Source organism: Candidatus Zixiibacteriota bacterium, assembly GCA_020853795.1.
In the GTDB taxonomy this organism is placed as follows: domain Bacteria; phylum Zixibacteria; class MSB-5A5; order CAIYYT01; family CAIYYT01; genus JADJGC01.
This window is the reverse complement of sequence record JADYYF010000122.1, coordinates 1-57,671: the sequence shown is the minus strand read 5'-3', so window position 1 is coordinate 57,671 and position 57,671 is coordinate 1. Positions and strand designations below refer to the sequence as shown.

Below are 57,671 nucleotides of genomic sequence, written 5' to 3'. Positions count from 1 at the left end.
CTGGCCCGAAAAAGGTCCATTGACGGTCCTCGACCACATTTCAACTCCGGCCGGACTGTATTTCACGGTGGCGAAATCAAAGTCGTTCGCCGGCGAGTAAGTATACCCGGTCACGCAGATGTTACCTTCACCGTCGAAACAGATATCGTAGGGGCTATCGATGGTGTCAGCATCGCCATTATAAATTCGCTGCCACTGAGTGTTACCGGCAGAATCAAGCTTTGATGTGAGGAAATCGCCGTCGTAGTCAAGTCCCAGGCACTTGGTAACGGCTATGTTGTTCTGGCTGTCCCCTGCGATACGGAATCCGTCTACGGGCGTCGCCCACTTGAGGTTTCCGGCAGAGTCGTACGCGAGCGTTGATGGAAAGCCTGTGACAATCAAATTCCCTGCGTTGTCCACAGTAATTCCGTATCCCGAGGAACTCTCGGAGATCGTCGTGTCAACATACGTTCTCATCCACAGAGTGTCAGCTGTCCTGCCCATGGCGGAACCTGTAACCACCGACATCCAGATCAAAGAAACCAACCATGTTCTCACTTCTCGTACTCCTCCTTCCTTAATCGGCGCATTCTGAGACAAGAAGGCTTTCTCCATCGGGGGCCAGTGAACATCCGGATCCAGCCTGACCGTTTGACGACCCATCGGGTTCTCATCTATGCCCTTCACACGGCACGGGCCCGGCGGCAAAGATGTAATTGATCACATACACGGCATCCGATATCGATATCGTCCCGCTGGAGTCGGCATCACCGGCAGCCAGCGGATCCGGTGCAGGGCCTCCTGCGAAGATGTAATTGATCAGACAAACCGCGTCGGAAATTGAAATGGCGCCAGAGCCGTCGGCGTCGCCGCAAAGAAAATGCACCGGATCGGTGTAGCAGAAGACGCCGTGCCGCGTGGCCATATAGAGGATACTAGCCTTACTATAGCTGATCAGTAGCATGTCATATGTTGGCGTGTCCGGTTGCATCAGGTCGACAACCTCTGACCATGTCTGCCCACCGTTCGAGGATTTGAGAAACATCAAAGGCTCATTCAACTGAGCCGTTGATACGTACAGGTTGTTCGGTCGAAGTGAATCGATTTCGACGCTGTACAAGTAGTAGCCGTTCGTCGCGATGATCTGCCAGTCGTCGCCGCCATTTTCAGTCCTCTGCACTTGACCTTCCATTGAGACGTATGCAAGATCAGAGTTGCTGGGATGAATGGCAATGTCGTGACAGCGGTTATCCCCCGTATAAACGACGTTGATCAGCTCCCAGTTTTCGCCGCGATCAGTCGACTTGAATAGCCAGGGATTGAAAATAGCACCTTCCCCACCCGCCCAAACAATACTCGGATTCCGACGATCGACTTTGGCAAACACTACCACTCCCCACCCGCTCCAATCGCCCCACCTCGGCTGCCAGCTCAACCCGCGATCCGTCGACCTGGCAATCACCGCCAATCCTGTTGCCAGCAGAGTGTCTTTCTGGTTTGGCAATCGGTTGAAAGCGAGAACCGGCTCGACACTGCCGCCACCATAGCCATTTTGAAATGGCAGCCACGATGCGCCACCGTCAACACTGCGATAGATAGTGGCATCACCGCTCGCTGTGCCGGCAAAGATCGTATCGAGATCGAGCACCATCAGCGCACTAATCTCATGATCAGACAGGCCAAGATGCACCCATTGGGGAAGCGGGTCAATTGTCAGTGTCCGGTAGACTCCGCTGTCGGTCGCCGCAAAGAGATAGTCCCCTACCGTTGCTATCGCGCGCACCAGTCGATCATTGAGACCCAGATTCTCCCACTCCGCCAGAGCAGGCGCGCACAGCGCGACAGAAATCAGAAGCCCAGCAACCACTGCCGTTCTCATCGCAATATTCATGCAATTCATCACTCAAAGGCTTCACTTACACGCCGCACAGGGCGCCGGGCCACCGGCGAAGATGTAGTTGATCAGGTACACGGCATCGGAAATGGAGACGGCGCCGGTGCAATCGGCGTCACCGGACAACACAGGGTTTGGTGCCGGACCGCCGGCAAAGATGTAGTTGATCAAGTAGACTGCGTCAGAGATCGAGATCGCACCAGAGCCGTCGGCATCGCCGCAGAGAAATTCAAATTCCGCGAGCTTGGCTACAAAGCCGTCAAAGCCAAAAATCGAGCCCCCGGTGTAGATGGCGTCATAGGCGTTCCTCGTCGGGAAATCATTAGACTCAGTTAATCCACATACATACATGCCAGAATTGTCAATGGCGATATCATAACCCTCATCAATTTCATTCCCGCCCACGAAAGTGCCGAATACGAGTGAACTCCCAGAAGGGAAGAGCTTGGCAACAAACACATCACTCCCGTTGCAGCTTGCATCATATGCGTCTATCACGGGGAAATCTTGCGAGCCAGTTGCTCCCGTCACAAATGCATAGCCGAAGCCATCGACGGCGATGCCGTACCCCAAGTCGTTTGCTGAACCTCCAAGGTACGTCGAGTATAGGAGAGCTGATCCTGATGCTGCCAGTTTCGTCACAAATGCGTCCTCGCTGCCATTGTAGGACTGACAATAAGACTGCAGTGGGAAGTCAAGTGATCGGGTAATGCCGACTAAGTAGGCGCAACCTGAGCCATCAACAGCGATGTCGTACGGCCACTCCCTTCGACTGCCACCAATGTAAGTGCTGTATGAGAGCAAATTCCCGGACAGAGACAATTTTGTCACGAAGACGTCGATGCTATCATTGTAGGTAGCGTCAAATGCATTCTTTGTCGGAAAGTTATTCGAGTAGGTCGCCCCGGTCACGATGGCTACTGATAAAGGCCCGGAGTTGTCCAGTGCAATGGCCTCCCCTCGATCGTCTGAACTGCCGCCTAAGTAGGTGCTGTATGTAAGTGTTCCTCCTGAGGAAGAGAGCTTCGTGACGAAGGCATCTCCGACCCCATCATAGCTGGCATCGTACGCGTTCATTATCGGAAATGTGAGAGATCGTGTCGTTCCCGTAACGTACACCGATCCAGAGACGTCGACGGTGACGCCTGCTCCGGCGTCACTTCCCTCGCCCCCAAGGTAGGTACTGAACTCAAGTGTGTTCCCCGCATTCGATAGTTCCACCACAAAGGCATCATTGACTCCGTTATAGGAAGCGTCGTATCCATTCCTAGTCGGAAAGTTGTCTGAAGTGGTTGCGCCAGTTATGTAAGCACGGGAAGTGATACCTGAACCCGGGTACCCGATGGCGATTCCATAGCCAGCATCCAAGTCGCTGCCACCGAGGTACGTGCTATAAATCAACGAATTGCCCGTAGTAGAGAATTTGGCGACGAATACGTCCTGAGATCCCCCAAGGTACTGGTCGTAACCTCCCGGAGTCGGGAAATCCGTGGACCATGTCCACCCCGTCACATGTGCGCACCCAGAGCAATCGACGGCAATCCCTTCGCACCATTCTTCGCTACCTCCGCCCAAGTAAGTGCTGTATTCAAGCCCGAGGAACTGAGGGGACGCAGGACTGGAATAACTAGAGGACGCGTATTTTCCGCCCAGATTGTTCAGCTGCGCAAAGTCTACCTCCGGATGTACGTTGTTCTCACGCGACGGCTCACGGATGAGGTTCTCCAGGTCGCCCCACGCAGTCTGGAATACAGTAGAGCCAGAAGACTGATTGGTAGTGCTCTCTATGCCCTCGTAAGCGATCTTGACTGATGAAAGATCTTCCTGAGACGCGCAGAGATATTCATAAGAGCATGTGCCATCGCCCGTTCCTTGAAAGCTAAGGACTGTGCCGGAGTAGATATTCTTGTACGCAACGGCCTCGTAATTGGGAACGTCAGTCTTCCACCGCGAAGGATCGCTACCGATAAAGTAGTTGCACTTGTATTCCATCATCCCCTCCCCCATGACTTCGACATCAGGATTGGCTCCGACAAACCTGGCAGTGAGAACAAGCTGCTCAATGCTGTCAGGCTTCATGTAATCACCGCGAAACGGGGAATTCATGCTTTCTGACTGGCCTGCTCCGCCTGCTCTTCGGAAGAACTGATACACCACCCGATCCTTGCAGAACCAAATCGTCGCGCCCCCGGAGCTTGTGCGAAAGAGCACGCGCTCATCCCATTGCCCCATATTCTTCGTAAATGCAACTGGCGTCTGCATTGATGATGGCGATGGCGTAGGTGTAGCTTCTGCGCGAGCTGTCGCCAAGAAAACGCAAATCGCCAGCACGCATGCTGTAAGAGAACCTGATCTCATGAGTCTGCCTCCCGGGGATTTTGGTGGGTTACACCATTAGTATATCCATTATCGAGTTATTTGTCAACGCTCAAGTCGGATTCGACCCGGGAACTCAGTGCATCGGAGTGGCCCGTGGATTCTCACCAATTGAGCGGTCAACTCGCACTCGAAATGATCTCCACCCCGGCCTGACTTCCGCTTCAGTCAGTTCTCGATGACAGCGAGCGGAAACCTTACGGCTGTGCCAAGTCTTGCTTGAAAGTTGTGTCCGCATGGCCCGCGCAACTTCTCTTGCTTTCAGACTCAATCCAGGACAAGTACCGGGAGTCATCTCTGGCTCCCGGCACTGGTAGCATGCTGTTAATTCACTTCGACGACCTCATGCTGCGCGATCGAAGTCTGCTGAATCGATATCGTGTTCAGTGTTTTTGCCCTTCGCTCGACGGTTCTTTCGACCCCGAATTGCCGAGCGTTCAATCCACGCATCAATGGCTTCTCGCCTGAACCTAACTAGACCTCCCAGCTTGATATGTGGAATGTAGCCCGCGTGGGTCCATTGGTAGATGGTTGACAGTTTGACTTGAAGGTACTCCGCAACCTCACTTGCTGTCATTAGTTGATCTTGATGGTTGAATTGTCTTTGATTCTGATCACTTGATCTGGCGCTCATCTGAAAGCAAGATTGCTAATGCCTTGATGGGTTTGTTCGTGACGCCCCTGGATGTTATTCAGATAAGTGACCAATGGGTGCCAGTCTTCGATCAAAACTATGAGGCGCTGAGACCCTTGTTTGGATCGGCAATTGTGAGATTTACGCACTTTTTCCCCGACTAACTGGTTTTGTGAACAAGCAGCTGAATGCGAATTCATCCGACATGTTGTGAACAGTCCTGGTCCTGAACTACTGACCAGATTCCTCAACTCGAGAGCCAATTGCGCACGAGCACAAATCGTGTGAAAGCTCCCGGGTCTTCTCACGGGAGTCAGTCATTAAACCATCATAAACTTAATCTCCTTTCAAAGTAGTCTTGGTTACTTGAGTCGCCTTCATTAATAGAGAAGAGCTGACTATCACATCATCTCCCGATATTCTTAAAATTAGTGCAAACTAACCTCAGCCAAGCAGAGTTGTCGCTAGTACTTGGCTTCGGACGCAATCTAAGGCTCAGCGTCGAAATCACGGGGCCGGGCATCGCATAAATCTCATAAGACATTATATGACATGATCTTAGGTTATGTTTTCTGAGCGCGAAAATTCTGCCAAACCATGCTCGATTGATGGTCAGCATCTTCCACTCAATCGGAATAAGCCTGATAACTTCCGTATTCAGCAGAACAAATAAGTTCAACCATGATCAGGATTCTCCGCAAAAAGCGAGGTGCAAAAAATCAGAAGGGAGGGTGGAAATCCTGTGGAATGCCCAGCATATAGGTGCGAAGACCGCTGTAGAGTCCCCAGTAGCTGGCGGAATTCATGACCTGGGACTGTCCCGCCATAGCACGATGAAGAGGCCGAGAGAATTGCCTCAATCATGAAGCAGCTACCGCCCGAAAAACGCCAAGCGAGCGTCAAGATCGTCGAAGCGAGAACTGCAAAAAAAATATTCCTGAGAAATAACAGAAAATCTGGGAGAAAGAGAAGGGGTATCCCTTTCTTTTTCTATGTGTAACCAGCGCGGCAAAACCAAGATAAGCACTGGCACACGGCAATCCCTCATAATTACTTGAGGGACAAACAGTTGACCCTAACAGGAGCGACAATGAAAAACGCTTCAATCGACCAGAAACTGCTGGCAATTCTGGTGGCCATCCAAAATCTCCTGCCGGACTACATAGAAAAAGTCAGGGAAGAGTACTTCAAGGAGACCAGCTCGGTATTCATTTTACGAGCCATCAAAAAAGCCTATGTCGACGGGGTAACGTTTGATAGCGGGTCCTGCCCCCACTACTTACAGACCCCCGTCGATACCACCTGGCTCTGGGAGTGCGAAAATGAATCCCCCAAGTTGATTGACACCTACATCAAAATCCTCAGGGACTCTTATGTCAGAAGGGAAGCCAAAGAGGCCGCTAGACAGTTTGCGACAATGGCGGACGATAAGAATACCAAGATCGATTACGTCATCTCCCAGCACGCCACAAAACTCCAAGAACTAATGCGCAGCGATTCAAGGTCACGGCCGGTCCCCTTTGGAGAGGCCATGAAAGCCACCATGGAATCCATCAAGAACCACTTTGCGCAACGGATGTCCGGCAAGCTGATCGGGGTGAGTCTGGGAACAACGGAACTGAACAAGATGACCGGCGGGGTCAGACCCGGGGAACTATTTGTCGTAGCGGGAAGACCCGGGATGGGCAAGACTGCTTTCGGCCTGCGCATTATCGAGGACAACTCGATGGCGAAAAATGAGCGGGGGCTGGTCTTCTCGATGGAAATGAGCGCCGAGTCGCTTTACGAGCGCCTGATTTCGTCTCGGGTGGGGATCAGCCTGAACAACCTTCATACCGGATTCGTTGCCAAGGCGGAATTGGAGAGAATGTATGAGCCCGTCTCTTGTCGGGACTGCCACGGGACCAACACCGTCTCAAAGACGACCTATCAAGAGTACCGGGTTGAGAACGCCTGTACCGACTGCGGGTCGACCAACATCATGACCATGTTCGATGCGGTCTTGTCCACCGAGTACCCGATTCACATCGTCGACACCGCCGGCTTATCGGTGCATCAAATCATTTCAATCATCAAAGGTCACAAGCTCCAACATGAGGACCTCAAGTATGTCGTAATCGACTACCTCAACATCATCGGAAGGAACGTCTCCGGATCCAACCTGAACGAAAAGTACGACAACATCTGCACGATGTTGCGGGATGCCGCCAAGAACATCGGGGTGGCGATCGTTCTGTTCGCGCAGTTATCACGGAGCGTTGAAGGGGAAACCGACAAACGCCCCTCACTCCGGCACCTTCGAGACAGCGGCGCCATTGAACAGATTGCGGACACGGTGCTGCTTTTGTTCCGCGAGTCCTACTATGACAAAACCAATACCAACGCGTTGGTCGACCTGGAGATCGACATCGCCAAGCAAAGAAACGGCCCGACGGGGCGGACAATTACAACGATGGATTTGGTAACGCAGAAGATTTACGAGGAGAGGGTGGAGAATATCTTGGCTTCTTCTCCTCGCCGGCGAAAGAAAACTAAATTAACCCGATTAAATCCCCATTACACCTTGGTGTCGAAAAGGGCAGCCGGGAGTTGTCTGAAACCAAGTTGCTATAGAGTAATCACTTACCGTGATCTATATACACGAGAAACGCTGAGGCTCTCTCCGTGTGTGGATCCTGCAGCATATATTTTAAAAGGGAAATGGATGTTCCATTGCTGTTGTCCAGTTATTGAATCGAACGGCACTGAGGCGGGGATCACATCGGCCATCAGTCAAGGCTGCCTTGATCAGGTTTGGCTTAGCTATGCAATTGAGTCAGAAGGGAGAGGTCATTATGAATAAACTGAGCAAGGAATCCAGACAACTGCTTGTCGAACACGGAGTCACTGAGGCGGCATTTGATGACTACTGGAACCTCTTTGTTACTGGAAAACCCAGGAGGGACTTCTTTGAATTGAGAGCCAAGAACTCCTGCGATCGTTCGAGTTGGTTCTTGACTCATAGTCAATTATCCAAGCTCGCGGTGATACAGCATTTGTGCGGCATCAGGACAATTGCGGCTAGGATCGGCTCTATGGTGACCTGCGTGATGTTCGATATTGATGATCACGGCAAGGTCAACGAATCAGTTGAGCAACGGGCTCGGTCGGTGATGAGGGCTATTCCTGGCAATTACCTAGTCTATACTAGCTCTCGATCTGGAGGCCTGCGCCTAGTGCTCTTCCTGGAGCGCCCGTACTTGGCTTCTGACGTCCAGAAGTGCATTGTGAAAAAGCTCAAGGACGCCAAAATACAATTCGGACCTGCCATCATTGAAGTCAGAGTCGCGGTGGCTTCTGATCGGCTACCCTTCGGAGATGGGAGCTTCACTGTTGATCCAATTACATTTGAACCATACTTCACGTTGAGCAAGACCGGGCAAATTCAGTATGCGGTTCGCGTGGCTAAGTGCGATAGACTGGTTCTGCCAGACTGCGCTGAAACCGATTCCTGGATCGAGCGAGGCAAGGAATTTGGAGAGAAGGTTGATCGGTTGCTGCGAGAGGGCTTGTATCCGGAAATCTCGACCTATGATGCCGTGTGGGCGCTGACCTACTACTTCCTCTCCGCAAGAATCTTGAGTCCCTCCGAGACGACTGACTTCTTGATGGAGTGGATCAGGCACAAGCACAACGGATATTCGAACTCGATCAACAGAGGTGACCTTGATCCAAGCGACACGAAGATACGTAACGCAGTCAATGGATGGCGTCCCAAGAATCCAGCGAAGACTCGCAGGATATTCTCGCGCAGAGGGCGTCAAGTGTCGGCTACCGATGTTGATCAGATTTTGCAGCTGTTCTCGAAATATGATGACCAACGACGAGCTTTCGCACTCTTGAGCTATGTAAAGGCTAATGCCATATTGCTTCCGTCGCATCAATGTGCCGAGTGTCTATGCCAGAAAAATCCTGCTCTTTCTGTCTTCAAGTATTGGGCTGAGCTTGCAGATTGCGAGTTTTGGCTTTGTCCAATTCCCTACCACAGATTGACGAGTCTGGATAAGTTCTCGACAAGAAACGTGAAAGCGTTCTTGATGCTTCTCGCTTCGAGTTTTCTCGTGGCCAAATGGCGTCCGGCAAATTGGCTCGAAGAGCAATGCAGTATCTTCTTCATTGCTTTCAAATACACGACAGAAACCACGGAATTCGCGTCACTAGATGAAGCCCTGGGCGCGCGGTTCAGCCGGTCGGAACTCATTGCGAAATACGGCGCGTACAGGGCAAGGCGGATACGGGCCACAAGCACTCAGCCGAGAACTAGCGCAACTACCTCAGATGATCAGCCAGAGGAGACGAAGTCGCCATCGGCTGCATCGGTCGAAGTTGAAGCGGCATCGTCTACGGCCCCGAAAGCATTGGATCACTCGGCGAGAGAATGCCTTGACGCCAAGCCGCAAGAGGCCAAGATCCGGAGAATGCGAAAACGCAAACCACTCTCAGCTTGGAAACAAATCCCGTTGGCGAAGGCAAGTTGATGAGGCGCTGCCGCAGTTGATCATTTCAGGCAAAGCATGCGGAACCAGCAGGTGAGGCAATGGCTTCCTATGAGTACTTAGTGACAGATCAACCTTCGATGCTTCAAATCTTGAACTAGTGTCGGAGCTCGTCATGATCCGGAGTAGTTGTTTCTTGTCGAGAGAACCATCAAAGGATACCGTGCGAGGTTCGGTGTTAATGGGCAGGATATCAGGTCACGGCCCTGCATTTGTGGTAGATACCCGATTAAAGCGAAAGTACGATACGTAGGCTTATATTTGCAGTGCTGGCGGTCAGAGCGACTGCGTTCCAACTAAGACGCCAATTTGGGCAAACCCTCACGTTGTCAGCAGCAGTGCTACTCCATCGTGTGCCTACGTTGCTCAGATCAAGTGCTTTCTTCGATCGCCTCCCGGAGAGTAACCGTACCTACTGCTAAGGTAATGGGGAACAAGGAGGCGGGCGCCTCGCATTCATTTGAGGCTGCTCAGAGTATTAGACGGACGGTCGCATCAGAATCCCCGCCAGCCGATCTCGTTGGCAACGCGCTTGATCTGCTTTACAAAAGAATCGTCTGGCCGAGCCTCGTCGATGCGCTGCTGCTCAGTGGCTGCCCATTTGTAGATCTGCTCGATGCTACCGGCTCCACGCTTAAAGGCTCGAGCCAACAACGCAATGCTTTCGCTGGTGGGCGGGAGACGAAGGATGATCTTGATTTCGGCATCGCTCCAAGGTTTGCCGCGATTGGAAATGTCGTCGATGTGTTCGGCGTCAAACTCCGCGAGCAAGCGTCGGCAGCAAGATAAGCATTCAGGCCAAGTCATCCCGTCGACGCCTTCGGACACAAGTTCTTTAAGACGAGCCCTGAGATCCGACTTCTTCATTTCCAACCTCCCTCATCGGTGCATCACTAGGGGTTTCTTGTTCTTGTTCGCCGTGTGATCCGGCGCGAATTAGCCAATTGGACATGTGAGATTTCTCCTCCTTAAAAGGACTTCCTCGAGCTGCTTCGTTTGAGGCACCCGACGATTGTGGCGAGCCGGATCATCTGAAACGTAACCGATTCGATACCAGCAGCTTATGGCGCTGTTAGACCCGCTACATTCCCGTTTATCCACATCGGGCGTGGAATTCTTGTTGACAAACCGATATAAAAAGAGTATAATATATACGAATCTGAAAGCAGGCTGGTCTTGCCAGTAGGATTCCTCCGGGGACCGTCAGGCCCCCTTTTTTTTCTCCTGAAAGTAATCAAAGCCGAACAATTCCAGTTGGGTCTGTCGCCGACGCGACCTTGCACAGGATCGGATCGAGTCGGTTGAAGTAGTTTTGCCCGGATTTTAGCTTGAAAAATTGACCGGGAGAAACTTTCTGATACAGGAGAAATGCGGCTAAGTCGACGGCTTGAATAAAATACGAATGTCTCGAATCTCGGAAACTCGGATCTTCGATCACGTACTGTAGTGGCAAGTTTCGATAGCCGCGCCCATAATCCTGTGCGTGGGGAACTGGGTTGTAGTTTCTTCTCTTGCGCAACAACTGCATCAATTTCTTGTCATCAGTATGGTCACAGAAAATGAGGCCGCGATCATCGGCGTTGGCAGGCCCTGGAAAGTTGCGCCTGGCAATTGTGTTTTCGAATCGCTGAATCAAAGCTGTCCACGCTGTTTCGAAGACGTCGTATTTTGCAGTCTTGCCCGACTTGTCAATGAGCACATTGATAAGAGAGATGGACGCAATTCGGGCAAGACAGTCGGCGAAATGTCGGATCATCGCCAGCCGGTCGTTTCGCGATATTCGCTTGGCCAGATCGCCCGGCTTAGTGATGAGATGAGCCGCGTGAAATTCTTCTCGCAATTTCAGTCCAAATCTCTGTCTCATCCGAGTTCGAAAAGCGATGAGTTCATCGAGGCATGCCTGCCAACGCAACTCGTGGATCACAAGGCCGGTCAAGACAAAAACTCTTGATGGCGAATTATTCAATCCACAGTCACCGCTTTCGTCGACGTACATGAAATACATGTCAGTTCTCACTCCTTCTGCAATATTAGCACTCCCTTAACTACGAATCAACCGACTACGCCTCCACCTTTTGATTTTTCGTTAACTTCTCATATTGCCTTTGGTCTTCGTCTCCCATATGTCACCTTTTGTTTCACCTATGTCAGTTTGACTATTCTCAGATTCTTGTTCGTCGATCCTGTACCCACTTCGTCAGTGCCGGGCCGTCGAGTTTGCGGGTGAGGTTGCCGTCGCGGATATAAATATCTTTGTCAAAGTGTGTGATGTCAGTGGTGGCTGTGACAGCGACGCGACAGATCATGCCCTCGGGAAACTGTTCGAAGGAGAGGTCGATCTTGTTGTGCGGTTTCGGCTCGAAACGGTCATTGACGAGATTGCGCAGCTTCTGCTCAAAGCCGTCCTTGTCGTGCTTATGGCAAAGCGCAAAATCGCGCTCTAACCCTTTGATCTCGCCGCTGTCGGTTACCCCGATGAGCAAGGTGCCACCGGTCGTATTCAGAAATGCTGCTATCGTCTTCAAGGCAGATTTGACCAACTCGCCGTTTTTCTGGCCGGTCTTGACATCATAGTCCAGGGTCTCTTTGAATTCAAGTTGTGGCCCCTCACCCTGGACGACGAGCTGGAGTATCGGGTGCGACCGCCAGTAGGAAGGCGGCTTGCTCATGACGAGTTCGCAGTGCGCGAGATAGTCGGCGTACTTCTGTTTAACTTCAACGATAGAATTTTGCGCCTCGGCGAGCTTCGGATAACGGCGGCAGTACCAAAGTTCTATTTCGCGAATGTCATCCTGAGTGAATCCGATCACCCGATACAGGATTTCGTTGATCACACTCTGCTCGTCGCTATGAAACGAGTAGTCTCCGTCTTCTCTCTGTTTCGCAATTATCGCATCTGCTAACACCGATAGCTCTTTCTGACTATCGGCAGACGCGAACATGCATACTGGCATTGCCTCCATCGCATCGCCCTCAGCTTGGACTGTGTGACATTGGTAGATTTTGAACAGATACCTGAATTGCAGGCTGCACAAGATGCTCAGCAAGAAGGACTGGTCAATTCTATCAGCAAATAGCCCATCGCTCTTTGAGTCGAAGCACGAGCTACTGCCAATTCTGAAAGTGGGCGCATAAATTCCTGTTCGCGAAAACGTAATCCCCTCGCGAAAGTAGTACTCGGAATTCTGAAATCTCGAAGCGATTCGTTCCTCGTCACCGGGACTAATCTTATCTTCGTCTCCATGCGACCGTTTGATATCCGCAATGGTCGCCGTTCGAAGCCGCTTGACTGCGCTCATTGACCAGTCGATGAAATACTGAGTAGGAACATAGTAATTCGGCAACCAGCCCTCATCGGTATCGCTCTCGCCGCCCTTATCATAGGGCACAAAGTGCCTTCCACCGTAGTTTCTTAGATCGACGCCGTTGAGCTTTTCATCCTGAGTGAGATTCTTAATCTCTGCATCGGTCAGTATCTTGGAGTCGTCGATGATATCATAGCTCCCGCGAGCTTCCGGTCTCCTGCGCAGGTAGTATTTATTATCCGCCGTTGCCAACCCTTGCTTCACTTCTGCTATGTCACCGAGCTTAGTGAATCGCGGATCGCTCATTAGCCGATAAAGCTCGGGCGAACCGATGAAAAATGAAAAGTTGTTGTAAGTGCTAATCAATTCTTGCTCGTAGGTGTAGCGAGCATACTCAGTCGTCTGAACATCCACGCCGTGTCCGGCGATGGCGCGAAGGTTAGCTTCCAGTGTATTCCATTGGTCGCTCGGGAGGTTGCGCAGATCGGCGGCGATCAGCTTGTGCTGGTCACCCGGCTTCTGCTTATTGGCAGTAATGATGCAGGTATTCACCGTGGCATCGAAAATCCAGGATGGCAAGTCCATAAGATGCAATACCTGAGTTTCTTCGAGAAGCTTCTTGCGTAGCGGCCGGTGCGATCTGATTGTCCGCCAGGTGTCGGAAACGATGTAGGTGAAATGGCCACCAGGCTTGAGCAACTGCAAAGCTCGGGCCATGAAAAGACCGTAGCTATCCTTGCTCTGTGGTTCTTCTTGCTTGCCGTCCTTGTCCTTCTTGCGCGGGAAGAAGTTGAAACGGAGTGGATCTTCACACTTGATTCCATAAGGGGGATTTGCCAGGACGATGTCGAATCCTCCCGGCTGGGTCTGGGCAGCCAATTTATCGCCAAGCGGAATTTCACCGTCGACCGTCGCTTCTGGATTGCGAGGCAGGAAAACTTCTGCGAAATCGACACCCCAATCGAAGCTCTCGACTTTCTGGCCCGAGCGCACCCATTTGGCAATTTCCTTGCGCTTTTCCGTGACTTGTTTCTCAAGCTCGGCTTTGCGTTCCGGTTTTGTGGTTCGCGAATGATCAGACTTCAAACGTGCAACTTCCAAAATGATCGACTGAGCGAGATCGTAATTTCCTTGCGGATTCGGTGACACCAGAGAATCGCCCTGTTCGATCTTGAAATCAAGATTTGGCAGCGGCTGAGGTTTCTTGCCTTTGAAGTCGACCGCGAGGGCCAACCACAACCGCAAGCGGGCAATGTTGACGGCGAAATCGTCGAGGTCTACACCGTAAAGGTTGTTTTGAATGATCTTAAGTTTGAGTTCGTAGTCGCCTTCGGGTGTCATCTCCTCGTCGCGAGCCTGGAGTATCTGCTTGAGCGTGTGCAGTTCATTCAACATACCCAACAAGTATGCTCCCGAACCGCACGCCGGATCGACGACCTTGACCTCGGAAAGTCGCCGTAGCAATTCGCGCGCTTGTGGTAATTTGATATTGGCCGCGTCATGTTCATCCACGAGACTTTCGAATCCGCCCAAGTAGCCTTTTAGTGCCTCTCGACACATGAAAGAAACAACCGTTCGAGGAGTATAGTATGACCCGGACTCATGACGGCCGGTGACGAGTTTCTCGAATACCTTACCCAGCATTTCGGGATCGACCGCTACGTTGATGTTGAGCGGCGTCGACTCTTCGACAGTGAAATTGTAGCGATAGAAGAGACCCTGCTCGCCGATGATTGGCTCGAAGGCGGCATCTTTGATGTCAATTACTTTGTTGTCAAGTTCATGCTTGAGGAATAGTCCGCCATTGAGAAAATGCACTTGACCAATCGCGACATCGTCTTGATAGCCTTCCTCAGCCAGAGCCTTGAAAAACAGCGGCTCAATCCGGCTCTTGAAGAACGACTTGTTGCCGATCGGTCCGGCCGCATGCAGTTGCCGCAGGTAGTCTTCCTTGCCGTCAAACTTCAGCCAACCTTTACGCTCCACGAAGCGGAGAAACATTAGGCGGTTGAAGAGCATCTGCGTATACTTGCGACGTTCCTCGTCATTCTTGAGCTGAGATTTGAGGCTGCCCTCTACGAGGGTAAATACTTCCTCATAATCGTCATAGAATCGGCGGGTTACCTTTTCAATGTTGAAGGCATTCGACCATGCCCTGATCCATTCGCCGGCTTTTCCTGGCTCGGCCGGCCACTTGAGTGCAGGCAAATTGAATTCGCATGCTGTTCGGGCTGGGATGTCGTGTCCCCAGCCAAATGTGGCGATAGTGGCAATGCCCTTGCCGGAGGTCGGTTTCTTGAAATGCGCAAAACGAAAATGTTGATACTGATGGGTACAGATAAACAAGATTTGGTCGGGTTGCCACGTTTTCTGATCGGCGCGTTTGTCGCGACTACCGACCAGTCCACGCAGAACTTCTCTGAGAATTCGCGTTGTTCCGCGTTCCTTGGTAAAGACATCTGCTCGTTTGAATTCGAGCACGAAGATGCCCCAAGTCTGGTCATCGACGAGCGGCTGAATTTGGAAGATCTTGCCCTCAGTAAGATGCTTGCTCAATCCCTTCGCCTTTAGTTCGTCCTCTGTCCACTCGAACGCGATGTCGTCAAGTTGTGTGACTTCCTGCTCAATCGGCCAGCCTAATTGATTGCGGAGGAGCACATCAACGAAGGTCTTCAGGTCGACAACGTCATGGAGGGCTGCTTCGATATTCTTGTGCATTGTCATCAACTGAGCTCCATCCAACACTTGAGCACCGGCTTCACCCACGCCGGCGCTTGCACCTGCTTCAGATAGCTGTTTTTGATGTGCTTTTCCACCTTGACGCGAATCTCGCTAAGCGTGGCATCTTCAATCACCCGCCGCCGCGTCGTGGTCGGTTCCGAACGGATCACTGTAACGATCTCGGCGGGCTCGTCCACGATTATCTCACTTTCGAGGTCGAAGAGATACCACTTGGTGCGGCCAGCGTCTTCCGCCCAGATGACTTCGCTGCTCGGGTTCTGGGGATCGGTCGGTCGCGGCGCCGGCAGGGCGTAGCAGAGGAACACCGCCCGCGCGCCCGCTGTGGGATGTTGTTTGCCGGAGAACACCCGTCCGGGCAGGAGGTTCAAGCGCTCTTCCAGGCCGGGGTTATCTCTCAACAAACGCTGATACTCAAGATGCATTTCCTCGATTGTTGTGGTCGTGCCTTCGTAAGCGTGGGTGAAGTCCTTCAGGGCCTCATAGTCGTCTTCCGGCTTGAGCAGTTTCCGCCCCTCAATGCCAAAGACCTTTGAAATGCGCAGCGTTTTGTGCGACACCTTCGAATAGAGCTTGAGCAGGTCGTCCAGTTCATCGGGCGGGAGGAAGTTCCAATAGTGGATCTTTCCGCGAGAAGCGGCGCGTTCCGGGTGATCGGCTATGATGCGCTTCTCGACGGCGGGATCCATGCGCCGATCGACACGGCCGATTCGCTGCATCAGGCGTACCGGATTCCAGTGCAAATCATAGTTGATCATCAGAGTGGCGTCTTGCAGGTTGAGTCCCTCCGACAAGACGTCGGTTGAAATCAGGATCTGAATCTCTTCCAATCCGGCCTGTATTAGCCCGGCTGATGATGAGTCGTTGTAGTAAGGCGCAAACCGCGTGATAATCTCCCCCCGGTCACGATCATCAGAGCTGTCAACCTCATCCACGTCCACAAAGCCTGATTTGGTCAACTCCGAATGAAGATAGCGCGCGGTATGCATGTATTCTGAGAAAATGAGCACCTTTTGGCCCTTCAACAGCGGTTCGTTCTTCAGAAGCTTCTTCAGTGCCGCGAGCTTGTCATCATGCGTTGCGCGGAATCTCTGTGTCTCCTCCAAGAACTCGCAAATCTGATCGAGATCAAGGTAGTTGTCCGCCAACAGATCGCTGATGCGATACTCGTCGCGCTCGAGTTTCTCCACGCCTTCGAGCATCTCCTCGGTAATGAAATCCTCGTCATCATCAGCGTCGCTCCGATAATCTCTCAGCGACTCCTGTGCGTAGTCAATCAGCTCTTGATGTAATGCGCACCACTTCTCCAAGCGCGCCCGTTCGGACTTTGTTGCACTATTGACCTCCTGGAAGGCAAGGATCTTCCGGAGAAGGAAAATGCAGGAAACCTCAAATGCCTTGACCGAGCTCTCAAATCGCTTCAGGAATTGTGTGCGAATCAGTGACACCACTTGCTTTTGGCGGCCCTCAAGCAGCGGGTCAATGTCGGTTCGTGGCCCGCTGTAGTAGTATAGCGGATAGTAGCTACCGAGGGTGAATAACGCCTTCTCTTTCGAGAACGCCGCCTCAACTAAATCGAGCAGCCGGCCGTAAGTCTTCTTGACGGAGTAACCGACTACTTGAGGCGTCGCTCGCACCGGGAACATCGCCGCCGACTCGCCGTGCTGCTCTTGGCTCTTGCGCACGTAGGCGCGACTGCGTTGCACTACCAAGGCTCGAAACAGGGTGTCATCCTTCAAGATGGCTTCGGCCTCGGTCAGGCTCACCTCACTGCTGTCAAGTGTACCCCGCTTCAGATCGAGCAATCTTTCCAGCGCGTTCTCCATCTTGCGAAAATGGCCCCGAAGGGAATGAATCCCTAACGGCGCGTCCTTGAAGAAATCTACCTGCGGTTTGCCGTCCGGGCGTCTCGGGACGAAGAGCTCGATCATGTGCTGAAGGTCTATGAGCTTGTTGTTAATGGGAGTCGCCGTCAGCAGGTAGACCTGCTTGCCCTCACATAGCTCCAGCATCTTGCGATAGCGCGACGGCTTGCGTTCGCCTTCGCCCTTGATTCCGGGATTACGGAAGTGGTGTGCTTCGTCGATGACAATGGCATCCGCCTGTTCAGCAATTCGCCGGAAACGCTCAACCCAATCGCCTTCGCGAGACAGGTCAGTGTGATTGAACGCGACCAAGTTGGAGAAATCACCGTAGAGTTGCGGAAGGTGCTTGCGCAGGTGCTTCTCCCAGACGGGCTTCCGCGCCGCTTTCGGGACAAAGAGCGCAACCCGCTTGCGTTCAAACATCGTCAAACGCTCGATGGCCATCAAACCAATGAAGGTCTTCCCAAGCCCGACGCCGTCGCAAAGAAATGCGCCGCCGTATTGCTGGGCGATCTTCATCAGCGCTCTGTAGCCTTCTTGCTGGTAACGATCGAGTTTGGCATACATTTGGGAGCCGCCATGCTTCGGACCCGAGAGCTCCCACTCGCTCACCGTCAACTCATGGCCCCTGAAGAACTCCTGCAGGGCCTTGGCATAAACTTCAAATGGCGTGTAGTCACGAACGTGCCGCTCGATAACTTTTAGCACCTCGTCGGAGATCTCCTCGGCTTGATTCCAGTGAGTCTCAAACCACGTTTGAAGCTCTTCGACTTCCCGCCTAATTTGAATATTCAATTCGACGTTTGTCGTTAGTCCGGGATACGTGAAGTTGCTTGAACCCACCAACGCGGCTGCACCAATCACTGCCTGCTTGGCATGAGTTATGTACGCCTTGGCGTGAAACTTGTCCTTGGTATAGATTCTGACCTTGATCTTGCCGTCGGAAATCGCGTCAACTATAGCGGGAACGCCCCGAAGGAAATCGTTCCCTTCCTTCTCTTTTTCGAGGCTTATGTCGAGGACTTTCTTTGCCCTTTCAACACCCTCAAGTAGCGCCTTTCTTGTTCGCAGCGAAACCTGGTCACCAGTGAGAATTCGCAGTTGCTCGAGCTTCTGCCATTGCCCGTCGAGCGCCAGGAGCGCCCCTATTTCGAAGTAACCTGTGGCGATGTCAAACTTGGTGGCGAGATCTGCCCACTCGTGAAGGTACTGCTTAACCTTCCAGTCGGCGTCGCTGTTGTCGACGATGAAAAGGTCTCCGCCTTTGCTTCTCAAGTCACCCATTCGTGTCCGTCAATCCTATGATCTGCGAGTCATTCCTAATTTCAGCAATTGTTGACTCAAAGTCAATATGGTGATAATCGCCGCTGTCGAGAAGAGATGTCGCGAGCGAAGCCGCAATCATTGTAGCTACGCGTCTACGCTGGCTCTCTTCTGAAAACTGGAAATAGCATCGAGAATGCTGTTGAGCAGCTCATTTGTGCTCCAACCGCAGTCAAATGCATTGTTTATGATCTCATTGAGCTGCGTGCACTGTGAGGGCAAGAGGGTTTTCCTTCCCAAGTCTCCGAACAGCAATTGTCCGACCACCTCCTCATATCTTTTGTCAGCCCTTTCGTTCAATTCCTCAGCGTAATTCTCATCATCGTCGCAAAGCCGATCGAGGTAGAAATCACCACTGTCAGGCAGATCAATGCTGAAGACATTTGCATAGACTGGCTTCCCTCGTACTGTCTTGAACACCTTCAGGTCCCGTACGCAGGCATTATATAGCGCATCTTTGATAGGCTGAAGCCTGTGATCCTTTGGTTTGACATAGTTCTGATAGATAAAGGCACGCGATTGGAGGCAATAGTCAACCCGCTCGACAAATAGCTTCATCAGCTCATCATGATATCGACCATGCAGAAGCTCACTTACTTTGTTGAAGAAAGTTGAATTGTAATACGTCGGCTTCGTACCCTCTTCTTCTTTGATTCCAACACACTTCCAGTATGCGGCCATAGCAGTCTTGGCAAGCGCCTCAGGCACGTTCTCCGCTCTCACTATTCCGAGGAAGAACTCCAGCGCTATCAGAAAGTGTTTAGGATCTTCGATGGCTCCGATCCACTCCATAATCCGCGAGTCAAGCTCATCGATTCCGGTTGGAATATGCTTCCGAAGCCAGGGCACGACAGTCTTTAAGAATTCAGGTGGAAGCGGAGGTAGCAATTCCTCGTCGTCATCTCCGTCCAGGATCCAGGTGTATTCGCCGGACTCCAACATCTTGTCAACAAAGGTTCTGTAGTCGGAGTAAAGAACGTTTAGCAGAGCATCGTTCCTGATAATTAGCTGCTGCAGTTCTTCTGGCAACTGACTCGCAATGAGTAACCGCATTCCAGTGGCAAACCGAGAACGAGTGAGAAAGGAAGTCAGTAGATCGATGTCAACAGGGTCATCGGGATTCAATTGACATAAAGCAGCAGCCATAAGCGCCAACTTCGTTTTCTCATCAGGAAGTTCAGCCTCGTCAGACATTTCCCCAGAGCGCATGGCCTCTGCGGTTGGAGAATCCTTCGCAAAGCGATTCAGAAAGTCTCGAAGAAGCTCCACGTACTCGTCGTCTCGACTAAAGAGCTTACCGAGATTCTCTACCGTCAGGACGATTTCGTCGACATTTATTGTCATTTTCCACTCGGTAGCCGTTGGATTCCAGGCGGAATCGATCGATGCTTGTTCCAGAAACTCCTTCAGTTCATGAGATGGAGAAGCAAGTATGGAGTTCCAAAGTTCTCGACCCAGATCCAGAGGAGAGATTCCCTCGCTTCCAATATCGTCGAGTAGTTTGCCCGTGATAATCTCTTTGAGGCCACAGTCGAGAAGAACGATCAGAGCACCATGCTCCCTCCAAAATGCGAGCCTCATGCTCCACGAGCGCGCCAAGAGTGGAGCCCTGCTCGCGAGCATTAGTAGCATTTGATAGTGCCATAGCGGCACTTCGGAAGTGGCTCCGTAATCACGGTGCTCGAAGCGCGTTAGTGTTCTCCAGACTGGGAAAAGACGAGTCAATCTGAGTAGGAGAACACGCAAGGCGAGACTCCGCTCTTCTAGCACAACTTCTCTGAGGTAACTGCTTAAGAGGAGGAGGAGCATTGCGCTGTCACCATTACAGTCAGGGTATTCATCAAAGTAGCTGTACCAGGAGCTATCTTCGTCAGGCCATTTCTTTCCCCCAAGAAGAAACTTGACGCGTTCGCGGAATTGGCTCTTGCAGTGCACAACTTCACTCAGGATCTCTAATCGACTGGTGATCTTCAGGTGCCTGAGATAGTAATAGAAAAAGTAGGGTTCCGGCCTGTTAAACCTGTCCTCTCTGATCATCGGCAGGAAATGATTGACTATGCGATCGTGGGCTCTTCGAATCTCGGGGGCATTTGTCTTCTCGAGAAAATCTTCGAACGATTTATGAAACACACGAATACCTTCTGTTTCATGACTTCCCTCGGATTGCGGGTAACCTGACGGTCGGTCGCTCGGAATGATCAGCAGTTCTCGAAGCAAATCCAGAGTACGGCGCAGCTTCTCTATCCCAATGCCAGAGTATCTGGCCAGCATCTCCACAGTTGGCCGCACTTGAAGGGCAATCATTAGTGCCAGAGCCCTTAATCCCGTTTCTTCCCAGACCAAGCCGTGATATGAAAATCTCTCTGGCATTCGAAATCGCATGATGCGGTCATAATACGACTCGAGGTCGCCCGGGAGGCTCGACAATTCTCCCCTTGCAAGCCGGTCGTGAAGCACGTCATCAATCGTGGCCGAGAGATACAGAAATACGCAGCCCGTTCGGCTTATCAACTCTGCTATTTCCTCTTCGGTCCATGAGGGAAGACGTGTCTCTGCATAGAACTGCAGATCTTGCAGATTGCGTGCGTCATCTTCAAGCCTTAGTTTCACCAGTGGACCAGCTATTCGGTCGAGTTCGCGAATCTCGCGACTCGCGAGCACCAATCCTACATTTTCAATGGTTCGCAGGGCATTGATCGAATCGACAAATGTAGCGATGTCCTCTTGCTGCAATTCGTCAATACCGTCTACAAAGAAGACGATTGGCGATTTCGCGCGATCCGGATCCTCGTCTCTAATTCGTTGGATGAGCCACATGAGCTTGTTCACATCGTCATTCGGTAGTGGCTCGAAACTCTTACGTCCAAACCGAAGGCTAATGCCGGTCTTCGCTTCCAAGTCGTCCGTTACGTGCTTCATCCATTGCGTCAATCGATTTCTGTGGTGCTCTCCGTCCCTGAAGAAGAAGTAGCTATAGTCTCCCCGGGAAATCTGAGGATCGTCCGCGACAGTCCGCTTCATGTGTTGAACCATGAATGACGACTTGCCGGTCCCTGGTTTGCCAAGGATCAAGAATGTTTGGCCGCCTGCAAGATCATTGACGAAGTCGTTAACATCCTTGAATAACCACGTTCGCCCAGAGAAATCTCTGATCCTTTCCCTTAAATCACTGAAGTCGTCTAGGTAGTTCCTTCCAGGTCCAATTTGCAAATTACCAAATAGATCGTTCAAACTCTTAAACAGAGATTCATCTGACCTACTTATTACGGAGAAGCGCTCGCTTGCAAAGGCGTCGAAGTAATCCAATTTGACTTGCTCTCTTCCAGCACTTTCGATCCTTGCCAGATTGTAGACTCTAACCAGACTGCCTTTGCGCCTTACAACAAGTAACGGCCAGGCGTTTGCTACTATCCCACCGTTTCTCGTGATCAGCACTTTCTCTTCGTCAAAGGTCGACTCGTACTCGACCTCATGACTGCCGGTTAGCTTAGTCTGCCTGCCATCTTTGCACGGAAGCACTAGTTCATGTTCAGTGAAGATCTCTTGCCTTGCAAGCACACGGACAATCGGATCGAGGAATTTATCAAGGAGTTCGACTGCAAAGGGTTCATCAATAATCGAGTGATGTGCAGCTGGCTTGTATGCCCTGTTTAGAGCTTCGAGGACATTTAGCAGTTCAGCCGACCCAGAGCGACGAAACAGCTTGCATAAGTCAGTAGATCCTGAACCATTCGTGAGTTGTTGCAGGTGGTCAATCTTTTCCCCGAACATCGTTCGCTTAAGGTAAATGTTCTTGATGGAGTTCCGTTGGATATCTGTTAACTTGCGCGTGCTCCTAAGAATTTCGACGTCAAGAAGAATACAACAGTAAGTAAGCGTCTTCTCACAGAGACTATGAAGACTCGTCAACGCCTGTGCAAGTCTCCCGGCATCGAGCGCTTCCAGCAACGTCTGGTACGCCAGCGCCAGAGGCTGCGGATACCTCGTAAGGATTGCCCCAGACTTCTGATGCTTTGGTCGCCAGTTTGTCATTATCTATCCCTCCAACTTCTGGATGTAAGTCTAAGAACTTCTGAAGGTCGCAGGACTTGCCGGTCGTGAGCCAGTTAAATGCAGACAAAACTTGCTCTTGCTGCTGGTACAATACACTGACTAGAAACTGCTTTCTGCTGCAGCGATCTTGTTGAGTTGTGCAGCAGTAGCGAATGCAGCAGAATAGACGATCACTGAAACAAATAGAATGCATGTTCTCACGCACAACGACAAGTTAGGCTGGTACCAATCAGCGCAATGTCAGGGACTCACTTAGATCGACTCGAGTCACAAGAATGCGAATAAAGATCGGTTTCCAATTGCCCATTAGTGAACGCTCTCAGCGTTCGAAATCTCATGGATGTCACGGCTCACAGGGCGCCGGCCCACCGCCGAAAATATAATTGATCAAATAGATCCCATCTGAAATCGAGATCGCTCCGCTGCAATCAGGATCGCCCGACGTGATCGGCGCTGGAACTGGACCACCGGCGAATATGTAATTGACTAGGTACACGGCGTCTGAGATGGCGATGCTTCCATCTCCATCCGCATCTCCCCGTATCCAATCAAGTGAATTCACCAAGAACGTTAAGCCACTGAAGTCCCAACCCCAGTGTACCATGATCACATCATTATCAGAGTCATTATCGATGTCTGCGCTATATGCACCTACAGTGCGTTCGATGAGGTTTGGAATCTCGAAGTTCAGGCAGAAGGAACCAGTCCCGTCGTTGATGAGAACGGTTGCCTGGTAAGTTCCTGATCCGTCGTGTGACATCACCAAATCAAGGTCATTATCCTCGTCTAAATCGGTAGCACAAATGCAGCCTACCCCGTCGCCGATTGGGTAGTTGTCGATTTCGGTAAGCTGCCCCAAGTCATTCGCATATGTGAGAAGCGTGCCGCCATCCAGACCCGAAGATACCAGTACGTCTGGGTCGGAATCGCCGTCAATATCGGCAATCGCAAGCCCTCCGGCCCCTTGGGGAACATTGATTGGTGTTCCAAGCGTAAAACTCCCGCTTCCGTCATTTAGCAGTTGCTGGATGCCTAGGTCTCCGCAGGTGATGATAAGATCAGTGTCCAGGTCCATATCGATATCTGCGGCTTGAATCGACCAGGGCCTGAAGCCGATCGGAATCTCTGGTCGACCCTGGAACGTTGCATCACCCAGATTCTTGAAAATGGACACCGACTGCCCGAACCCGTTCAATACGGCAATATCAACTAACGAATCGCGATCGAAGTCGCCCAGTGTTAGCGTCCCTGGGAAGTTACCTGTACCATAAGTCTGAACTACGGCAAAGTTCGCCATACCATCGTTTCTGACAATATTAATGCTGTTCGAATTCGTGTTGGTCGCGACCAGGTCATCGTCACCATCATTGTCGACGTCTACGGCAGCAATGCCCATGGGATGATCTTGAACTCCAATGAATCTTGGGGCAGCAAACGTAAGTCCGTCCAAATTCAGAAGTACAATCACTTGATTCGAGAACTCCGATGCAATTCCAATGTCGATGAGGCCGTTCTTGTCGAAGTCCGAAAACGATATCTGCCTAAGTCGCGTACCCAATGGCATTGAGAAGTCCCCTTCATGCAACAACGTGTCGCACGTCTCGACTGAGCTATGCCCTACCGCGAATAGAGCGCTAGTCGTCATAATTGAGAGTAGAAGCCACAAGAAGACAGACAGAATGCGCATCGTAAACTCCATCCTTTTCGTTCCTGAGTCGGCTGTTAATCCAAGTTTGCCATTATCTCCAATGTCCAGTTGTCTCACACGGCTCCGGCCCACCGCCGAAGATGTAATTGATCAAATACACCGCATCTGATATTGAAATCGCTCCACTACAATCAGCATCTCCCGATAGCAACGGTACAGGCGCCGGGCCGCTGGCGAAAATGTAGTTGATCAGAAATACGGCATCGGAGATCGATATCTGTCCGTTGCCATCCGGGTCACCGGGTCTCATTGTACGGAAGCGAAAAACTTGATTTGACCAAGTCACTCCTGTGCTCAGGTCGGTCGCCTTCACCTTCCACCAATACTTAGTCCCCCAATTCAGAGGCTCGGACGGTTGCCATGATGTGCCGTCGATCCCGGAAGTGATGCTCGCAAAACTGAAACTGCTGTCAATCGCCAGATGCAAGGCATAGCTGACTTGATCGAACGGATCAATGTCGTTCGATTTCGTCCATTCCAGCAATGGTATGGTCGTTGTTAGTGCCGGTTCGAAGCTGTTTGCCGGGGCGATCAGGTTAAAATGCGTCGGCGCGCTGTTCTCGCTGTTGATCCAGAACGACCAGATCGGTGAGTAATTAGACTCCTCGTAATAGTCGCTCGCCTTCACCCGCCACCAGTAGCGTTGATCTTCCGTGAGGTAAAACGGAACATTCACCGTCGTCAGCGAATCATTGCCTGGTTGCGCCGTAAACGGAACGAAGAAGGCGAACGAGCTGTCATTGGCAACTTCAAAGGTCAGAAGCAAGCTGTCGCCTTCGGCGTCAGGCACTCTACGGATTGTGAGACCCGGCTGCAGGCTGGAAACAATTCCGCCATTCGCAGGTGTTAGTACTTCCGGTGTAGACGGAACGCTGTTCATGCGGAACACCAATTCGGCCCAATTTGACCACCCCAGCGAGTTGCTGACTCTCAACCTTAGCCAGTACGTCTGCCCATCGATCAGCGGCGCACCGCCATAAACGACGAATGTATCCGCCGACACTACCGGCGCCGGATTCCACAACTCGGCATACTGCCAGTCGTTGTCGGTGCCAACCGCGATCTCGAAAGCGGTCTGAGAATACTGAGAAGTCGGGTCAAGATACTCAAAATCAAATTGCGGTGCGTGGGCGGTGACATGAAGTGGAAGCAATTCGTTGTCAGCCGCGATCGGACCCATTAAGGGTGTCGCAATGAGGTGAACCTGTACGACAACTGAGTCGGCGAGGAACCCGTCAGAGACGATTGCCAGGAAATTAGTATCGGCATCGTTGAGTCCCGGTATGCCGACGACGCTGTCGCCATCCTGCGCCAACCAATGCGGTAGATACTCATAGGAGTAGATCATCACCGGACCGTCTTCATCTGTAGCACTTGGCTGGAATGCGAAGCGCGTGCGCGTGACCTGTGTTATCGGATCAGGTGATGAGATCAGCGGAGCAACGTTTTCACAGCCGATTCCATAGGCACCAATCAGCACTCCGCAGGAGTTGTTGGCGGGAGCACAGGGGGAGATGTTCTTGATCGTGTAGTCTCCTGCAGCCGTGTCGCAGAAGAGGGGGTCGGCGGACATATTGCCATCGATACCGAATTGAGACGCGAGCGAGTCGATCCAATCACCGCCTTCGTTACCAAAGATGTTTGTGCAGGACAAGTCTAGGTAAATCGAGTCTGACCACATAGTGGTATCTGGGGAGTTGGGCCTATAGTAGAACTTGAGTCCTCGATTGAACGCAAACACGCAATTTTCGACCAGAGGCTCGCGTCGAACATTGTATCTCTGATAGATCGCAGAGCCCGAATCGGCTTCATTGTTTGCGAAGATGCAATTGCTCAGAGTCAATTCAGAATTGGTTCGCTGACCAATGGCGCCCCCTAATGACGCTCGGTTTCCCTCAAACAGTGTATTATGGCATTCGATTCCCCATATCTGATCATTCACGATCCTGATTCCACCACCTACTCCAGTTCCGTTGCCATTTGATCTAATCATGCAGTCCCACAACGTCGCTTTTGAGTCCAATGCTATTCCTATGGCAAACTGAGCGTTTCCTTCGAAAACACAATCTCTGATTTCCCAAACATTTTCGTAAATGATCACCCCAAATTCATTATTCTTCACGATCACATTTTCCATCTTTGCCTGCGCGCGATATGTCCCTTCAGAAGGACTAATGCTACCTGCAGTGTTCTTCTGGAATGCATAGCCGACACCCCCCGCTTTATTATTTTCGATAATACAGTCTTGCATTCTCCCTGGTCGGAACGCATTGATTCCAAGTTCGAGATTGTTGGCAATTCTGCCCCCTACCACATTCACGATACCAACCGGCCAGCCACTCAAGATACCATTCGCCAGGTTTCCAACAACTTCGCAGTCGACTAACCATATCTCTGGACCATCGCCACGCGCTAGAATACCGTCGCGAGAGTTTGACATGATCTGACAGGAATCAATGAGAACGCGGTAGGGCCATGGCAAATTCGGAACTAGCTCAATGCCCGTCCCAAGATTTTGGATCACTCGCGATTTACTAATCCTTGGACCTGCCCCCGCCACGAGTATCCCGGCACCCTGACAGCATCCTTCATCTGATCCCACTCCGCCCGTAATCGTGAAACCTGCAAGTACAGAGTTTGAGTCTTCGCCGTTAACGAATCGAACAACGCATCCAGTGTCACCTAAAAGCGGAGTGAACATGGTGTCGCCATCAAGTATCGTGTTCCTAATTAGCAGAGAGTCCGAACTAAATAAGATGCTACTCGTCAGGAGTATGCGCTTTCCAAGAAAATTGATTCGCTCGTAGTAGCGGCCGGGCGCGACTACTACAGTATCACCGTTGATTGACGCATCAATCGCCGACTGAACCGTTGCATACTCAGAGGGCACGTACCTGATGATACCACTAGGTTGCACAAACGGGATAGCCCCTATATCATTGCGACTGCCGTCGGGATCGTTGTAGATGGGGTTCGGGTCACCGGCGTCGATGCAGGGGGATGATTGTTGCAGTTGAAATGAGTCTTGAGAAATATCAACGAACTGAGGGTTAGAATTGATTCCATTTGGCCCGGGCAGATTGTCCGATCCGTTCATCCATGTGGCATTGTAATCGGATGTGGCGGACGCCGCTACAATGCCATTCTGAAGATTGAATGCTACTATGTTATTGCGAATTTGTGAGCCCACCCCATTTAGCAATGTAATGCCTTTCGTGTTCTGTACAAGTGAGTTGTTCAATATCCTGCAGTCTGATCCGTTAATGTAAATGCCCCCTGTTTGAATCGCGGTGGCTGTGTTCTTGAAGATCACGTTATAGAATACATCAACATTTGTTACTCCGGGGCAGCCTATTCCCGGACCACTCGATGCAGTATTGGAGTAGATCTTGTTTCGAACGATTCTAACGCGCTTTCCGGGAGCCCCACTTGCAGCTATTCCTCCTCCCGTAACACTGCTGTGATTGTGATGAATGAGGCAGTTCTCGATTAGACCGCCCGATAGACGTATGTAGATTCCCCCACCGTCGTTGTCGTGCGTGCAATTGTTGATATCGCAGTTAAGAATCTTCGGATCAGAGTTATCGACATGGATTCCATACGCGTTATCAGTGCCTTGAATTGTGAAGCCGTCGATGACTGTGGTAGTATCTTGTCCGCCCAGAATAGAAATGATGTCCTGGGACTTGTTCGACGCTTCTATGAAAGTGGAAGACCGACCGCTCTCGGACAGGAGAACTATGTTCTTAACACCAAAGTTTAGATTCTCCAGATACACCCCCGGCCCCACCAACACCGTATCCCCATCCAACGTCGCATTAATTCCCGCCTGAATCGTCGGTTGATCCTGCGGCACACGAATAGTGGCAGCCAGAATACAACCAGAGATGACCAGGACTAATAACCCAACTTTGACAAGGCCCATGAGCCCTCCGAAGCAATTAACTTCTGATGTAAGTCTATTATAAGCACGTCAGCGCTGCTGTCAACCCAAATTCGACAAAAAGACCGCCATTTTGGCCTATTGCTGCTGTGATTGGCACATTTGGATTGAGAAATACTGGGATTTACCCCTGACTTTGGAGTTCTCATATGAACTCAAGAGTACGAAGAGTCCCTTTGTGGTTCTCCTAAACCACAAAATGACGGCTCGACTCCACTTTCCTCTCATGCTCTGAAAGCACGTTGCGCTCTTCAGGCAGAAAGACCCGGCTTGCGCCGGGCCTGCCTGCCCTCCCTTTAGATTTCGCTTTAAGACATGTGACCGTGACCCAAGTCAGTCGCGGCCATCGCAACTACTTCATCATCAGCATCTTCTTGGTGGCGCTGAACTCACCAGCGTCAAGCCGATAGAAGTACACGCCCGACGCCACATTATTGCCGCGGCTGTCTCGACCATCCCAGGTGACCGAATGCACGCCGGCGACGCGGGCACCTTCGGTCAGCGTCACGACCTTCTCGCCGAGGATGTTGTAGATCGTCAGATTGACTTCTGCAGGTTTCGGTAAAGCGAAGCTGATCTGAGTTGTTGGATTGAATGGATTGGGGTAGTTGGCAAGAATGGCGGCGCTTGATTCATTCACTATCTCATTGGATCCGCCATTTCCAGAAATGATCAGAACACAATCCGTCGCCGTAAGAGGTCGTCCGTCCGTCAAGGTGCCGGAGACAGTCACTGGTATGATGTCGCCATCGTAGACTTCGCCCAATGCTTCGATAACCGCAGATCGGTCGAATTTGAGTGTGAGGTCGAGCAGACCATCCACACCAGACTCGGTACACTCACAATCTTCTGCACCGACAACAACCGGAGAAGAGACGTCCTCCAACCCCCATCGGAGTGCAGGCACACCTTCAAGAGTCAAAGATGACACGACAATACTTGTGACATCGAAATTTTCTGTTCCGAGAATTGCCACGGGCAAAACCGCCCTTGAAGGTTGCGGGTGAGTTGGTTTCGGCTTCTCAAGTGCAAATTCGGTTTCACTTGCGTCTTCAGCTCGCGCGCATGGACCGTTTGCCCGCGTATTAAGCGGATTAGGACATGAGCCGGGCTTGATATCGAGATTGACTTGAAGAGTTTGCACCGCTTCATAGGGGGACAAGAAGACTGCGACTCCGGCAGGGTCGGTAACACCATAATTCGCTACAGCAGCATCCGCCGATCCATCCGCATTGAAGTCTGCCATCGTGACGCAGAATGGTTGATCGCCGACCCAACAGCTCCCGGCATTCGTGAAAACCCCGTTTCCGTCATTAGACCACACGTACATGCTGTCGAGGCCAGAAATTGCCGAGACAATGTCAATGTCGCCGTCCGCATCGATGTCACCACTCCAGTGGGTTGTAAAACCAGAAAAACCACCATAAAATGTGGGATTTCCGAAGGTCCCGTCACCGTTGCCAAAAGAAACCGACCAAGAGCCCAAAGTGTTGTAACCGCTTGAAACATCCATCAGTCCGTCGCTGTTCAGGTCTGCGAGCTTGAAGTAATACGGCCGCGAGCCAACTGGGGAGCTAATCGGAGATTGAAAAGTACCGTCCCCATTGCCAAGGAACACCGATACTTCGTCCTGCATGGCAATTGAGACAACCAAGTCCGCCTCTGAATCACCGTTCAAGTCTGCGGTTTGAATGAAGAACGGTTCATCGCCCGTTGAGATAAACGCTGCAACCGTCAATGAACCCGCCTGGTCATTCAGGAAGATAATCACCTTGTCAAGAGTGCGCGATACAGCTGCGACGTCGGGATAACCGTCACCATTGAAGTCGGCAGAGGCGGCTTCAAATGGGCTATCAAGGGAGCTCGGAAGGGTCGTTGCGATGCACCCCGATTGTGAGAATGCTCCCGCGCCGTTGTTAAGCAGAATCTTGAGACAATTATTGAAATGATCCGGAACAACGATATCAAGGTCGCCATCAAGATCGATGTCGAGCACACAAGCCCCGGGTCCACCGAGACCGCCTGATCTGAAGGAATTAGTAACGACATTAGGAAAAGCGCCAGTCCCATCGTTAAAGAGCGTTGTCAGACTGAATTCTGCTGAACAGCAACTTGTAACGAACAGATCCTCGTCTCCATCACCATCAAGATCGGCGCTGCCGATGAAGGTGGGACAGCCGAAGTCGTAATGTGTGCGAGAACTACACCAATCTTGGCCGCAAAGAGACGACCAGACCAGCGCCGTCAAACTCGCAACAATCAAGAATCTTTGCTTCATAGTGTAACCTCCTAGTTTCGCTCTCTGCCTTATCTTCCGCCTTGTCTCTCCTAAGTCCTGTGTTTAACGTTGGTAGTCTCACCTGCCTTCTCTCCGACGTAGCAGCGCCCGCCGATTCAAGCTGACTCTGACCTCTGCTACCAGAAACATTGCAAAGAGCGTGCCTTCATGGTGCGAAAGATAGTTCTTACTCATCAACTCCTCGTGCTGAAAGCGCCCTATCGGCTAACAAGAAGACGATGGTTGTTATCTAATTGGCTCAGTGAAGGGAAGTTGTCGCGAAGTTGCCGGTGGTTGTATCCAAATTGCGGTCAAGTTAATTCTTGTCGAGAGACAAACCTCTCTCTGGGAAGCTGAGGAGCCTAGTATGTTGAGGACACTTTGATCGCCCGACTAGTAGCCAATTCACTACACCCCATTCAAACGTGTAGTCAAATGACTACCGGTTGATTTGCTCCAGCCCCAGGTCCTTTAGCTTGTCCTGAAGGGTTACTCGGTGGATTCCCAAACTTGCAGCCGTTGCTGTTCGATTGAAGTTGTTTGCAGCCAGGGCACTTGAAATGATTTCGCGTTCACAATCTCGTAATCGCGCGGCCAATGTAGAAGAGGCTGCTGGGCCTTTGCGGGTCTGATTGGATCCTACTAGCTCACGCAGTTCGTCGGAGTCGATATTATCTTGATCGGAGAGCACCAACGACTTTTCCACGAGATGCTTTACGTCTCTGACGTTACCCGGCCAAGGATACTCAGTTAATTCTATTCTGGCCTCCGGCGTGAGTTGCTTGGGTGAGACTCCTAGTTCATCTGCTTTCAAGAGCATGAAGTGATTGAATAGCTCGATCGCATCAGACTTGTGTTCGCGGAGCGCGGGAATATGCACTGAGAAGGCATTCAGTCGATAGTAGAGGTCGGGGAGAAACCTGCCGGCCTTCATCTCTGAGTCCAGGTTGCGGCTCGTGGCTGCGACTATCCGAATATCCGCAGAAACTGGAGTCGTTGCCTTTAAGGGGGTGTACTCCTTCATTTCTACCGCCCGAAGTAGCTTTGACTGAGCAGCCAGGCTTGCCAACCCAATCTCGTCCAGAAAAATGGTTCCGCCTTTGGCAGCTCCGAAGTATCCTGAAGTTGACTCAAAGGCGCCCGTAAAAGCTCCTTTCAAGTATCCGAAGAGCTCGGCCTCCATCAGTTCATTGGGGATTCCCGCCATGTTTACTGCAATGAACCTCTGGCCAGCTCTCCGGCTATGATAGTGGATTTGCCTGGCAACAACCTCTTTGCCAGTACCCGTTTCACCGGTTATGAGTACAGTTTCCTCGCTTTGTGCTATTCGAGCAATGCGATCGCGTATTTTCTTCATGACTTCAGAGGAGCCAATCAGTGGATGCTGTTGTTTTCTTTCATTGATCAGTTCCACCTTCGTGCGGTTGGCTAGACATTTGTCGATTGCGTTGCGCAAAGTTGTGAGCAATCTTGTCCGATCGATTGGCTTGGTGCAGTAGTCAAAGGCTCCCGCACGAGTGGCTTGCACCGCAGCGTCGGTGCTTTGATTCCCAGTCAACATGATTACCGGCGCAAGCGCACTTTCGTTGATGATATCCGGCAAGTACTGGAGGCCATCCAGTTTTCCCCCAAAATCGATGTCGAGTAATATAGCCTCTACGGACTTCTCACGCAAGAGAGCAAGGGCACTTCCGATGGTGTTAGCCCTGAGTGTGTCGTAAAGGTTGCCGAGAACTTCTTCAAGCGAGTCAACGAACGCAGAATCATCATCTATGAGCAGTACTAGAGGCTTACTCATCGCAAGAATCCTCCTCCATTCCAGGTAAGGTCACAACAAATCGCGTGCCAAACTTTCCGGAGCTTTCGACGCTAATCGCCCCCCCATGCTCAAGGACAATCTTTCTAACGATGAAGAGACCGAGGCCATGGTGCGACGATTCCTTTGATGATACGTTCAGATCAAAGATCCTTTCTTTGATCGATTCATCAATGCCTGGGCCGTTGTCCGAGACCACGATAATGACTGAGGGACGCTTGTGGTGAGTGCAAGAGGCCTCAACAACTATCTCACCCTGGGTCGATGCCCTGAGCGCATCGAGCGCGTTGTCAATTAACTCACTGATAACGCGACAGATATCGTCGAACCTTCCCGATACCGGAGGCAGATTGTCGGCAACCGACAATTCGATATTGGTAGCAGGCGCGGCCAGTGAAGCTCTCGCTTTGACCACAAACCGTAGGAGCGCCTTTAAGTCAAGTCGTTCACGTTCCGACTCCCTGGCTCGGAAGGCGTCCCAGAGTCTCGTAACATAGCCTGACAGCAGTTGAATTTGATCAAGTGTTGGTCGAATAAATCGCGAGCGAATGTCTTCTGCTGGCAGCCTTCCATCTGTCAATTGAGCTTCTAGCTCTTGCAGCCTCAATAGGATTGGCGAAAGTGGTTTGCGGATGTCATGAACCATTTGTTCGGAAAAGTTGGATAGCGTCTCGTAGCGATCGAATTGCTTGCGATCAGTTATGTCTTGTATGGAGACGATCGTTCGTGATTCAAACTTAAGACTGCCGAAGAGAATGCGTTTCATCTGAATCCAGTAGTCTCGCGGACTTCCGTTTGTATTTACCTGAAGTTCGTATCCTGTGAGTTCGGTTGCCACCGAAGGGATCTTGGCAAGTTGTTCAGCTAGCGCGTCAAATCCTTTCTTCGCCATCACAGTGCCAAAATCGTGATTCGTGTCTTTGGTCGTGATTGCGAAGAACTGATTGGCAGATCCGTTTGACCGGAATATTCGGCCTTGTCCGTCTACACCAAGGATCATTCTGCTGGAGTCTTCAAAGATAGAGCTCAGAAATGCATTACTCTGTCTTCGACGGCGACCAGCAATGAAGATTGCCAAGAGAGCACTTAGGCTGAATCCGAAAACCGCCACTTGGGCCGCCGGAGGAACGAGTTCGGTAAAGGGAATTCCCACTCTGCTTACTGAAATGACTGCCTGCATCTTCACGTTCGAGTTGACGAGGTATAGCAGCCTCGATGTCTCACGCGAGTTGATCCTTACGATATCTGACAATGGTACACCTGCCTGGTAGAAGTAGACGCTGTCAAATCGGTCGTTCAGGATCAGTAATCCACCGGATTCCAGTATCAGGGGAATGTCATCATTGCCGTCATCATCAAAATCCACTGGACTGCAGATTTTCTTGATTTTGCGCGAAGGGACCACGTCTTCCCGCAGAAGTTCGAGCCGATAATCCAAGAGCTGTACAACGCCGTCGCTCCGGCATGCAAGGATCCGGGGTGCTGAGATGCTATCGGCCGACAGAAGTTCAAGTGAACTGAAGCCTAGCTTTCCAGAGAAAGTTCGCACCACTCTTCCTGTGATCGCATTGAGGATTACGAGAGGGAATTCGCAGCTATCTCCCCCAAGTGTGTACGAGGCGAGCACGATTTCCGGATCTGCAGATAGCCCAAATGGCACCATGCGATAGTCGGCGTAGGTGAGGGAATCACCTAGCCACACAGGTGCAAAGGCAGGCCCTCCCATGGAGTTGATCCCGAATAGATAGCAACTTGAATCGCAGAGAACTTGACAGCAGCGACCATTGTCGTATGCCTGACCCACAAACAACACTATTTTGGAGGAGTCTAATCTTGTGTTGGCAACTGAGAAGTGTTGTGGTCCGGGGCCGAGGCAGAACTCCCACTGGACATTCCTTTTTTCCCCGTCATACAGAACTACTTTGCGCGGCCCCTTGTTGAATTGATAAGTTAAAAAACTGCTCAGGAAGTCAGTGATCCCATCGAGATTCAAGTCTTCAGCGGCTTCCAGAAGAACTGCCGAGTTGAGTTCCGCGTACTCCCCTTTGTGTTCTGTCTGCATCCGAAATAGCTCTTCCCCTGTCAGTGGAGCATTCTTGCCTCCGGGAATTCCATAGACGTAAAGGGTGGAATCTCTGTGGCAATAGAACACCGCGTCCTTGATAGAGTCACAATTGTAATCTATCAAGCCAGCCTCGTAGATTGTCTTGTCCCAATTTGACTGCAGATTTGCCTTGAGAAATGGATCAAAGAGACGTATGCCCTGCCAGTGACTGTCAAGCAGCAGCTCGTCGTTGCCATCTCCATTCCAATCAAATGGATAAGCTCGGTCGCAGTCTGATTGCAGAAAGACCTCGCCCTCGAGCCTAGTCAAAAAGTCCGGTCTCCACGAGTTAATGATCTGTTCGCGGAATAGAACCAGAATGACCAGTCCCGCAGCAACAACAGATGTTATTAGGTATGCGTACCTTTTTGTCATCCCGCCTCGTTGATCAGCTGTGAATAATCTCAAAGTAACACTTCAAGACTGTCTTGTAAAGTTGATCGCTCTTTGAATTGGGGCAAGGAAGGCGATATTCCAGTTGGCACACTTTTCTAAGATCATGTCCGCAACACGTTGACATACTGCGCAGTCTACTTTTCGGTGATTTTGAAACGACCATTAACAGGCTTTGACTTACTCGGCAACTTTCGGACTATCCATCCCTTTGATGCTACCGCAGTGCGAAACTTCCGACTTTTGTTAACACATTCATTGATGATGTTAGGTTAGCCGAAGCAGGAGGAACAGGTTGTCGAAAGCCGAGAGAGATACTAAGCGCAAGTAACGAGTTCTCAAGTATGCTGAGGTTCGAGGGAATATTGCGAAGACCTGCCGGCACTTTGGGATTGCCCGGCAGACTTTTTACAACTGGAAGAGCCAGTACGAGAAGATCGGTAATGAGGGGCTGATTAATCACAAACCTTGTCCCGAGAATCCGACTTTACGAATAGTTCCGGAGATTGAGGAGACGATCGTTTACCTGCGGACGACCTATCATCTCGGGCCGGATCGAATCAGCTGGTTCATTCAGCGCTATCACTTGGAGCTGAAAGTCTCGGAAAGCACGGCCTACCACGCCTTGAGACGCCAGGACTTGAACCGCCTTCCCCGAAATGCCAAGGTCAGGACCGTTCAGACTCAGCGCTATGAAAAGCAAGTTCCGGGGCACCATATCCAGGTTGACGTCAAGTTCCTGACCTGTAAGAGCCAGAGCGGTGTTTTGGTCAAGCGTTTTCAGTATACGGCTATCGATGACGCCACTCGGATTCGGGCTCTAAACATCTATCCCTTTCACAATCAGGAGACTGCCATCAAGTTCATTGACCATGTGGTTGAGCGGTTTCCCTTTCGGATCCATACCGTGAGAACCTATAACGATCATGAGTTCCAGGCTCGTTTCCACTGGCATGTCGAAGACTTGGGAATTCGTCATGTCTACATCAAACCTCGTTTTCCTCGTCTTGACGGCAAACTTGAGAGATCCCATCAGACGGATGACTTAGAGTTCTACCAGTTGCTGACCTATACCGATGATGGTGATTTGTCTCAGAAATTACAGGTCTGGGAAGACTACTACAACTTCCGCAGACCACATGGGTATTTTTCACTCGGCCCAAACTCGGCCCAAGTTCTAATAAAACAAACAAAAAGCGACAAAAACGGACACAAACAGCCAAATTAACGTAAGTAGTTACACAGTAATGTATTATACCATATTTCGGTGCCTCACAACAGGATATCAAAAGGTGTCTCTGTCGAATCCCTCACTCTCCGTTTTGATTTTGGGCGGGCGAATCGATCGGGGCGGTCTCAAATCTCGGCGGCGAGTGCTTTCCTCTTGGCTCCTCGTCAGCGGCTGCTAGATTGTGTGTCATGCTCTCAATACAATCATTCGAGCTGGTTCTACGGTGAGTATTCTCGATTCGCTGCGTCGCGCGCGCCATACGATCATTCCATTGCCGGTCAAGTACGGACGGCGGTTTTGTGAGGTGTTCAGGTTCCTGCAGGAACATCAGACCCGAACCCGCGATGAGATCGGGGCCTATCAGTGGCGGCGGCTGCTGGAATTGCTGCGCTATGCCCATGAACATGTGCCGTTCTATCGCCGACGCTTTGCACAGATCGGCATGGAACCGGGGGACATCAAGACGCCTTCGGATTTCGCACGGATACCCTTTCTGACGCGTGATGAGGTCAACGAGTTCGCCGAGGAGCTGAAGTCGGACGAATTCGAGCGGCTCAAGCCGGTGCAGACGGTTACCAGCGGGACGAGCCGCGACCGGTTGCGGGTGTTTCGCTCAGCCGAGGCCGAAGTTTGGCGCAAGGCGATCATGTGGCGCCACTACCACAATATCGGCTACCGTTTCCGGGAACCGCGCGCGCAGTTTACCGGTATCCTCAAGTTCCTGAAAGACCACGACCAGATGCCGATCGACTACAATGAGAATCTGCTGATGATCGAGCAGTTTAGCATCCGCCACGAGCACGCGCCCGCAATCTACCGGCGGATGAAGGAGTTCGGCCCCAAGCTCATCTACTGCCAGCCGGCAAATCTGTCCACTCTCGTATTGCATTTTCAAGACAATGGTCTGGAACCGTTTCATGTACCGATCGTCTATACGACCGGCGAGATGATTTATCCCCAGTACCGCCGTGCCATCGCATCATTCTTTGGTTGCACAATTGTCGATTACTACGGAAATCGGGAGAACACGGTGGCCGCGACGCAACTTGCGGATGGCCGCAAGTATGTTCAGAGTGAGTACTGTTATCTTGAATTTGTTGACGGAGCCGGCAAGGCAGTTGCCGGGACTCCGGCCGATATCGTGGCTACCTCCTTGGTGAATTACGCCTTCCCGCTGATTCGCTACCACACCGATGATGTGGGGATTCTTCACGGTCATCCGGCGGATGCTGTGGCGCCGTATCCGGTAATGACGGTGGTGGGGGGACGCGGCAAGGACTTGATCCTGACGCGGAAGGGACTGGTGTATCCGCAGATCGAGTTGGCCGTCGGCGCCGAGAAGTTTGAGCGCGTGCGGGTCGAGCAGACGACGCTTGATCAGCTGCATATAACCTATGTTCCCACCAGAGCCTTTAACGGCGACGATGATCAAAGGCTGCTACTGGAGGTTTACAAAAACTACTTTGGAAGCGAGTTTAGCTTCACGATTGAGCGCGTCCACGAGATTCCACTGACCGAGTCGGGGAAGAACAAGCTCTACGTTTCCAAACCCGCGATGGACTACTTGCGGAAGCGGCAAGATTCGGAACCCGATTGAGCAGCAAAAATCAGGCAAATTCCCGCACATCGGATAAGTCATTCTGACTGCCGTCTCCGTATATAATGTCATGAGCTGACAGACTGTTACACCACCGCTACCTACTGAAGGATAGAAGCATGATTTCAATCAAGCATCGAAGTGTATTGACAACGTTGGCACTTGGCCTAATCGCGCTGTTGGCGACGATGCCGACGCTCACCGCCGAGCAACTGCGCGGGGCCAATGTCGCGCACCTGGACCGCACTGCCGATCCTTGCGCCAACTTCTATGAATTTGCCAACGGCACCTGGCTGAAGAATAACGAAATTCCGCCGGATCGCGCGAGTTGGGGCGCATGGGGTGAGCTGTATGAGAATAACATCCAGCAGCTGAAGTCGGTGATCGAAGACGCAATAGAGGCGAATGCAGCGCCGGGTACTATTGAGCAGAAGGTCGCCGACTTTTATCGCACGGCGATCGATTCCGCCGCCGTTGAGAAGGCAGGAATTGAGCCGCTCGCCGAAGAGCTGAATCGGATCGCCGCAATCAAGGATGCCGCGTCGCTCCAAGACGCGATCGCCCGCCTCAACCTGATCGCCGTCAACGTGCCGTTTGAATTGTGGGTATATCAGGACGCCAAGAACAGCAATCTCGATATCGCTAACCTGCATCAGGGCGGACTGGGTCTACCGGATCGCGAATACTATCTCAGCGACGATCCGGAGCAGGTGGCGTTGCGGGAGAAGTACCGTGCTCACGTTTCGAAACTGCTGCAGTTAGCCGGCGAGGCGCCGGCTGCCGCCGACCAGGCCACCGGCAAGATTCTGGCGCTCGAGACACGTTTGGCAAAGGCGTCGATGACACCGGTGCAACAACGCGATCCTGATTCTACCTACAACAAGACGAGTCTCGAGCAACTGGCGGCGATGAGCCCCGGCTTGGACTGGAAACGATACTTCAGCGCGCTGGGAGTTGCCGATCCCGGCGGACTCAATGTCGCGCAAGTGGTGTTCATGAAGGAAGTCGGCGCGATGGTGAAGGAGATTCCGCTCGACGACTGGAAAGCTTATCTACGGTTTCATTTGATTGAGGCGGCAGCGCCGTATCTGAGTTCGGCGTTTGTCAACGAGCAGTTCGACTTTAACGGCCGGATCCTGCAGGGGCGCAAGGAGCTGCGGCCGCGGTGGAAGCGTGTGATCGCAACGATGGACTTTGCGGTCGGCGAATTGCTGGGGCGGGCGTATGTGGCGCGCTATTTCACGCCGGAATCAAAGCACCACGTTGAGGAGATGGTCATCAACTTGAAAGCGGCTTTGCACGACCGTCTTGCGGCAATCGACTGGATCAGCGAACCGACACGGCAAGAGGCGTTCAAGAAGCTGGAGAAGATCAATTGGAAGATCGGCTATCCAGAAAAATGGCGCGATCACGCGCCGCTGACGATCAAGACCGACAGCTATGTTCAGAATGTCATGCGCGCGGCCGAGTACAACTCGCGGTTCGAGCTGGGCAAGATCAACAAGCCGCACGATCCGACAGAATTCGGCATGACGCCGCCGACGATCAATGCTTACTACAGTGCTTTGAGCAACGAGATCGTCTTCCCGGCCGGCATTTTGCAGCCACCGTTTTTCGATCCGGGCGTGGATGATGCCGTCAACTACGGCGGCATCGGTTCGGTGATCGGGCACGAGCTAACGCACGGGTTCGATGATGAGGGCCGCAAGTTTGACGCTGACGGCAACCTGCGCGACTGGTGGACGCCGGAAGACGGCAAGAAGTTCGAAGAGCGGGCTGATATGATTCGGAAGCAGTACTCCGAGTATATTGCGATCGACACCTTCCGCGTCAACGGCGATCTGACTTCGGGTGAGAACATCGCCGACCTGGGCGGACTGAAGATCGCCTATTATGCCTACAAGAAGTCGCTGGCGGATGAGCCGGCGCCAGTAATTGACGACCTGACCGGCGATCAGCGGTTCTTCATCGGCTTTGCGCACATCTGGCGCTCCAAAATTCGGCCGGAGGCGGAGAAGATGTATCTCGCCACGGATCCGCACTCGCCGGATCGCTTCCGCGTCAACGGTACGTTAGCAAACATGCCGGAGTTCGCCGCAGCCTTCGGCTGCCAACCCGGCAAGTCCTTGCTGCGACCGGCAAGTCTGATTGTTCGCATTTGGTAGAATCGAAATACCACTGACAGAACGGCCGGTGATTCACCGGCCGTTTTTGTTTCAGGAGAAGTTATACATCACATCTAATCACGATGTGATTGACGCCACCCGCGGTAGACATTTTCTTAGCCCACAGTTGGTCCAATACTGATCCAACCCGAGAGCCAAAGGAGGTATCCATGAACCGATGTTCTTCGGCAGCCACGGTTGCTCACGACGCGAGTTGCGGATGAAGTCGCGGTGCAAGTTCGCTGACCCGCAAGCACGTTGGGAGTTGGCACGCAAGTACTCGCCAGTGCTGTACCTGCATGCGCAAGATCGCTATCGGCCGTGGGACGCACAGCGTTATGTGGAAGCCTGCGCGTTAATGTACGGCAAACCTGGAGTGCACGAAGAAGTACTTGTCCCTTATCCAGAGTTGGGAAAATCTCCCAGTCGGTTGCTTGGGGTCATGCATCGAGGTGAGTGTTCAAGCCACGCCTATCCAAGCAACCTCTATCTAAACCCGTCAATGGCAGACGATCCCCAGGAGTTGCGGGAGGGCAATCTCGACGAAGCGAAATGTTATTTCCGCTTGCGCTGGGTGGCGCGCCCGCAGCGATCCTGGGATTTGGTCTACATCTTCTTCTACCCATACAACGGCAAGTTGGCAGGCTGGGGAAATCACGACGGCGACTTCGAGCATATCACCGTCCGCCTCAACCCTACCGCCACTGCCGTTGCGGCAGTCTATTTCTCGGCACACTACTTCGAAGGTCGCTGGTATCGCGCGGTGTCGGCGAACAATCCTTTCGGTTACAGTCTGCAGCCGGTTGAGGACAACTCGCCGACGACACACCCCGTCGTATACAGCGCCAAGCATTCGCACGCCAGTTACCCGACTCCGGGCAACAAGCGCCGGACTGTCGCGATGCTGGCGGATCCGAGAATCCTGGATGTACTGAAAGACGTGATCGGCAACAACGCCGCACTACCAGACGATGAGATCGCGCCGCAAAGCGATGATTGTATTCGCTTGATCTGCAGAGATCGGTTGGAGGGACTTCCGGAAGTGAACGAACCGAGTGCTCCGCCCTGGCTGCGATTTTCCGGCCGTTGGGGATCCGACTCAGGTACCGGGGCTACGGTTCCCCACGGCCCGGCGTACCAGCCGTGGTGGTATGACGATGATCTATGTCGCTTGCCGTACAAGCATAGTATCGAATTTCTTGCCGGCAACAATTCCTGCAGTCGCGTGATCTTTGTGACTTCAGATGATCCCGCTCAAGTACTGGAAGCCGGCGGTCTACGTGGCTTCCCAAGAGACAATGTGCGCGCGTTGAGGCTGCTCAACGTAAACCAAGGCACACGCCTGCGGTTATTCGACGATCGCAACGGTGAGACAAGCTCTGACTGGACCGAAATCAGGGTGCTGCGCAACGTCCCCTACTACTTCGTGCCCAGCCTCGAATCGATCGTCAACGACGGCGTCATCGAGCAGAAACATCACGGCCACTCAGACTTGGACGGCCGAATCTCGCGCGTCGAAATCGATCACGAATGACGGCCGGTCGGCGACCTATTTCCCCGGCAACTCCGGCACCAGCCAGTAGTCGCGCGGGAAGATGCGATACAATTTGGCGCCCGGTTCGACGCTCTGCAAATAGCGCTCGTACGATTGCAGTTGCTTCTCAGGGCCGATCGCGAAATTGACCGCATTGGCCTTGGCGACGGATTCCGCACCGCTTGGGCCGTAATCCGGCAGCAGCAAACCGTAGACCGGCTCCATGCGTGATTGCACCTTCTGGTAGAAATTCGGCTGGCGATGGAGTGCAAGGATACCCTCCCGGAAAGCACGCACCGTTTGTGGCGTAATACCGTCGACCAGGTCGCGAGCGATCGCCTCACCACGCGATTCATAGGTCGACCCGGCGCGGTTCGCGCCAAACGCCTGAGCGACGGCGTAGTCACCGAGGGCGGGGTCGCTCGGCGCTTTCTTGAGTTCGCTCACGACGAACTGCATCGTCTGCGCCAGATCGGGACAGCGCTCAGCGTAGTAGACGATCCGGCCAGTGGTTTCGCGGCTGCGCAGGCCGTTGGAGTAAGCCAACCCGGCGCTCCAGGTTTTCATGAACATGGAGTGCGCGCCACCGCCGCCATAGAGTCGTGCCGCCAGAAAGTCGATCAGGCCGTCGGGGGTGAACTGCGCGAAGCTGGCACAATCGGCGGTATTGACATGCACACCGGAACGCGTGTTCTCGTTGACAAGGCCGACATAGATCGGCGTCGTCGCTTCCGGTGCGCGTTGCAGCAAACGCGCCTTGACGATCGGTGTTTGCGAATAGCGCTGACGCTGCGCGGGCTGGGGATTGAACTTGCCGATGATGCCATTCAGTTTGGGCAGCAGTACGGAACGAGTAGCGGAGTTGGATACAAGCCAGGCACGGACATTGTCGGTGCGCCGAATGGTTTCGATGACCTGACGGATGCGCGCCAACGCTACCTCCGGTTCAACGCCGCCATCGTTGGCGATCTGCCAGCACAAAAGCTGCCAGTCGGTGGTGAGCGTAGCATCAGGCACGTCCGGGATGAGCCGCATCAAGTCATCCGCTGCCGCCTTCACGAGCTCGGCGTTGCGGGGATCGGCGATCAGGAACCTTCCGGTGAGACCGGCAACAATCGCTGACGACCAGGTTTCTTTCTTCTCACCCGTAAGTGTAGCCAGGAGATCATTAAGCGCTTCGCGATTGCGTCCGGCACCGGCCGCCGCCAGCTCCTCCATGAATCTTGCGAAGCCGGCCGGATCGCCGACATCCTTGAGCATCCAGCGCACCCTGTGCAGGTTGAAGCTCTTGGTCAGGAAGCAATCGGCGGACAAGAGCAGCGGATTCGATTGGCGCCAATAAGCATCGGCCGGATCCTCCACCCACGCTTCCTCGGCATGACGCATGGTCGAGCGGTGGTTGGCCAGAGCGATGTCGACCGCGTCGCGAATGCGCGAAAGATTCTCCGGCGATAAATAGCTGTCGAACAGGACCCGATCGAGCCATTCGAGCGCGCGCAGCGCCTCCGGCTGATTGCTGCCCTCGACGCGCAAATTGAGTTCGACACGCTGGGTGCGATAGTTGGCGTTGAAGTACGCGGAGAGACCACCGATCTCCTGCCGCAGGCGCTGTTGCATCTGGTCGTATGCAAGCGCGCCGGAGTCGGTCACGACGCCGATATCGGTGATCAAGGCCGGCAGTGCCGCCAGATACACCAAATCTTGTTCCGGTACCGCCTCAAGTCCGAAAGCCAATCCAACGGTCGCGTCCGTGATATTCTCAAAGGTCGAAGCAATCAGGGGCACCTGGCCGTTTATCGACTCGGTGCTGAAGCGCAGTGGATCATCCAGTGTCATCGGGGGATTCGCGGCAAAAGCCGGCAGCTTGATCGTCGCCGCCGCCGAGTCGATGAGCGCCGTCTGGGCATCGTAGTCGCGCTGGAAGAGTTGAATGGCCTGTTCATCGGAGGTCACCTGATACCTGGATTTGATCTCCTTGAGGTAGCCTTCGAGTCGTTGCTTGCGGGCATTCTCGGAGTCAGCGATCAACTGGGGATTAGCCACGGCCGCGACAGCGTAGGGGCGCTGTACATCCAACTGCCACCGGGCAATCAGGTCGCGCCAGATATTCTTGGCGCCGGCGAGCTGTCGGCGGGCAGATTCGGTCTCAGCCGCAAAGACCAGGGAGCGTTTGAAGCCACCGCTCTGGTGCAGGCGATTGACATAATTCATCCACTCCGAGCCGGAGCTGCGTTCACCGAACCGCGGCGGCGAGTTCAAGAAGCTGCGCAGGTTGCGCTCACGCGCGGTAATGCGGTCAAGCAGGCTGTGGTTTAATTCAAGCAATTCCGGCGCTGAATCGGCATAGGCAGCGACGGCGGCAATTTCTCCAAGGATCAGCGCCCGAATCGAATCGATGGTAGCCGGCGTGCAGGCCCCGCGGCTGATGTCGCCAAAGTAGATATAAGCGGGATGGCCCCAATCGTCGCCGACCCAACTGCCGACGGAGGTTGCGCCGACGTCCATAATTCGCGATTGCGAGTCGATGAAACGCCGACTGAGAATCGATGTTTGATCGCCGGCCAGATTTTCAATCAGTAGTTCAAAGAGATAGCGTTCGTTGTTGTCGGCAAAGTTGCGGGTCGGCCAGCCGAAGACCAGGAGCCCCGGCTCCGATTCTTGCTGGGCCGGGAAATCCACGATACGGATCTCACCGGCGACTGTCGGCTGCGTGGGCGGCATCTGTTGATCGAGGATCGACGGGTGACTGCCGGCCTTCGCTTCCGGCTCAACCCGGTCGAGAATTTCAGCCAGCCGCGTCAGACATTGCTCCGGAGCGATGTCATCGGGAATTGAAATGACAACGCCCATGTTGTTGATGTGATAGGCGCCTTCCTGAAATTTCCGCAGGTCGGCGGGTTCCATTGTGCGGATCGCCGGCGGGTAGCCGCCCGCATCATACGAGAGCGGATGATTCTTGCCGTAAATCATCCGGCCGAGGCTCAGCATCAGCTCGCCCCAGGGACTTTCGAAGGAACGGACCATCTCGTTGTACACGGTGCCCTTTTCCTCCAGACCGACAGCGCCGGTGCTTTGATCCGACGTCAGGCCGACGTGGCACACCTCGCGGCGGATTTCTTCGTCGGAGTAGTTCGGATGGAGCAAGGCGTCGAGCTTGGCCTCGAAGAGCCGGAAGAAGTTCTCGGTACCGGAAGCGCAATTGAAGTGATAGCAGGTTCGAAGTTGCATGGTAAACGCCGAGCTCGATCCAAGCAGCATATCTTCCGTCGACGCGACATAGCGACCCTTGGTGCCCTTGCCCAGCAGTAGATGTTCGCAAGTGTGCGGTTCACCCTGATCGGAGGGCGGCAGCGTGTTGAACCACATGAACGCCTGAGGCAGCGACTGAATCGTGAAGAGGTCAGCGACGAAACCCGAGCGTTCATGCCGGAAGCGCGCGCCGATCGGAGCATTCGCATCGTTTTCATAAATGCACTCGGTGACAAAGCCGGCAATCTTCTGCTCCGGTTTGAGCTCGGCGTAGGTCAGTCCGAATGCGGTTGGTGCGGCGAGCACCCCGACCAATAGGCTGAACACTGCTATTCTGAGTAAGGCATTGCGCATATGTGATCCTTATCGAAAGCGAGTTGCTGTGGCCCGCAAACCAGGTTCCGGGCGATAACGCTGATTGGGCGTGAAGATAACATTTTGCCGCACGGCCGCCAACGGGATTTCCGCAGCCGATCCTGGCACGGAAAATCGGGCGATTGACGCGACAGCTGAAATGCGCGATCTTAGTCGGCAAATGACACCGAAGGACATTACGGTTCGCCCGTGGCAAAACACCGATTCGTTGGAGGAGTTGACCGATCTGCTGCACCGGGCGTACAAGATGCTGGCCGATATGGGGCTGCGCTTCCTGGCGACGCATCAGGATGTTGAGACCACGCGCCGACGCATCGAGGCCGGTGAGTGCTTTGTGGCCGAGCAGCGCGGCCGGATCGTCGGCAGCATCACGTTTTACCGCGCCGGCGCTCATTCCGGATGTCCCTACTACACGCGCCCGGAGGTCTGCCACATTGGACAACTGGCGGTCGAGCCCGGCTTGCGGCGACAGGGACTCGCGAATCTGCTGATGCACCACGTTGAGGAACACGCCCAGCAGAACGGGTTTGCCGAAATCGCGCTCGACACGGCCGAAACGGCACATCACCTAATTGATTGGTACAAGCGGCGCGGCTACCGCCAGGTTGATTTCCAACAGTGGGATGTTACGAACTATCGCAGCGTCATTATGGCGAAGCGGCTGCACGCGGGGCGGTAGGCCGGCCGAGATCAATCGCTCTCACAAAGGAAATCAACACTTGACAGCAGAGATCACTTGGTTATTTTGCCAAATAGCCGATAGAAAGAACGGAGGTTGTGCAGATGGATAAGAAAACGCAGGCACGCTTTGAAGCACGGGCACGGATCATCAAGGCGATGGCGCACCCGACGCGTTTGTTCGTGGTCGATCGCCTGGCCCAGCGCGAGCACTGTGTCTGCGAGTTGACGGAGTTGGTCGGCGCCGACACCTCGACCGTTTCCAAACATCTGTCGATTCTCAAGGCCGCCGGGATCGTGGCGGATGAGAAGCGCGGGGCGCAGGTATTCTACCGGCTGCAGGTCCCGTGCGTGCTGAATTTCTTCGGCTGCGTTGAGGGTGTACTCAAATCGAAGGCCAGGGAGCAAGTGCAGTTGACGAAGTAGTTTTTTTGCCAGGGGCTTTGGCGATTTGCCCAAATAAGAAACAACATGGACACACGTTGGCACTGATTATGAGCTTCAACTGGAAAACAGAAGGAAGAATCTTTGCGATACTCGCCGGAGTCTTTGCGCTCTTCTACTTTGTCCCGTTCGATTCAGAACGACTGACGCGCTCGATTCTCGAAGGTCTGCTGCTAACGCAATGGTACGCGCGGGAACATGTGCTACTCTGTCTCATCCCGGCGTTCTTCATCGCCGGCGCCATCGGTGCATTTGTCCGCCAGGAGTCAGTGATTCGCTACTTAGGTCCCCGGGCGCACAAGTCCCTCGCTTACGGGGTAGCCTCGATTTCAGGAAGCGTGCTGGCGGTCTGTTCTTGCACGGTCTTGCCGCTGTTTGCCGGCATTTATCGCATGGGTGCCGGGCTCGGACCGGCAACAGCGTTCTTGTACTCCGGTCCGGCGATCAATGTGCTGGCGATTATCTTGACAGCGCGGGTTTTGGGCATCGAACTCGGCATCGCCAGGGCCGTTGGCGCGGTGGTTTTCAGTATCGTGATCGGTCTTCTGATGCACTTGTTCTATCGCAAAGAAGAGCGGGAACGCCGGGCTGCCGCAGCCGTCGAGCCCGAAACTCAGGTGCATCGCCCGTTGTGGCAGACAGCGACATTCTTCGGCCTGCAGATTGCGATTCTCGTCTTCGCTACCTGGAGCGAGGCCGACAACCAGGTTGGCTTCTGGAGTGCCATCGGTCATGCCAAGTGGTATCTGACCAGCGCAGCCGCCATCGGGCTGGGAGTAGTGCTGATTCGCTGGCTGCGCGCGACGGCATGGAAGGTCGCTGTGGGGAGTGTTGTGGTTGTGGTGATGGTTATAGTCGCGCACCAGCAGCCGCTAATTCCATTTGCAGTCGGTTTGGCGGCGCTGGCCTGGATCACTGCGACCGAGAGGGGGGAGTCGGAGGAGTGGTTCGGACAGTCGTGGGGTTTTGCGAAGCAGATTATGCCGCTGTTGTTGGCGGGCGTGCTGGTCGCCGGATTTCTCCTGGGGCGGCCCGGAGAAGAAGCTCTGATTCCCTCGCACTGGATCGCGTCGGTGGTGGGCGGCAATGGCTTAGGGGCAAATCTTTTCGCTGCGGTGATCGGTGCCTTCATGTACTTCGCGACTCTAACCGAAGTGCCGATCTTGCAGGGATTGATCGGCTCCGGCATGGGCAAAGGTCCGGCGCTAGCGCTGCTTCTGTCCGGCCCGGCGTTGTCTTTGCCGAGCATGCTAGTCATCGGCCAGATTTTGGGAGCCAGGAAGACTATCGTCTATGTGACTCTGGTAGTAGTGATGTCAACCCTCAGCGGCCTCGTGTTTGGGGCGCTGGCCTAAGGATGGGAGCAAACGATGAAGCTGATTCAGGTACTGGGCACCGGTTGCCCCAAGTGCGAGAAGCTTGAAGCCCTAACGCGCCAGGCGGCACGGGAACTCGATCTCGAGTGCGAAGTGCTAAAGGTCAAAGATATCCAAGCCATCATGCACATGGGCGTGATGATGACACCGGCGCTGGCGGTTGACGGAGTGGTGAAGGTGTCGGGGCGCGTGCCGTCGCTGGACGAGATCAAGAAGCTGATTCAATAGCGATACTTTGTCGAGGAACGAGTCAATGAAATCCAAGCTTATCATCACCATTGCTTTGCTGCTGTTTGTCGCCGCCAGCATCACGGCCGTTATCGTCAAGAACAGCGGTACCAGCGGGGCTTCCAGCGCGGCGACCGTCGAAAAACTCGACGGCAAGGTTGTCGTCTACTATTTCCACCGTACCCAGCGCTGTCCCACTTGTCTGAAGATCGAAGCATTATCGCGGGACGTCGTCACGACGAAATTTGCGGCAGAGATTGAAGCCGGCAAACTGGTCTGGAAAGTGGTTAATATCGAGACGCCCGGCAACGAGCATTTCGAAGCCGACTACGCCCTGATCACTCAATCATTGATCGTGGTCGATCATCGCGAGGCTGCGCACCCGCACTGGTGGAACCTTGACAAGATCTGGGAGCTGGTGTGGACGGAAGATGATTTTCGCCAATATGTTGACGCCGAGATTCGCAAGGTCATGAGCCGCGTCTGATGGAATCGCTGCTGACGGCTCTGGCTTCGGCGATTTGGCTGGGGCTCCTGACTTCGATCAGCCCTTGCCCGCTGGCGACAAATATCGCGGCGATCTCATATATCGGCCGGCGTCTCGAGTCACCCGGACGTATGCTCGCGGCCGGCGTGCTATACACGTTGGGGCGGACGGTTGCCTACGTCGCCATCGGCATCGTGCTGGTGGCCGGTATCTTCTCAGTGCCGGAGTTATCACGTTTCTTGCAGAAGTACATGAACCAGATCCTCGGTCCGTTGTTGATCGTTACCGGAATGTTTCTGCTGAATCTCCTGAGCTACGCCGGCACCGGATCGGGGCTGGGCGAAAAGATGCAAGGACACGTCGCGCGTTGGGGCATCTGGGGCTCCGTACCACTCGGATTCGTTTTTGCCCTGTCTTTCTGTCCGATCTCGGCGGCGCTGTTCTTCGGCAGTCTGATTCCACTGGCGTTGGAAGCACATTCACCGGTGCTCCTGCCGCTGAGCTACGGCATCGGCACGGCGATACCGGTACTGGCCGTCGGTTTCGTGGTCGGCTTGAGCGTCAGCTCCATCGGCCGGGTATTCGACAAGCTTACGCGCATCGAAAAGTGGGCGCGTCGGACGACCGGCATCGTGTTTATCGCGGTTGGACTGTACCTTAGCCTGAAATATATTTTTAACATCCCGCTGCCATGAACCGTATTGACAGGGACAGGCTTATTACTATATTTCGTCACTTAACGAATTATGGCGCAATTGTTGTCACATATCGCCGAGATAAGTCAAGCCCTTTCGGATGAAAACCGCGTTCGGGCGCTGGTCGCATTGCGCAAACAGGAATTGTGCGTTTGTCAGTTGATCTGCCTGCTCGATCTGGCGCCATCAACTGTGTCCAAACACATGACGATTCTCAAACAAGCCGGATTGGTGGAAGCACGCAAGTCGGCGCGCTGGGTGTATTACCGGATCGCTGACACCGGCAACCGTCCGGAAATTGCTGCCGCCTTGAAGTGGGTGCTTGATAGTCTTGCGCGCACGCCGGAGACTCGCGAGGATGATCGTCGGTTGCGCGAAATTCTGGCGACCGATCTGGACGAGATCTGCTGTCGGATTCGCAGATGATGCGCATTCTGTTTCTTTGTACCGGCAATTCCTGCCGCTCGCAGATGGCGGAGGGCTGGGCGCGCCGATTGCTAGGCAATAGGTTCGAAGTTTATTCCGCCGGAGTTGAGCCGCATGGTCTCAACCCGCTGGCGGTGCGCGTGATGGCAGAGGCCGGCGTCGACATCGCGCAGCAGTCGTCCAAGCACGTCCGCGATCTGGCGCAAATCCCGTTTGATTACGTGGTCACTGTTTGCGATCAGGCACACGAGAGCTGCCCGGTGTTTCCCGGCGCAACGAAGATCATTCACCGTAGTTTCGACGATCCGCCGCGACTGGCGCGGGAGGCGGCCAACCTCGAAGAGTCCCTTCCGCATTATCGCCGCGTCCGCGATGAGATCCGCGATTTCATCTTGACGCTGCCGAAAGTTCTGACGACGGAGGAATCGCATTGACGACAGAGTGTAATCCCACGCGACGTTTAGGTTTCATTGATCGTTATCTGACCATCTGGATTTTTGCCACGATGGCGCTCGGTGTCGCTATCGGGCACTTCTACCCCGCGGTCGAAGGCGTAATCAACCGTTTTCAGTCGGGCACGACGAATATCCCGATTGCCATCGGTCTCATTCTCATGATGTATCCGCCGCTGGCCAAGGTGCGCTACGAAGAACTCGGTAAGGTAATTCGCAACTGGAAGATTCTGACTCTGTCGTTGTTGCAGAACTGGCTGATCGGGCCTGTTGTAATGTTCGCCCTGGCGATTGTATTCCTCTCTGGCTACCCGGAGTATATGACCGGTCTGATCATGATCGGTCTGGCGCGCTGCATTGCGATGGTGATTGTCTGGAACGAGTTGGCATCCGGTGACACCGAGTACGCGGCCGGTCTAGTGGCCTTGAACAGCATCTTTCAGATCGCATTCTACAGTTTCTACGCCTGGGTGTTCATTACCGTCCTGCCCGAATGGTTAGGCTTGACCGGCAGCGTGGTCGAAGTCACCATGGGAGAGATCGCTGTCAGCGTCTTAATCTACCTCGGCATTCCTTTTTTCGCCGGCATGCTGACGCGGCTGATCCTGGTGCACGCCAAGGGCAAGGAGTGGTACCATCGGGTGTTCATCCCGAAGATCAGCCCGATCACGCTCATCGCCCTGCTTTTCACGATTCTCGTGATGTTCAGCCTCAAGGGGGATTTGATCGTACAAATTCCACTTGATGTTCTCCGCATCGCGATTCCGTTGCTGATTTATTTTGTGGTGATGTTCCTGATCAGCTTCTACATGGGTCATCGCATCGGCGCCGACTACTCGAAGACCACGACCCTGTCGTTCACGGCTGCCAGCAACAACTTTGAGTTGGCGATCGCGGTGGCGGTGGCGGTGTTCGGCGTTAACTCCGGTGTCGCGTTTGCGGCAGTGATTGGTCCGTTGGTCGAGGTACCGACGCTGATCGGGCTGGTGAACGTTTCCCTCTGGTTCCGCCGCCGCTATTTCAAGTCAATCGAAGCCGTAACGTCAGCAACTGCATGATCGCGTCATGCTTCGGTAAGACGAACTGATGGGCCGGGGCTATTTCGCTATCGCCAGTTTGCGCAGTAAGGCCAGGTTGCGCAAGTCGTCTTCGTAGTCTTCGCTCTTGGGAGTTTCAAGAAGCTTCGGGATTGAGCGGAATCGCTCGTCCTGCATGATGAACTTGAACGCGTCCTTACCGATCTCACCTTCGCCGATGTGGGTATGGCGGTCTATGCGCGAACCCAGCCCTTTGATTGAGTCGTTGAGATGGATCACCTTCAGGTGCTTGAGCCCGATGATCCGATCGAATTGGTCGATTGTCTGGTCGTAGGTTGCACGCGTCCGGATATCATAACCGGCGGCGAAGACGTGGCAGGTATCGAGGCAAACACTGACACGGCGCTGATCGTCGACACCGGCAATCATCTCGGCGATCTGCTCGAAGGTGTAACCCAGATGCGCTCCCTGGCCGGCGGTGACTTCCAGTGCAATTCGCGCTCTGCAGACAGCGGTTTGATCAATCGCGCGATTCAGCGACGCGATGATCTTCTTCATGCCGTATTCCGCTCCTTGATCGAGCGGCGACCCGGGATGCAACACGACATCGGGAATCCGCAGTTGTTCCGCGCGCTTGATCTCATCGACCAGCGCGGCAACCGACTTGCGATGCAAGTCCTCGCTTGGGGTGGCGAGATTGATCAGATATGCGGTATGAGAGATTACCGGTTCGATGCCGGCGGCAGACTGCGCGGCGATGAACTTCTCTGCTTCTGCATCCGTCGTCGGTCGCTGTTCCCAACGATTGTTGTTTTTGGTGAAAATCTGAATTGAAGTGCATCCGGTGTTGACGCCGTGCTCGATCGCATTATGCAGCCCGCCGGAGGTCGACATGTGCGCCCCAAGGAGGATTTGATCGGAGTTCTTGACCGCTTTGGCTGCGAAAGTCTTGCGAGTTGCCATAATAGCTATTTACGCATTCGACCGTGTGCTGAGCAACGAATTCTATGCCAAGATTCGATCACGGTCTGATTCGTTAGGGACGCGACATTGCCCGCGCCGTCCGAACCAGCGATAGCGTCGTTTGGCGACAAAGTCGTAGAGTGGATCACGCACGCGGCGCGGAATCAGCCGGAACACGCCGGTCACGCGCCAGATTCCGCCGAGCAACCACAGGGCGCGCAAGACGGCGGTTGACCGGGTCGTAAGCTGATCACGTTCAACCAACACCAGACTTTCGTGCAGATCCAGGCCTGCTATCGATTGCAGCAATGTGGCGGCGACCGGCGATTGGAGCGAGGCGAAATACAGTCGTTTGCGGCGGTCGGCGCGGAGCAGGAAATTCACCCAGGAGTTGCAGAGATTGCAGTAGCCGTCGAACATGATCAGGTGCTCGACCCCCGGGGGCAAATGCATCATCAGGGTTGCGCGCCGGTCATTGCTTGATCGAAACCATCAAGCCGTCGCGCAGCGGGATGATAACGCTCAAGGCATCCGGCAGCGCGTATGAGCTGCGGTTGAATTCCAGAATGCCGGCTGTGCCGGATGACGGCGGCTTCTCGTTAATGACGCGGTTAGACCATAACACGTTGTCGGTGATCATTACTCCACCCCGTCGCAGTTGCGGCCAAGCCAGTTCGAGGGCACGCGGGTATTGATGTTTATCCACATCGTTCAGGATGATGTCGAAAGGGCCCGCTGCTGTCGCCATCGCGTCCAGCGCATCGCTCTGATGCCACTCGATTCTGTCGCCGACGCCGGCGGCTTGAGCAAAAGTCTTTCCCCGGGCAATGTTGGCGGCATCGGTCTCGGTGCATTCAACTATGCTGCCATCCGCCATGGCGGTCGCGAACCAGACGGCCGAATAGCCGTAGCCGGAACCCATTTCAAACACGCGGCGGGCGTTGGTCAGGCGGACCATCTGCTGCAAGAAACGCCCTACCAATGGGCCGATGATCGGAAATTTGTGCTCACGGGCGTAGGCTTCCATGTCGGCGAGAACACTGTTGCGATCAGGAAGGAGCGATGATAGATAGGCTTCCAATTCGGGGCTATGAACGGTCACGTACAATCCTCCAGGTATTTGTCGGTCTTTAGTTCAATACGTCCAAGCGTCACCATCTATTGTACCGGCACTTGAACCGGGGGCGGTGAAGTGCTATCCTGCGTCAATGGACAAGACGGCGATCACCCGCATCATCAAGGAACGCGCCCGCGCTCTTGGATTCGCCTACTGCGGAATTGCGCGCGCCGAGTTGCTCGACTCCGAGGCTCCCCGCCTGGAACGATGGCTGCGGCTCGGTAAACACGGAAAGATGTCGTACATGGAGAAGCACTTTGATGAGCGCCTCGATCCGCGGAAACTGGTCGCGGGCGCTAAGTCGGTGGTTTGCCTCATTTACAACTACTACACCGACAGCGAACCTAGCGACCCAACCGCACCGAAGATTGCCAAGTACGCGCGCGGCAAGGATTATCATTGGGTGCTGCGCAAGCGGGCAAGACGACTTCTGGAAGAGATCCGACAGGAGGTGGGTGCAGTCGATGGAGAAGTTTTCGTCGACTCGGGCCCGGTCCTGGAGAAGGCCTGGGCGGCGCGTGCCGGACTCGGTTGGATCGGCAAAAACACGCTCCTCCTGGGGCCCGACTGCGGCAGTTTCTACTTCCTTGTCGAATTGATCGTCGACCTTGAGCTGGAATACGACAGGCCGATTCAGGAGCAATGCGCCGGCTGTCGCCGGTGTCTGGATGCCTGTCCGACCGGTGCGCTGGCTGAGCCATGGATTCTCGACGCGCGCCGATGCATCTCGTATTTCACCATCGAGTATCAGGGTGAATTGCCGACGGCGCTGCGCGGAAAATTCAACAATTGGATGTTCGGCTGTGATATCTGTCAGGACGTATGTCCATGGAATCGGCGGAGTCAGCCGCACGAGGAACCGTTGTTCGATGCTTCCCGGGAGTTGCTGGCGATGACGCGGGCTGATTGGCTGGCGCTGACGCGGCCGCAGTACAATCAACTTTTTAGAGACACGGCTGTGATGCGCCCGCGCTATCAAGGATTGCGGCGTAATATCCGCTTCCTGCTGAACGACACGTCGACCGGGGAACAATCGGCTGCCGGCGGTGTTGACAACGAATGATAAGTATGCAGACGACTCTGAGACAGATCGAAGAACGCCTTGCCGCACATCATCGGCGAGTCATCGGTAGCGACGGTTTCACGCCGGCGGCGGTGTTGATGCCGATCTTCGAGAAAGATGGCGAAGCGCACTTCCTGCTGACGCTGCGCACGCACAGCGTGGACACGCATAAGGGACAAATCTCGTTTCCGGGTGGTGCGCGTGAAGCCGGCGATCAGTCAATAAGTGAAACGGCGCTGCGCGAGACGTTCGAAGAAGTCGGCATTCGCCCTGCCGATACGCGCATCATCGGCGCCCTTGACGATATCGTTGCCATCAGCAATCATTTGGTGACGCCGATTGCCGCGACGATTCCCCATCCGTACGATTTCAAGATTAGCCGCGATGAGATTGAAGAACTCGTAGAGATTCCCCTGTCATTCTTCATGGACTTGCGCAATTGCCGCGTTGAGGAGCGTTCGCATCGCGGGCAATTGGTGCCGGTCTACTTCTACGAATATGGCCATCATACCGTCTGGGGTCTCACGGCCCATATCATCCGGGGTTTTCTCCATGTCTGCTTCGACATTCCTCATGAAGCAGCGATGCGGCTCTGAACTGCCCCCGGAAGACGAAGCCGTGGACTTGTGATCCACGGCTGCATCTCAGCGGTAACATCAGTCATTCGGATAGGTCTTCTGGCGGTACTTCTCGTACAACTGCTTATGCCGGTTATTCAGATCAACCTTTTTGCCATCAATGAAGGCGTGCGTCACGCGTTGTGAGATCGGATCGAGGATATCGCCCTCGGACACGATTAGGGTCGCCTTCTTGCCGACATCGAGCGACCCCAGCTCCTGGTCAACGCCGAGTATCTCCGCGGAAGTCAGTGTTAATGATCTGAGCGCGACATCAGGATCCAGACCGAAGGCCACCGCCTGCGCTGCCTGAAACGGCAGCGAGCGCGACGCCCAGGTGGCATAGCCATAAGAGAAACTGAACTTCACACCGGCGTCCTGGAGAAGTTTTGGTAGTTTGTAAGAAATGTCGTAGTCGTCGTCCTCGCGGAACGGCAGCAACTGCGTTCGCCCGAGCACGACCGGCACATTGTTTTCCTTGAGCAGGCCGGCGACGCGATACGCCTCGCGGCCGCCGGCGATGACGATGCGGATGTTCTGCTCCTTGGCGAAATACACGGCCTCTTCAATTTGGCGCACATCGTTGGCGTTGACGTAGACCGGCATCGTTCCGTCGAAGATTGGCATCATCGCCTCCCAACGCAGGTCAACCTCTTTCTGAGTTCCGGCCTTACGCGCCAGATAGTAAGCGCGGGCGGTCCGGAAAGACTCGCGTAGACGCTCACGGCTCTCCGCCATCTCTTTCTTCTGCTCCTCCGGCGTTCTCTCATTCCACCAGGCGGTAATGATCGCCGCCTGCGGCCAGTTCAATTGCAGGGCAGCATCCGGTTTTTCAACGCAGTCTTCCCGTGTCCAACCGTCCAGCTTCATCAGCGCGGCGCGCCCGCTGATCACGCCGCCTTCCGGCGCTACCAGTGCCAGTAGGATGCCGTTTGAGCGCACCGTCGGGATGATTTCCGAATCGGGATTGTAGGCGATTAGTGATTGCACTTCCGGATGGATCGGGCCAACCTCAGCATTGTCCTTGGTCGCCCTGATGGCGTCGATTTCGACCAGACCCAATCCGGAGGCGGCGTCAATCAGGCCCGGGTAAATGCGCCGGCCGGTAACATCGATCACTTCTGCGTTCGCAGGCACCGTCAGATTGGCACCGATTTGCGTTATCCGTCCCTGCTCGAAGAGCAGATCGGTATTCATCAAGATGCCATGACTGATGGTGTATAGATCGCCGCCCTTGAGCAGAATCGGATGATCCTGCTTCCTGCCGGGGACGTAAGGATTGGAAAACAGGCTGCCGCAGCCCAGCGCGAGCAGGAGGGCAATGAGTAGTGATTGCATTTTCACGGCTGAACCCTCCACACGTCGATCGCATCGTCACACCGCCACACTTTCTCCGGCCTTTTGTAGCCGTTCTCCTCTCCGCCTTTCTCGCCGCCGCCGGCTTTGAGCACCTTCTGGATCAGCGCGGCCCGTTCGGAGGCGATCTGCTCGCGCATTTGTTGGTCTTTTTCCAGCGAGAAGTAATTGCGCCCTTCGATCCACGTCTGCTCGACCTTGGCGTAGGTCGACACCGGGATGTTGTTCCAGATCACAAAGTCGGCGTCCTTACCTACCTTGATGCTGCCGACGCGATCATCGATCTTCAGTTGAATCGCGGGGTTGATCGTGACCATCTTAAGGGCGTCTTCCAGTGTCAGGTCGCCGTAGACCTTCACCGATTTTCCCGCTTCCTGATTGAGCCGGCGCGCCATTTCCGCGTCGTCCGAATTGATGCCGGTGACTACGCCCCGTTCATACATCAGCGCCGGGCTGTAGGCAATCGCCTCGTAGACTTCGAACTTGTAGGCCCACCAGTCGGCGAATGATCCAGCCGTCGCGCCGTGTTCACGCATTTCATCGGCCAGTTTGTACCCTTCGAGGATATGGGTGAAATTGTAGACCCGGAAACCAAACTGCTCCGCCAACCGCATCAGCATCAGGATTTCGGTGGCGACGTACGAATGGCAGTGGATGAACGTCCGCGAATTGACCACATCCGCAACCGACTCCAAGCGCAAATCGCGCCGCGGCGGTACAGCCTTTTGCTTGTCGGCACTCGACAGCGCGTTGTAGGCTTTCCAGGCCGCCTCATATTCCTGCGCCGCGGTGAATTCATCGCGCATGATCGTCTCGACGCCCATGCGCGTCTGCGGGTAGCGGCTTGTATATCTTTCTCCCCAGTTGCTTTGCTTAACGTTCTCACCGAGGGCAAACTTGATGGTCGGCGGCGCCACCATTTTCAGTCCTTCGGCATCCTGCCCCCAGCGGTGCTTAATCACTTGTGCCAGCGCGCCGATCGGATTGGCCGAGCCGTGCAGCAAGTGGGAAATCGTCACGCCACCAGCCAGGTGCCGGTAGATTGAAACATCCTCCGGATTGACGACATCGCTGATGCGGCACTCCGCCGTTATCGAATGCGACCCCTCATTGACGCCCCTGGAGATGGCGATATGCGAGTGTTCGTCGATGATGCCGGCGGTCAGGTGCTTGCCGGTTGCATCGATCACCCGGGTGCCGGCGGGCGCCGTAAGTCCCTTGCCGACAGCAGCGAACTTGCCGTTCGTCACCAGCACGTCCGTATTCTCCAGCACGCCGGCGGACTCGGAGGTCCACACGGTGGCATTGCGAATCAAGACGTTTTCTTGCGGCGGTTGCTCCGACAATCCGTAGGCGCGGTTCGGATAGGTCAGATGCGACACAATTGTCGTGTCAGGTTCCTCTTCCTTCCGATCGCCTTTGCGTGTCGTGTCTGCCTTCGCGTCGAACGGCGAAATCAGAGTCGCTTGCCAGGCTGCCAATCTGCCTGAAGGCAGCGCACAATCGCCGACGAAATCGTTTTCGGTACGCCGGCCGCTAAACCGGTACACTCCCGGCAGCGCTGCCGAGTCCAATTCGACCGTAAACTGCAGGAGATTGCCGTCGGTCGAGAGGTTGTTGGCCACTTTATCTT

36 protein-coding genes and 1 pseudogene (1 of these 37 running past the window's edge) are annotated in these 57,671 nt (G+C 53.6%); 17 read left to right on the top strand and 20 right to left on the bottom strand.

Annotation, left to right across the window (positions count from 1 at the left end; all coding sequences use genetic code 11):
• The 4 genes from IT585_09750 to IT585_09735 all read right to left on the bottom strand — a co-directional run.
• Positions 1-645: part of a hypothetical protein coding region (locus IT585_09750; protein ID MCC6963522.1), annotated on the bottom strand (this coding region is incomplete at its 3' end). 922 nt of the annotated region lie to the left of the window's left edge; the window shows 645 of its 1,567 annotated nt.
• A 7-nt stretch (positions 646-652) separates the two neighbouring features.
• Complete coding sequence (locus IT585_09745; protein MCC6963521.1) at positions 653-1,861, bottom strand: hypothetical protein; 1,209 nt, start codon at positions 1,859-1,861, stop codon at positions 653-655.
• Positions 1,862-1,894: 33 nt separating this feature from the next.
• Positions 1,895-3,955, bottom strand: coding sequence for an SBBP repeat-containing protein (locus IT585_09740; protein ID MCC6963520.1), 2,061 nt, complete (start codon positions 3,953-3,955; stop codon positions 1,895-1,897).
• A 640-nt stretch (positions 3,956-4,595) separates the two neighbouring features.
• The gene (locus tag IT585_09735) at positions 4,596-4,886 is read right to left on the bottom strand and encodes a helix-turn-helix domain-containing protein (GenBank protein ID MCC6963519.1); all 291 of its coding nucleotides are present in this window, start codon (positions 4,884-4,886) and stop codon (positions 4,596-4,598) included.
• A gap of 1,090 nt (positions 4,887-5,976) precedes the next feature.
• On the opposite strand from IT585_09735, the gene IT585_09730 reads away from it, so the two are divergent.
• Together IT585_09730 and IT585_09725 are read left to right on the top strand one after the other, a co-directional pair.
• The gene (locus tag IT585_09730) at positions 5,977-7,728 is read left to right on the top strand and encodes a hypothetical protein (protein MCC6963518.1); all 1,752 of its coding nucleotides are present in this window, start codon (positions 5,977-5,979) and stop codon (positions 7,726-7,728) included.
• Positions 7,721-9,403, top strand: a complete 1,683-nt coding sequence (locus tag IT585_09725) for a hypothetical protein (GenBank protein MCC6963517.1) — start codon at positions 7,721-7,723, stop codon at positions 9,401-9,403. Before IT585_09730 ends, IT585_09725 begins: the two co-directional genes overlap by 8 nt.
• A gap of 513 nt (positions 9,404-9,916) precedes the next feature.
• Here the strand turns inward: IT585_09725 and IT585_09720 are convergent.
• The 10 genes from IT585_09720 to IT585_09675 all read right to left on the bottom strand — a co-directional run bounded on the left by IT585_09720 (position 9,917) and on the right by IT585_09675 (position 34,825).
• The gene (locus tag IT585_09720) at positions 9,917-10,288 is read right to left on the bottom strand and encodes a hypothetical protein (GenBank protein ID MCC6963516.1); all 372 of its coding nucleotides are present in this window, start codon (positions 10,286-10,288) and stop codon (positions 9,917-9,919) included.
• 367 nt (positions 10,289-10,655) lie between these two features.
• On the bottom strand, positions 10,656-11,426 hold the full coding sequence (locus IT585_09715; GenBank protein ID MCC6963515.1) for a DUF3800 domain-containing protein: 771 nt from the start codon (positions 11,424-11,426) through the stop codon (positions 10,656-10,658).
• Between the two features lie 157 nt (positions 11,427-11,583).
• Positions 11,584-15,492: a putative DNA binding domain-containing protein gene (locus IT585_09710; GenBank protein MCC6963514.1), complete on the bottom strand. Its 3,909-nt coding sequence runs from the start codon at positions 15,490-15,492 to the stop codon at positions 11,584-11,586.
• The gene (locus tag IT585_09705) at positions 15,450-18,614 is read right to left on the bottom strand and encodes a helicase (GenBank protein MCC6963513.1); all 3,165 of its coding nucleotides are present in this window, start codon (positions 18,612-18,614) and stop codon (positions 15,450-15,452) included. Before IT585_09705 ends, IT585_09710 begins: the two co-directional genes overlap by 43 nt.
• Positions 18,615-18,740: 126 nt before the next feature.
• A complete protein-coding gene (locus IT585_09700) occupies positions 18,741-22,685 on the bottom strand; it encodes a hypothetical protein (GenBank protein ID MCC6963512.1) in 3,945 nt (1,314 codons plus the stop codon).
• Between the two features lie 364 nt (positions 22,686-23,049).
• Complete coding sequence (locus IT585_09695) at positions 23,050-24,393, bottom strand: VCBS repeat-containing protein (protein MCC6963511.1); 1,344 nt, start codon at positions 24,391-24,393, stop codon at positions 23,050-23,052.
• 52 nt (positions 24,394-24,445) lie between these two features.
• A complete protein-coding gene (locus IT585_09690; GenBank protein ID MCC6963510.1) occupies positions 24,446-28,339 on the bottom strand; it encodes a hypothetical protein in 3,894 nt (1,297 codons plus the stop codon).
• A gap of 370 nt (positions 28,340-28,709) precedes the next feature.
• The gene (locus IT585_09685; GenBank protein MCC6963509.1) at positions 28,710-30,635 is read right to left on the bottom strand and encodes a VCBS repeat-containing protein; all 1,926 of its coding nucleotides are present in this window, start codon (positions 30,633-30,635) and stop codon (positions 28,710-28,712) included.
• A gap of 439 nt (positions 30,636-31,074) precedes the next feature.
• Positions 31,075-32,433 (bottom strand): sigma-54-dependent Fis family transcriptional regulator, encoded by a 1,359-nt coding sequence (locus tag IT585_09680; GenBank protein ID MCC6963508.1) that lies wholly within the window; start codon positions 32,431-32,433, stop codon positions 31,075-31,077.
• Positions 32,426-34,825, bottom strand: coding sequence for a HAMP domain-containing histidine kinase (locus IT585_09675; protein MCC6963507.1), 2,400 nt, complete (start codon positions 34,823-34,825; stop codon positions 32,426-32,428). The genes IT585_09680 and IT585_09675 overlap by 8 nt, the downstream gene beginning before the upstream one ends.
• 418 nt (positions 34,826-35,243) lie before the next feature.
• Here IT585_09675 and IT585_09670 point away from each other — a divergent pair.
• From IT585_09670 to IT585_09655, 4 genes and pseudogenes are all read left to right on the top strand, one after another.
• Positions 35,244-36,092, top strand: a pseudogene (locus IT585_09670) (DDE-type integrase/transposase/recombinase).
• A gap of 310 nt (positions 36,093-36,402) precedes the next feature.
• Positions 36,403-37,776 carry a phenylacetate--CoA ligase family protein gene (locus IT585_09665; protein MCC6963506.1) on the top strand — a complete coding sequence of 458 codons (1,374 nt, stop codon included), beginning with the start codon at positions 36,403-36,405 and terminating at the stop codon, positions 37,774-37,776.
• A 119-nt stretch (positions 37,777-37,895) separates the two neighbouring features.
• On the top strand, positions 37,896-39,941 hold the full coding sequence (locus IT585_09660; GenBank protein MCC6963505.1) for a M13 family metallopeptidase: 2,046 nt from the start codon (positions 37,896-37,898) through the stop codon (positions 39,939-39,941).
• 220 nt (positions 39,942-40,161) lie between these two features.
• The gene (locus tag IT585_09655) at positions 40,162-41,475 is read left to right on the top strand and encodes a Vps62-related protein (protein MCC6963504.1); all 1,314 of its coding nucleotides are present in this window, start codon (positions 40,162-40,164) and stop codon (positions 41,473-41,475) included.
• Positions 41,476-41,490: 15 nt separating this feature from the next.
• Here IT585_09655 and IT585_09650 read toward each other — a convergent pair whose 3' ends face one another.
• Positions 41,491-45,078 carry a hypothetical protein gene (locus tag IT585_09650; GenBank protein MCC6963503.1) on the bottom strand — a complete coding sequence of 1,196 codons (3,588 nt, stop codon included), beginning with the start codon at positions 45,076-45,078 and terminating at the stop codon, positions 41,491-41,493.
• Positions 45,079-45,259: 181 nt separating this feature from the next.
• On the opposite strand from IT585_09650, the gene IT585_09645 reads away from it, so the two are divergent.
• The 9 genes from IT585_09645 to arsB all read left to right on the top strand — a co-directional run bounded on the left by IT585_09645 (position 45,260) and on the right by arsB (position 50,943).
• Positions 45,260-45,778 carry a GNAT family N-acetyltransferase gene (locus IT585_09645; protein ID MCC6963502.1) on the top strand — a complete coding sequence of 173 codons (519 nt, stop codon included), beginning with the start codon at positions 45,260-45,262 and terminating at the stop codon, positions 45,776-45,778.
• 104 nt (positions 45,779-45,882) lie between these two features.
• Complete coding sequence (locus IT585_09640) at positions 45,883-46,203, top strand: winged helix-turn-helix transcriptional regulator (GenBank protein MCC6963501.1); 321 nt, start codon at positions 45,883-45,885, stop codon at positions 46,201-46,203.
• 68 nt (positions 46,204-46,271) lie between these two features.
• Positions 46,272-47,576: a permease gene (locus IT585_09635; GenBank protein ID MCC6963500.1), complete on the top strand. Its 1,305-nt coding sequence runs from the start codon at positions 46,272-46,274 to the stop codon at positions 47,574-47,576.
• Positions 47,577-47,591: 15 nt separating this feature from the next.
• Positions 47,592-47,825 carry a TM0996/MTH895 family glutaredoxin-like protein gene (locus IT585_09630; GenBank protein MCC6963499.1) on the top strand — a complete coding sequence of 78 codons (234 nt, stop codon included), beginning with the start codon at positions 47,592-47,594 and terminating at the stop codon, positions 47,823-47,825.
• 25 nt (positions 47,826-47,850) lie between these two features.
• Positions 47,851-48,312 (top strand): hypothetical protein, encoded by a 462-nt coding sequence (locus IT585_09625; protein MCC6963498.1) that lies wholly within the window; start codon positions 47,851-47,853, stop codon positions 48,310-48,312.
• Complete coding sequence (locus IT585_09620; GenBank protein ID MCC6963497.1) at positions 48,312-49,007, top strand: sulfite exporter TauE/SafE family protein; 696 nt, start codon at positions 48,312-48,314, stop codon at positions 49,005-49,007. The genes IT585_09625 and IT585_09620 overlap by 1 nt, the downstream gene beginning before the upstream one ends.
• A gap of 51 nt (positions 49,008-49,058) precedes the next feature.
• Positions 49,059-49,433 (top strand): winged helix-turn-helix transcriptional regulator, encoded by a 375-nt coding sequence (locus IT585_09615; GenBank protein MCC6963496.1) that lies wholly within the window; start codon positions 49,059-49,061, stop codon positions 49,431-49,433.
• Positions 49,430-49,867: an arsenate reductase ArsC gene (locus tag IT585_09610; protein ID MCC6963495.1), complete on the top strand. Its 438-nt coding sequence runs from the start codon at positions 49,430-49,432 to the stop codon at positions 49,865-49,867. The genes IT585_09615 and IT585_09610 overlap by 4 nt, the downstream gene beginning before the upstream one ends.
• Positions 49,868-49,938: 71 nt before the next feature.
• Positions 49,939-50,943 (top strand): ACR3 family arsenite efflux transporter, encoded by a 1,005-nt coding sequence (gene arsB, locus IT585_09605; protein MCC6963494.1) that lies wholly within the window; start codon positions 49,939-49,941, stop codon positions 50,941-50,943.
• Between the two features lie 39 nt (positions 50,944-50,982).
• Here arsB and IT585_09600 read toward each other — a convergent pair whose 3' ends face one another.
• From IT585_09600 to IT585_09590, 3 genes are read right to left on the bottom strand one after another with little or no spacing between them, the layout of a single operon-like run.
• A complete protein-coding gene (locus tag IT585_09600) occupies positions 50,983-51,885 on the bottom strand; it encodes a deoxyribonuclease IV (protein MCC6963493.1) in 903 nt (300 codons plus the stop codon).
• Positions 51,886-51,927: 42 nt separating this feature from the next.
• Entirely contained in the window at positions 51,928-52,341 is a 414-nt protein-coding gene (locus IT585_09595) for a DUF393 domain-containing protein (protein ID MCC6963492.1), read from the bottom strand.
• A 16-nt stretch (positions 52,342-52,357) separates the two neighbouring features.
• Complete coding sequence (locus IT585_09590) at positions 52,358-52,987, bottom strand: O-methyltransferase (GenBank protein MCC6963491.1); 630 nt, start codon at positions 52,985-52,987, stop codon at positions 52,358-52,360.
• A gap of 106 nt (positions 52,988-53,093) precedes the next feature.
• On the opposite strand from IT585_09590, the gene queG reads away from it, so the two are divergent.
• Positions 53,094-54,065: a tRNA epoxyqueuosine(34) reductase QueG gene (gene queG, locus IT585_09585; protein ID MCC6963490.1), complete on the top strand. Its 972-nt coding sequence runs from the start codon at positions 53,094-53,096 to the stop codon at positions 54,063-54,065.
• Between the two features lie 5 nt (positions 54,066-54,070).
• Entirely contained in the window at positions 54,071-54,661 is a 591-nt protein-coding gene (locus IT585_09580; GenBank protein MCC6963489.1) for a CoA pyrophosphatase, read from the top strand.
• Between the two features lie 60 nt (positions 54,662-54,721).
• On the opposite strand, the gene IT585_09575 is transcribed toward IT585_09580, so the two are convergent.
• Together IT585_09575 and IT585_09570 are read right to left on the bottom strand one after the other, a co-directional pair.
• Positions 54,722-56,020 (bottom strand): amidohydrolase family protein, encoded by a 1,299-nt coding sequence (locus tag IT585_09575; GenBank protein MCC6963488.1) that lies wholly within the window; start codon positions 56,018-56,020, stop codon positions 54,722-54,724.
• Between the two features lie 2 nt (positions 56,021-56,022).
• A partial coding sequence (locus IT585_09570) for an amidohydrolase (GenBank protein ID MCC6963487.1) occupies positions 56,023-57,671 on the bottom strand: 1,649 nt, incomplete at its 5' end.

Excerpts from the sequence above, each read along its gene's own strand:
- IT585_09655 (MCC6963504.1), top strand. The coding sequence starts at position 40,162 with ATGAAGTCGCGGTGCAAGTTCGCTGACCCGCAAGCACGTTGGGAGTTG.
- IT585_09595 (MCC6963492.1), bottom strand. The coding sequence starts at position 52,341 with ATGATGCATTTGCCCCCGGGGGTCGAGCACCTGATCATGTTCGACGGC.
- IT585_09680 (MCC6963508.1), bottom strand. The coding sequence starts at position 32,433 with ATGAGTAAGCCTCTAGTACTGCTCATAGATGATGATTCTGCGTTCGTT.
- IT585_09700 (MCC6963512.1), bottom strand. The coding sequence starts at position 22,685 with ATGACAAACTGGCGACCAAAGCATCAGAAGTCTGGGGCAATCCTTACG.
- IT585_09610 (MCC6963495.1), top strand. The coding sequence starts at position 49,430 with ATGATGCGCATTCTGTTTCTTTGTACCGGCAATTCCTGCCGCTCGCAG.
- IT585_09630 (MCC6963499.1), top strand. The coding sequence starts at position 47,592 with ATGAAGCTGATTCAGGTACTGGGCACCGGTTGCCCCAAGTGCGAGAAG.
- IT585_09580 (MCC6963489.1), top strand. The coding sequence starts at position 54,071 with ATGCAGACGACTCTGAGACAGATCGAAGAACGCCTTGCCGCACATCAT.
- IT585_09735 (MCC6963519.1), bottom strand. The coding sequence starts at position 4,886 with ATGAGCGCCAGATCAAGTGATCAGAATCAAAGACAATTCAACCATCAA.
- IT585_09660 (MCC6963505.1), top strand. The coding sequence starts at position 37,896 with ATGATTTCAATCAAGCATCGAAGTGTATTGACAACGTTGGCACTTGGC.
- IT585_09635 (MCC6963500.1), top strand. The coding sequence starts at position 46,272 with ATGAGCTTCAACTGGAAAACAGAAGGAAGAATCTTTGCGATACTCGCC.
- IT585_09615 (MCC6963496.1), top strand. The coding sequence starts at position 49,059 with ATGGCGCAATTGTTGTCACATATCGCCGAGATAAGTCAAGCCCTTTCG.
- IT585_09725 (MCC6963517.1), top strand. The coding sequence starts at position 7,721 with ATGAATAAACTGAGCAAGGAATCCAGACAACTGCTTGTCGAACACGGA.
- IT585_09640 (MCC6963501.1), top strand. The coding sequence starts at position 45,883 with ATGGATAAGAAAACGCAGGCACGCTTTGAAGCACGGGCACGGATCATC.
- IT585_09575 (MCC6963488.1), bottom strand. The coding sequence starts at position 56,020 with ATGCAATCACTACTCATTGCCCTCCTGCTCGCGCTGGGCTGCGGCAGC.
- queG (MCC6963490.1), top strand. The coding sequence starts at position 53,094 with ATGGACAAGACGGCGATCACCCGCATCATCAAGGAACGCGCCCGCGCT.
- IT585_09685 (MCC6963509.1), bottom strand. The coding sequence starts at position 30,635 with ATGAAGCAAAGATTCTTGATTGTTGCGAGTTTGACGGCGCTGGTCTGG.
- IT585_09740 (MCC6963520.1), bottom strand. The coding sequence starts at position 3,955 with ATGAAGCCTGACAGCATTGAGCAGCTTGTTCTCACTGCCAGGTTTGTC.
- IT585_09650 (MCC6963503.1), bottom strand. The coding sequence starts at position 45,078 with ATGCGCAATGCCTTACTCAGAATAGCAGTGTTCAGCCTATTGGTCGGG.
- IT585_09690 (MCC6963510.1), bottom strand. The coding sequence starts at position 28,339 with ATGGGCCTTGTCAAAGTTGGGTTATTAGTCCTGGTCATCTCTGGTTGT.
- IT585_09695 (MCC6963511.1), bottom strand. The coding sequence starts at position 24,393 with ATGCGCATTCTGTCTGTCTTCTTGTGGCTTCTACTCTCAATTATGACG.
- IT585_09705 (MCC6963513.1), bottom strand. The coding sequence starts at position 18,614 with ATGGGTGACTTGAGAAGCAAAGGCGGAGACCTTTTCATCGTCGACAAC.
- IT585_09745 (MCC6963521.1), bottom strand. The coding sequence starts at position 1,861 with ATGAGAACGGCAGTGGTTGCTGGGCTTCTGATTTCTGTCGCGCTGTGC.
- IT585_09730 (MCC6963518.1), top strand. The coding sequence starts at position 5,977 with ATGAAAAACGCTTCAATCGACCAGAAACTGCTGGCAATTCTGGTGGCC.
- arsB (MCC6963494.1), top strand. The coding sequence starts at position 49,939 with ATGGCGCTCGGTGTCGCTATCGGGCACTTCTACCCCGCGGTCGAAGGC.
- IT585_09715 (MCC6963515.1), bottom strand. The coding sequence starts at position 11,426 with ATGTATTTCATGTACGTCGACGAAAGCGGTGACTGTGGATTGAATAAT.
- IT585_09720 (MCC6963516.1), bottom strand. The coding sequence starts at position 10,288 with ATGAAGAAGTCGGATCTCAGGGCTCGTCTTAAAGAACTTGTGTCCGAA.
- IT585_09620 (MCC6963497.1), top strand. The coding sequence starts at position 48,312 with ATGGAATCGCTGCTGACGGCTCTGGCTTCGGCGATTTGGCTGGGGCTC.
- IT585_09625 (MCC6963498.1), top strand. The coding sequence starts at position 47,851 with ATGAAATCCAAGCTTATCATCACCATTGCTTTGCTGCTGTTTGTCGCC.
- IT585_09600 (MCC6963493.1), bottom strand. The coding sequence starts at position 51,885 with ATGGCAACTCGCAAGACTTTCGCAGCCAAAGCGGTCAAGAACTCCGAT.
- IT585_09645 (MCC6963502.1), top strand. The coding sequence starts at position 45,260 with ATGACACCGAAGGACATTACGGTTCGCCCGTGGCAAAACACCGATTCG.